The 56,659-nt window shown below is 65.0% G+C and carries 52 protein-coding genes and 1 riboswitch (2 of these 53 cut by a window edge); of the genes, 31 read left to right on the forward strand and 21 right to left on the reverse strand.

The genetic code is table 11. The annotated features are described in order from the left end of the window. Nucleotides 1-65 carry the 5' portion of a peptide-methionine (S)-S-oxide reductase MsrA gene (msrA, locus tag ASD68_RS02965; RefSeq protein ID WP_056603229.1) on the reverse strand. 646 nt of this gene lie to the left of the window's left edge, so 65 of the gene's 711 nt are visible here — the first part of the coding sequence; it begins with the start codon at nt 63-65; its stop codon lies beyond the left edge, outside the window. A gap of 185 nt (nt 66-250) precedes the next feature. On the opposite strand from msrA, the gene ASD68_RS02970 reads away from it, so the two are divergent. Continuing rightward, entirely contained in the window at nt 251-1,285 is a 1,035-nt protein-coding gene (locus tag ASD68_RS02970) for a Gfo/Idh/MocA family oxidoreductase (protein ID WP_056603232.1), read from the forward strand. A gap of 70 nt (nt 1,286-1,355) precedes the next feature. Further along, nucleotides 1,356-1,835, forward strand: a complete 480-nt coding sequence (locus tag ASD68_RS02975; protein ID WP_156458314.1) for a hypothetical protein — start codon at nt 1,356-1,358, stop codon at nt 1,833-1,835. 70 nt (nt 1,836-1,905) lie between these two features. Here the strand turns inward: ASD68_RS02975 and ASD68_RS02980 are convergent, their stop codons facing one another. Then, complete coding sequence (locus ASD68_RS02980) at nt 1,906-2,943, reverse strand: glycosyltransferase family A protein (RefSeq protein ID WP_082545924.1); 1,038 nt, start codon at nt 2,941-2,943, stop codon at nt 1,906-1,908. Nucleotides 2,944-3,338: 395 nt separating this feature from the next. Here ASD68_RS02980 and ASD68_RS02985 point away from each other — a divergent pair, with 395 nt between their 5' ends. Beyond that, nucleotides 3,339-4,319, forward strand: a complete 981-nt coding sequence (locus ASD68_RS02985) for an aldo/keto reductase (protein WP_056603240.1) — start codon at nt 3,339-3,341, stop codon at nt 4,317-4,319. Nucleotides 4,320-4,354: 35 nt separating this feature from the next. Here the strand turns inward: ASD68_RS02985 and ASD68_RS02990 are convergent, their stop codons facing one another. Further along, nucleotides 4,355-5,191 (reverse strand): helix-turn-helix transcriptional regulator, encoded by an 837-nt coding sequence (locus ASD68_RS02990; protein WP_056078665.1) that lies wholly within the window; start codon nt 5,189-5,191, stop codon nt 4,355-4,357. 100 nt (nt 5,192-5,291) lie between these two features. Here ASD68_RS02990 and ASD68_RS02995 point away from each other — a divergent pair, with 100 nt between their 5' ends. Further along, the gene (locus ASD68_RS02995) at nt 5,292-6,188 is read left to right on the forward strand and encodes an SDR family oxidoreductase (protein WP_056603243.1); all 897 of its coding nucleotides are present in this window, start codon (nt 5,292-5,294) and stop codon (nt 6,186-6,188) included. On the opposite strand, the gene ASD68_RS03000 is transcribed toward ASD68_RS02995, so the two are convergent. The 3 genes from ASD68_RS03000 to ASD68_RS03010 all read right to left on the reverse strand — a co-directional run bounded on the left by ASD68_RS03000 (nt 6,170) and on the right by ASD68_RS03010 (nt 9,784). Continuing rightward, nucleotides 6,170-7,141 carry a DUF2268 domain-containing putative Zn-dependent protease gene (locus tag ASD68_RS03000; RefSeq protein ID WP_235578614.1) on the reverse strand — a complete coding sequence of 324 codons (972 nt, stop codon included), beginning with the start codon at nt 7,139-7,141 and terminating at the stop codon, nt 6,170-6,172. The two genes, ASD68_RS02995 and ASD68_RS03000, sit on opposite strands and share 19 nt — an antisense overlap. Nucleotides 7,142-7,354: 213 nt before the next feature. Beyond that, nucleotides 7,355-8,110, reverse strand: a complete 756-nt coding sequence (locus ASD68_RS03005) for a M90 family metallopeptidase (protein WP_056078674.1) — start codon at nt 8,108-8,110, stop codon at nt 7,355-7,357. A gap of 621 nt (nt 8,111-8,731) precedes the next feature. Continuing rightward, nucleotides 8,732-9,784, reverse strand: coding sequence for a tellurite resistance/C4-dicarboxylate transporter family protein (locus tag ASD68_RS03010; RefSeq protein WP_056603246.1), 1,053 nt, complete (start codon nt 9,782-9,784; stop codon nt 8,732-8,734). Nucleotides 9,785-10,036: 252 nt separating this feature from the next. Between ASD68_RS03010 and ASD68_RS03015 the strand changes: the two genes are divergently transcribed. The 3 genes from ASD68_RS03015 to ASD68_RS03025 all read left to right on the forward strand — a co-directional run bounded on the left by ASD68_RS03015 (nt 10,037) and on the right by ASD68_RS03025 (nt 16,123). After that, nucleotides 10,037-13,192, forward strand: coding sequence for a cellulase family glycosylhydrolase (locus ASD68_RS03015; protein ID WP_056603249.1), 3,156 nt, complete (start codon nt 10,037-10,039; stop codon nt 13,190-13,192). 303 nt (nt 13,193-13,495) lie between these two features. Next, on the forward strand, nt 13,496-14,797 hold the full coding sequence (locus ASD68_RS03020) for an MFS transporter (RefSeq protein WP_200945317.1): 1,302 nt from the start codon (nt 13,496-13,498) through the stop codon (nt 14,795-14,797). 78 nt (nt 14,798-14,875) lie between these two features. Next, nucleotides 14,876-16,123, forward strand: a complete 1,248-nt coding sequence (locus tag ASD68_RS03025; RefSeq protein WP_056603252.1) for a mechanosensitive ion channel domain-containing protein — start codon at nt 14,876-14,878, stop codon at nt 16,121-16,123. Between the two features lie 47 nt (nt 16,124-16,170). Here the strand turns inward: ASD68_RS03025 and ASD68_RS03030 are convergent, their stop codons facing one another. Further along, nucleotides 16,171-17,073 (reverse strand): LysR family transcriptional regulator, encoded by a 903-nt coding sequence (locus tag ASD68_RS03030; RefSeq protein ID WP_056603255.1) that lies wholly within the window; start codon nt 17,071-17,073, stop codon nt 16,171-16,173. Nucleotides 17,074-17,161: 88 nt separating this feature from the next. On the opposite strand from ASD68_RS03030, the gene ASD68_RS03035 reads away from it, so the two are divergent. From ASD68_RS03035 to ASD68_RS03050, 4 genes are all read left to right on the forward strand, one after another. Next, nucleotides 17,162-18,034 carry an MBL fold metallo-hydrolase gene (locus tag ASD68_RS03035; RefSeq protein ID WP_056603259.1) on the forward strand — a complete coding sequence of 291 codons (873 nt, stop codon included), beginning with the start codon at nt 17,162-17,164 and terminating at the stop codon, nt 18,032-18,034. A gap of 71 nt (nt 18,035-18,105) precedes the next feature. Further along, the gene (locus tag ASD68_RS03040) at nt 18,106-18,945 is read left to right on the forward strand and encodes an endonuclease/exonuclease/phosphatase family protein (protein ID WP_056603262.1); all 840 of its coding nucleotides are present in this window, start codon (nt 18,106-18,108) and stop codon (nt 18,943-18,945) included. Between the two features lie 229 nt (nt 18,946-19,174). After that, entirely contained in the window at nt 19,175-22,141 is a 2,967-nt protein-coding gene (locus ASD68_RS03045; protein WP_056603265.1) for a TonB-dependent receptor, read from the forward strand. A gap of 149 nt (nt 22,142-22,290) precedes the next feature. After that, nucleotides 22,291-23,820: a glycoside hydrolase family 30 beta sandwich domain-containing protein gene (locus ASD68_RS03050; protein ID WP_056605075.1), complete on the forward strand. Its 1,530-nt coding sequence runs from the start codon at nt 22,291-22,293 to the stop codon at nt 23,818-23,820. A gap of 24 nt (nt 23,821-23,844) precedes the next feature. Here the strand turns inward: ASD68_RS03050 and ASD68_RS03055 are convergent, their stop codons facing one another. The 3 genes from ASD68_RS03055 to ASD68_RS03065 form a co-directional block, all read right to left on the reverse strand. Continuing rightward, a complete protein-coding gene (locus ASD68_RS03055) occupies nt 23,845-24,099 on the reverse strand; it encodes a hypothetical protein (RefSeq protein WP_056605078.1) in 255 nt (84 codons plus the stop codon). A gap of 178 nt (nt 24,100-24,277) precedes the next feature. Continuing rightward, entirely contained in the window at nt 24,278-24,625 is a 348-nt protein-coding gene (locus ASD68_RS03060) for a RidA family protein (protein WP_056603267.1), read from the reverse strand. A gap of 114 nt (nt 24,626-24,739) precedes the next feature. Next, nucleotides 24,740-25,462, reverse strand: coding sequence for a pirin family protein (locus ASD68_RS03065; protein ID WP_056603270.1), 723 nt, complete (start codon nt 25,460-25,462; stop codon nt 24,740-24,742). Between the two features lie 167 nt (nt 25,463-25,629). Here ASD68_RS03065 and ASD68_RS03070 point away from each other — a divergent pair, with 167 nt between their 5' ends. Further along, complete coding sequence (locus tag ASD68_RS03070) at nt 25,630-26,520, forward strand: LysR family transcriptional regulator (protein WP_056603273.1); 891 nt, start codon at nt 25,630-25,632, stop codon at nt 26,518-26,520. Nucleotides 26,521-26,636: 116 nt separating this feature from the next. Next, nucleotides 26,637-26,876, forward strand: coding sequence for a hypothetical protein (locus tag ASD68_RS03075; protein WP_056078704.1), 240 nt, complete (start codon nt 26,637-26,639; stop codon nt 26,874-26,876). Between the two features lie 126 nt (nt 26,877-27,002). Here ASD68_RS03075 and ASD68_RS03080 read toward each other — a convergent pair whose 3' ends face one another. The 4 genes from ASD68_RS03080 to ASD68_RS03095 form a co-directional block, all read right to left on the reverse strand. Beyond that, nucleotides 27,003-28,685 (reverse strand): GGDEF domain-containing protein, encoded by a 1,683-nt coding sequence (locus ASD68_RS03080; protein WP_235578615.1) that lies wholly within the window; start codon nt 28,683-28,685, stop codon nt 27,003-27,005. Nucleotides 28,686-28,866: 181 nt separating this feature from the next. Continuing rightward, nucleotides 28,867-29,148, reverse strand: coding sequence for a hypothetical protein (locus ASD68_RS03085; RefSeq protein WP_056603276.1), 282 nt, complete (start codon nt 29,146-29,148; stop codon nt 28,867-28,869). 65 nt (nt 29,149-29,213) lie between these two features. After that, a complete protein-coding gene (locus tag ASD68_RS03090; RefSeq protein ID WP_056603279.1) occupies nt 29,214-30,038 on the reverse strand; it encodes an SAM-dependent methyltransferase in 825 nt (274 codons plus the stop codon). A 139-nt stretch (nt 30,039-30,177) separates the two neighbouring features. Further along, complete coding sequence (locus ASD68_RS03095; RefSeq protein ID WP_056078713.1) at nt 30,178-31,089, reverse strand: LysR family transcriptional regulator; 912 nt, start codon at nt 31,087-31,089, stop codon at nt 30,178-30,180. Nucleotides 31,090-31,197: 108 nt separating this feature from the next. On the opposite strand from ASD68_RS03095, the gene ASD68_RS03100 reads away from it, so the two are divergent. Then, nucleotides 31,198-32,175 carry an MBL fold metallo-hydrolase gene (locus ASD68_RS03100; RefSeq protein ID WP_056605084.1) on the forward strand — a complete coding sequence of 326 codons (978 nt, stop codon included), beginning with the start codon at nt 31,198-31,200 and terminating at the stop codon, nt 32,173-32,175. A 53-nt stretch (nt 32,176-32,228) separates the two neighbouring features. On the opposite strand, the gene ASD68_RS03105 is transcribed toward ASD68_RS03100, so the two are convergent. Continuing rightward, on the reverse strand, nt 32,229-33,071 hold the full coding sequence (locus ASD68_RS03105; protein WP_056603282.1) for an MnmC family methyltransferase: 843 nt from the start codon (nt 33,069-33,071) through the stop codon (nt 32,229-32,231). Nucleotides 33,072-33,378: 307 nt separating this feature from the next. Here ASD68_RS03105 and ASD68_RS03110 point away from each other — a divergent pair, with 307 nt between their 5' ends. Further along, complete coding sequence (locus tag ASD68_RS03110; protein ID WP_056603285.1) at nt 33,379-34,698, forward strand: MATE family efflux transporter; 1,320 nt, start codon at nt 33,379-33,381, stop codon at nt 34,696-34,698. 48 nt (nt 34,699-34,746) lie between these two features. Here ASD68_RS03110 and ASD68_RS17085 read toward each other — a convergent pair whose 3' ends face one another. Then, nucleotides 34,747-34,899 carry a hypothetical protein gene (locus ASD68_RS17085; protein ID WP_200945319.1) on the reverse strand — a complete coding sequence of 51 codons (153 nt, stop codon included), beginning with the start codon at nt 34,897-34,899 and terminating at the stop codon, nt 34,747-34,749. A 154-nt stretch (nt 34,900-35,053) separates the two neighbouring features. On the opposite strand from ASD68_RS17085, the gene ASD68_RS03115 reads away from it, so the two are divergent. The 5 genes from ASD68_RS03115 to ASD68_RS17450 all read left to right on the forward strand — a co-directional run bounded on the left by ASD68_RS03115 (nt 35,054) and on the right by ASD68_RS17450 (nt 38,616). After that, nucleotides 35,054-35,632, forward strand: coding sequence for a 2'-5' RNA ligase family protein (locus tag ASD68_RS03115; protein WP_056605087.1), 579 nt, complete (start codon nt 35,054-35,056; stop codon nt 35,630-35,632). Nucleotides 35,633-35,792: 160 nt separating this feature from the next. Further along, nucleotides 35,793-36,785, forward strand: a complete 993-nt coding sequence (locus ASD68_RS03120) for a L,D-transpeptidase (protein ID WP_156458315.1) — start codon at nt 35,793-35,795, stop codon at nt 36,783-36,785. Nucleotide 36,786: 1 nt separating this feature from the next. After that, entirely contained in the window at nt 36,787-37,515 is a 729-nt protein-coding gene (locus tag ASD68_RS03125) for a M23 family metallopeptidase (protein WP_056603288.1), read from the forward strand. 225 nt (nt 37,516-37,740) lie between these two features. Further along, complete coding sequence (locus tag ASD68_RS03130) at nt 37,741-38,391, forward strand: murein L,D-transpeptidase catalytic domain family protein (RefSeq protein ID WP_235577574.1); 651 nt, start codon at nt 37,741-37,743, stop codon at nt 38,389-38,391. A gap of 78 nt (nt 38,392-38,469) precedes the next feature. Beyond that, complete coding sequence (locus tag ASD68_RS17450; protein ID WP_343123431.1) at nt 38,470-38,616, forward strand: hypothetical protein; 147 nt, start codon at nt 38,470-38,472, stop codon at nt 38,614-38,616. A 13-nt stretch (nt 38,617-38,629) separates the two neighbouring features. On the opposite strand, the gene ASD68_RS03135 is transcribed toward ASD68_RS17450, so the two are convergent. Continuing rightward, a complete protein-coding gene (locus tag ASD68_RS03135) occupies nt 38,630-39,436 on the reverse strand; it encodes a DUF72 domain-containing protein (RefSeq protein ID WP_056603291.1) in 807 nt (268 codons plus the stop codon). Nucleotides 39,437-39,579: 143 nt separating this feature from the next. Between ASD68_RS03135 and cycA the strand changes: the two genes are divergently transcribed. Both cycA and ASD68_RS03145 read left to right on the forward strand, forming a co-directional pair. After that, nucleotides 39,580-40,962: a D-serine/D-alanine/glycine transporter gene (gene cycA, locus ASD68_RS03140; protein WP_056603295.1), complete on the forward strand. Its 1,383-nt coding sequence runs from the start codon at nt 39,580-39,582 to the stop codon at nt 40,960-40,962. 154 nt (nt 40,963-41,116) lie between these two features. Beyond that, complete coding sequence (locus ASD68_RS03145; RefSeq protein WP_056078733.1) at nt 41,117-41,383, forward strand: DksA/TraR family C4-type zinc finger protein; 267 nt, start codon at nt 41,117-41,119, stop codon at nt 41,381-41,383. A 65-nt stretch (nt 41,384-41,448) separates the two neighbouring features. Here the strand turns inward: ASD68_RS03145 and recN are convergent, their stop codons facing one another. Further along, a complete protein-coding gene (gene recN / locus ASD68_RS03150) occupies nt 41,449-43,128 on the reverse strand; it encodes a DNA repair protein RecN (protein WP_056603299.1) in 1,680 nt (559 codons plus the stop codon). Between the two features lie 140 nt (nt 43,129-43,268). On the opposite strand from recN, the gene hrcA reads away from it, so the two are divergent. The 6 genes from hrcA to ASD68_RS03180 all read left to right on the forward strand — a co-directional run bounded on the left by hrcA (nt 43,269) and on the right by ASD68_RS03180 (nt 50,431). Further along, entirely contained in the window at nt 43,269-44,330 is a 1,062-nt protein-coding gene (gene hrcA / locus ASD68_RS03155) for a heat-inducible transcriptional repressor HrcA (RefSeq protein WP_056603302.1), read from the forward strand. 82 nt (nt 44,331-44,412) lie between these two features. Beyond that, nucleotides 44,413-44,949, forward strand: coding sequence for a nucleotide exchange factor GrpE (gene grpE, locus ASD68_RS03160; protein ID WP_056603305.1), 537 nt, complete (start codon nt 44,413-44,415; stop codon nt 44,947-44,949). Nucleotides 44,950-45,072: 123 nt separating this feature from the next. Next, entirely contained in the window at nt 45,073-46,998 is a 1,926-nt protein-coding gene (dnaK, locus tag ASD68_RS03165) for a molecular chaperone DnaK (RefSeq protein ID WP_056078745.1), read from the forward strand. A 133-nt stretch (nt 46,999-47,131) separates the two neighbouring features. After that, nucleotides 47,132-48,253, forward strand: a complete 1,122-nt coding sequence (gene dnaJ / locus ASD68_RS03170) for a molecular chaperone DnaJ (protein ID WP_056078748.1) — start codon at nt 47,132-47,134, stop codon at nt 48,251-48,253. Between the two features lie 72 nt (nt 48,254-48,325). Continuing rightward, nucleotides 48,326-49,129, forward strand: coding sequence for a 4-hydroxy-tetrahydrodipicolinate reductase (dapB, locus tag ASD68_RS03175; RefSeq protein ID WP_056603308.1), 804 nt, complete (start codon nt 48,326-48,328; stop codon nt 49,127-49,129). Between the two features lie 73 nt (nt 49,130-49,202). Continuing rightward, a riboswitch (yybP-ykoY riboswitch) is annotated at nt 49,203-49,364 on the forward strand. 59 nt (nt 49,365-49,423) lie between these two features. Further along, nucleotides 49,424-50,431, forward strand: coding sequence for a sodium:calcium antiporter (locus ASD68_RS03180; protein ID WP_056603311.1), 1,008 nt, complete (start codon nt 49,424-49,426; stop codon nt 50,429-50,431). A 15-nt stretch (nt 50,432-50,446) separates the two neighbouring features. Here ASD68_RS03180 and ASD68_RS03185 read toward each other — a convergent pair whose 3' ends face one another. Continuing rightward, entirely contained in the window at nt 50,447-51,142 is a 696-nt protein-coding gene (locus ASD68_RS03185) for a 2OG-Fe(II) oxygenase (protein WP_056078756.1), read from the reverse strand. A 214-nt stretch (nt 51,143-51,356) separates the two neighbouring features. Between ASD68_RS03185 and carA the strand changes: the two genes are divergently transcribed. The 3 genes from carA to greA are packed head-to-tail and all read left to right on the forward strand — an operon-like array spanning nt 51,357 to nt 56,184. Further along, nucleotides 51,357-52,484, forward strand: a complete 1,128-nt coding sequence (gene carA, locus ASD68_RS03190) for a glutamine-hydrolyzing carbamoyl-phosphate synthase small subunit (protein WP_056603314.1) — start codon at nt 51,357-51,359, stop codon at nt 52,482-52,484. Further along, nucleotides 52,484-55,711 carry a carbamoyl-phosphate synthase large subunit gene (gene carB / locus ASD68_RS03195; RefSeq protein WP_056078762.1) on the forward strand — a complete coding sequence of 1,076 codons (3,228 nt, stop codon included), beginning with the start codon at nt 52,484-52,486 and terminating at the stop codon, nt 55,709-55,711. The genes carA and carB overlap by 1 nt, the downstream gene beginning before the upstream one ends. After that, complete coding sequence (gene greA / locus ASD68_RS03200) at nt 55,708-56,184, forward strand: transcription elongation factor GreA (protein WP_056078765.1); 477 nt, start codon at nt 55,708-55,710, stop codon at nt 56,182-56,184. Before carB ends, greA begins: the two co-directional genes overlap by 4 nt. Nucleotides 56,185-56,285: 101 nt before the next feature. Here the strand turns inward: greA and ykgO are convergent, their stop codons facing one another. Continuing rightward, nucleotides 56,286-56,411: a type B 50S ribosomal protein L36 gene (ykgO, locus tag ASD68_RS03205; protein ID WP_007080705.1), complete on the reverse strand. Its 126-nt coding sequence runs from the start codon at nt 56,409-56,411 to the stop codon at nt 56,286-56,288. A 60-nt stretch (nt 56,412-56,471) separates the two neighbouring features. Further along, nucleotides 56,472-56,659: the 3' end of a LysR substrate-binding domain-containing protein gene (locus ASD68_RS03210; RefSeq protein WP_056603318.1), read on the reverse strand. 724 nt of this gene lie beyond the right edge of the window; only the last 188 of its 912 coding nucleotides appear in the window; the start codon falls outside the window, past its right edge — the gene reads right to left on this strand; it ends in the stop codon at nt 56,472-56,474.

Below are 56,659 nucleotides of genomic sequence, written 5' to 3' on the forward strand. Positions count from 1 at the left end.
GCGCTGAGGGCAAGCATTACGGCGGCGGCAAAAGGAGCCAGTCGAAAAGCAGTGCGACGAATCATGGTGAACCTCGCTGGCGGGGAGTCAGGCGGCGGCTCCGGGCAGAGCACCTCCGTTACCTGTCATTCGTCGCGGCGGTGGCGGTGGTTACGCGTGATCTGGGGGGGAGCCTCGTCCGGAACGCCTCGCCTTGGCTATTGGCTGCGCGGCGGGATAGGCTGCGGATTCCTTCGTTTCCTGTTTGCACATGACCACGACACCACTGCAATGGGGCATCCTGTCCGCCGGGCACATCGCCCGGAAATTCGCCACCGATCTTCAATCCTCCCGCAACAATCGCCTCGTGGCCGTGGCTTCGCGGCATGACGCCGATGCCGCGGCCTTTGCCAATGAGTTCGATGGTGTCCGCGCCCACGGCAGCTATGCAGCGCTGCTGGCCGACCCCGAGGTGCAGGCCGTCTACATTGGCACGCTGCATCCCTGGCATGCCGAGTGGGCGATCGAGGCCGCGCGCGCGGGCAAACATGTGCTCTGCGAAAAACCGCTGGCGCTGAACCTGGCCGATGCCCAACGCATGATCGCGGCCGCGCGCGAACACGGCGTGTTGCTGATGGAAGCCTTCATGTACCGGTTCCATCCGCAAACGCTGAAGATCGCGGAGCTGGTGCGGTCAGGGCACGTGGGCGAAGTGCGGGTGATCCGCGCGTCGTTCAATTTTGCCGCCGACTTCGATCCGGGCCATCGCCTGTTCAACAAGGGCCTCGGTGGCGGCGCGATTCTCGATGTCGGTTGCTATCCGATGTCGTTCGCACGACTCATCGCCGGCCAGGCCAGCGGGCGGACTTTCGCCAACCCGACGGCCCTCCATGGGGTGGGTCGGATTCACTCCGTTGCGCAAACCGATGAGTTTGCTTCCGCCGTGGCGAGCTTTCCCGGCGGCGTGCTGGCCGAACTTTCCTGCGGCACCACGATCCTCGACGACCAGTCCGCGCAGATCTACGGCACCGACGGCTGGATCGATGTACCCACCCCGTTTCTACCCGGGCAGGGCGGCCGCGACGAGGTGATCTGGCTGCATAAGCGGGGTGACGCCACGCCGGAAAAAATCGCCATCGACCACCTTGCCCATGGTCTCTACACCTACGAAGCCGACGCGGTCGCCGAGGCTGTCGCGAGCGGTGCCACCGAAGTCCCGGCGATGACGTGGGACGACACGCTCGGCAATATCGCTGCCCTTGATACGTGGCGCCGGGCGGTTGGCGTGAAATACGATGGTGAATAGAAGAATGCGACTTGACCATGAGCGGTCCTGCCCAAGGTGTACGCTCGGCCTCTGAAAAACGACACACGCAATGTTCCCGATGGACCAGGAATCGCCATTTATGCGCGCAAGGATCGAAAAGTACGTCCGGATCGTTCTGATCGTTATGAGCATCCTGGCAGTGAGCGGACCAGTGGCACTCGGTGTGGGGATGATGTTCATCACTCTGATCTTTTGTGACTCGGGGCCCATTCAGAAGTGTGCCGAAGTCGGTGTGATGTTTCTTGGGGGATTTCTCTTCTGCGCCGCATTGCCGGTGCCGGCATTGATTGCGCTATTTCGTAATAAGAACTCGCTCGGCTGGTACTTACACGTCTATCCGCTGCTGATGTTGGTGTTAGCTTTCGTCGCTTACCACATCAGTGCCTCCCATTCGCTTGGTGTGGCGAGATTCGGTTTCGAGTACGCATGTCTTGCACTGGTGGCGTTTGCTCACGTTGCGCTCCGATATACGGACGTGGAGCATGACAGGCCTGCGAATGGGCCATCTGGGATTCCTCCTGCCCGATGAGGAAAAGCTCCTGTCGACGACCGGAGGAAGAGACAGGGTGATGCAACTCGGCAAAGGTGCCGTAGCTGCGTTAAGTCAGAGTGGCCACGGCCAGCAGCGCCAGGCTGCGCCCCACCTTGTAACGCTGGCGCACGCAATGCATCAGCAGGCGTTTGGCAAAACGGCGGTGGTGCGTGTGCAGCAGGCACCGGGCCATCCAGTATTGCGCGTCGTTGAGAGCGTCTTTGTGCAGATTCGCATAGGCGGCCAAACGCGCGGGAAAACGTCGCGCCAGCGTTCGCAGAATGTACACGTGACGTCGCGGCATGGCGGTGGCGGGGCGGGCCCTGGATATCTGGTCCCCTCGCCCGGCATCGCGCCGGAAACCGTCATAGTCGATATAGCCTCCGATACCCTGCAGGCACATCCGGGCGAAGAATTCCCAGTCGTTGTAGAACCGGAAGTGCTCGGTGAACGGTCCGGCACGCACGATGGCATCGCGGCGAATGATCAGGCCGCTCAGCAAAAACAGATCGCCGCGGATGATCGCCGGGAAATAATCACCGTAGAGCAGGGTGGCGTGGCGTTGCGGGCCATCCAGGGTCAATGACTGGTGGACGAGCGGGGCGCTGTGGAAGCCGGCATGCGACCAGCCGGGCGCGTCTTCCGCCACCACACGTGAAATCAGGGGATGAGATGGTGAAGGCAGGGTGCTGCCCTCGACGCTGAGAAAGGCCAGCTCCGGGTGTTCCGCAAAAATCTGTTCGACCACCGTCAGCGTGTGCGCCAACCACAGATCGTCGGAGTCCAGGAAACAGACGAGCTCACCGCACGAAGCCCTGAAGCCGGTGTTGCGCGCGGCGTTGGTGTATTCGCGCGCAGTGGTGATGACGCGAACGCTGTCGTTGGCGGCATAGCGTTGATGGATGGCATCAGCCAGGCCATCGGTGGACCCATCGTCGACCACGATGATCTCGATGCGGCGTGGGTGATGCTGTTCGAGTATCGAGTTGACGGCGCGCAGCGTGAGTTCGCGGCGGTTGTGGGTCGGGATGATGACGCTCAACCAGCATGATGGCGCCTCTGCGCTCTCGACGGTGGTGGGCTCGGACGTCATGTGCGTCGTCATCGTAGGTACCTGGTTGGAATGCGACGCGTCACTGCCGATTGGCACGCGCCGGCGACCTGTAGAACGCGAAGGTTCGTGAGCAGCGCCCGTTTACGCTTGGTCGCACCCGGAGACCGGAGAGCGGCATCCGCCGATTTTTCTCTCCGTCATGTGAAGCTTCAGGTACGGCCGTCGTCGGATCGTACATCGCAAAATGTGTTTGTTCGCGCAGACTTAAGCTCTAGAACGACGTGGCCGAACGACATATGGCGGCCGCTGTGAGACGGTCTGGTGGATCACCACAAAATGGATGCGACCCGGTCCACGGACCATCCGTGACCGCGGCAGGCACGAGATGCAACGAATCGGCGAGAATGCCGTTCGCGACTTTTTTTCAGGAAAGGAGAGACACGTAAATGAAAACCCGGATACTGGGAAACACCGGCTTTGCCGTCAGTGAAGTCGGCCTTGGCTGCTGGCAGTTTGGTGGCGATTTCGGCCCCATCAACGAAGCCACCGTCGACGGGATCATCGACGCTGCGCAGGAAACAGGCATCAATTTCTTCGACACCGCCGATGTGTACGGCGATGGGGCGAGCGAGCGTTTTCTGGGTGAGCGGCTGGCCGCGAGCAAGCCGCGCCCGTTCATTGCCACCAAATACGGCCGCGCCGCGGATACGTATCCGAACGGCTACTCGCTCACCAGTCTGCGCGACCGGATCAGGACCGCGCAGGATCGGCTGCGTTGCGACAGCATTGATTTGCTGCAATTGCACTGCGTGCCGCTGGCGTTGTTGCAGCGTGGCGAGATCTTCGACTGGCTGCGTACCGTGCAGCAGGAAAAGCTGATCAAGTTCTTCGGTGCCAGCGTCGAGACGGTGGAAGAGGGCCTGGTCTGCGCGCAGCACGACGACGTCAGCTCGCTGCAGGTCATCTTCAACGTGTTCCGGCAGAAGTTGCTGGACGAGCTGTTGCCCAAGGCGCAGGAAAAGAACATCGGCATCATCGTGCGGCTTCCGCTGGCCAGCGGCATGCTGAGCGGCAAGTACAACAGCAACACCCGCTTTGCGAGCACGGATCACCGCAACTACAACAAGGACGGCCAGGCGTTCAGCGTGGGCGAAACCTTTGCGGGTATCCCGTTCGAGAAAGGCATCCAGCTTGCCGATGCGATCACGGCGAAGACGCCCGAGGGTTACACCACGGCGCAAATGGCCATGCGCTGGATCCTCGACCATCCCGCCGTCACCACGATCATCCCCGGCGCCAGCCGCGCCGAGCAGGTGCGCGAAAACGCCAAGGTCAGCGCGTTGCCGTCACTGCCGCAGGCCTTGCATGACGACCTGGCCGCGTTCTACCGGAACGAGGTGGCGCAGCATATTCGCGGCGCTTATTGATCGGAAGCCGGTGCCGTCGGCTTGAATGCGCATCCTCAAGCCGACGCCGCCTTGGCCTCGATGTAGGCACGCAAGCGCTGCGCATCTTTCGCCTTTACCGGGTTGAACACGATCATCCCCAGGTCCGATCGCCCGTCGACGCCAAAGGCGGAGAACTCGAGTTCCAGCAGACCCAGCTCCGCATGGCGCAGGCGTTTGACGCCTTCGCCATAGGCGTGGACGTCGTTGGCCAGCCACAGTTTTTCGAATTCGGGACTGAGCCGGGACATCTCGTCCACGAACCGGTCGATTTCCGCGCCCGCACCGGCGCGGGTCGCGTCCGCACGAAAGGCGCCCACGACGAAGCGGGCCACCCGTTGCCAGTCCGGCTGTGCGGCGCGTACCCGGGAATCGGAAAAGAGCAGGCGCAGGATATTGCGCTCCGACGGAGGCAGTTTGCTGTAGTCGGTAAGCACAGCTGCCGCGGCGCGGTTCCAGGCAACCACATCCCACAGCGCGGTCTTGACGATCGCCGGGCTCGCCTCCAGCGCGTCCAGCACGCGTTGCAGGCGTGGCGTCACGCCCTCGGTGGCCTTGTAGCGAACCCCGGGCGGATGACCGAGGCCGAGCATGAAGAGATGCTCGCGTTCGGACTCGGTCAGCATCAACCCGTCCGCGATGCGGCCCAGCACTTCGGCCGACGGTGCGCCGCCGCGCCCCTGTTCCAGCCACGTGTACCAGGTGGGACTGATGTTGGCGCGCTGGGCGACCTCTTCCCGGCGCAGGCCCGGCGTGCGCCGACGTCCGCCCGCGAAGCCGAAGGTCGCCGGGTCGAGGCGGGTGCGGCGATCCTTCAGATAGGTGCCGAGATGATTGGCGGTGGTCGCGGGCATGGGCGTTCCTGTTGGTTTTTATACCAGGATAATGCAACTACTTTACCCGTATGTTTTGGGGCATAGGATCGTTTCGACAACCCAACAAGAGACGATTCCCATGCGTATTTTTCTTACCGGCGCCACCGGATTTATCGGCTCGCGCATCGTGCCGGAACTGCTGGCGGCCGGTCATCAGGTGGTGGGCATGACCCGCTCGGAAGCGGGCGCCAAGGCGCTCGTTGCCGCTGGCGCGGAGCCTTACTTCGGGCTGCTGGAAGACCTGGACAGCCTGCGGCGTGGTGCGGCAGACGCCGACGCGGTGATCCATACCGCGTTCGACCACGATTTCGCCCATTTCGTGGCCAACTGCGACAAGGACGCGCGGGTGATCAAGGCGCTGGGTTCGGCGTTGGCGGGATCCTCGCGACCCCTGTTGCTGACTTCGGGCACGGGTGCGGGAAGCTCGGCGGCGGGCCAGCCTGCAATGGAGGACGTCTTCAACCCGGAGCATCCCAACCCGCGCATGGCAACGGAACTGGCCGGTGCGGAAATGCTGGCCGCCGGCGTGGCCGTGTCGGTAATGCGGCTGCCGCAGGTGCACGACACCGTTCGCCAGGGCCTCGTCAGTCCGCTGATCGAGATCGCCCGCGAGAAGGGCGTGTCGGCTTACGTTGGCGAGGGACTGAACCGCTGGCCCGCCGCGCATGTGCTCGATGTGGCCAGGCTGTACCGGCTGGCGATCGAGAAGTGCAAACCCGGCGAGCGCTATCACGCCGTCGACGAGGAGGGCGTTTGCGTTCGCGACATTGCGCAGGTGATTGGCGCGGGCCTGGATGTGCCGGTCAAATCGATCGACGCCAGTGAGGCGCCGGATCATTTCGGCTGGCTGGGTGGCTTCGTGGGCCTCGATCTGTCCGCGTCGAGTGCGTGGACGCGGCGCGTGCTGGACTGGCATCCGACCGGGCCGAGCCTGATGGACGACCTCAAGCACATGGATTATTCGCGTCGGGACTGAGCGGACGCAGCAGCGCAGTCCTCATCCGCGCGCCAGCCGCTTCGTTCGAGAAAGCTGGCCGCGTTGTCGTTGTTGACGTTGAGGATGTCCTGGATCGCGCGCGGCTTGTCGCTGGCGTGCGTGTAGTAGGCGCGCGCAATGCGGTAACCCACCCAGTAGCCGAGGTCGCCCGGCGCCTCGGGTGTGCCGGGGCCGTTGTACAGCCAGTGGGACATGTCGGTATCCATGGCGTGCGTCTGGAAATCGCGTTCGACGCGGCAGGCCTTGTCCTGCGTCCAGCGCTTCAGGTGGACATTCAGGACTTCGCCCGAGGTCAGCTCGCCGATGAATTCGGCGCCGCCTTCCACCAGCGAGGCAAACAGCACGGTGGCATTGGCTGGCGGAGCCACCTGTGCCGCCGGCTGCTGCACGTGCACGTATTCGTGGGCGATCAGGTGCACCAGCCGCTGGGTGATGTCGGGGGTCAGCCAGTTCGATCGACAGATCACTTCGAGGCCGATGGTGACGCCGTTCGAGGTGGTGGTGCCGCCGGTGTTGTTGCGGCCGATGACGATCGTCACCGGTGGAAACGTCGCCTGCGGATCGAGCTTGGTCAACGCAGAAAACACCTGCCGCAGCTGGTCGCGCGCCGCCGGAAGCATCGGTACGCAGCGGCGTGCGTCGCGAAAATCCTGCGGCGACTTGGCGATGGCATCCGCAAGTTTTTGGGCGGAGGAAATCCGCGCCGTCACGAATTGCTGCAGGCCCGGTGACCCGGCGTCGAGGTAACCCGCCTGGAGCGCCGCGGCCGAGGGTTTGCCTTCGGCCTTGTCGTAGACCGCATAAAAGCGCGCGACATCGTCGATGCGCACCACGGGTTGTCGCGTGGTGATGGAGGATTGTTCGGGTGGGATCGCGGCGTGTGCGAAGGTGCTGGACAGTACAAGCAGAAGCAGGAGAATCGATCGGCGCACGTGGAGTCCTGGTGGCGTGGATTTATTCGCGTGCATGTTATCCGCAATAAATCCTCCTACCTGATCCCTTCCCCCGCTGCGCGGGGGAAGGTGCCGGAGGCGGAAGGGGGCGCGCGGCCTAGCCGCGCTGCTGCTTTCCGCACCGGCCAAAAGCGCCCTCATCCGCCCTCCGGGCACCTTCTCCCGCGCAGCGGGAGAAGGAACAGCTCACGCTCAATACGGGTGCTGCCGATAAAACAGCTCCAGCTGGCGGTAGACCTTCGGCAGATGCTGGCGCAGCGCTGCGGGCGTTTCGAAGAACTGCTCGCTGGCTACCGCGAAGAATTCGGCCGGGTTTTCCAGGGCGTACGGGTCGATCGGCAACTCGGCGCCGTTGCGGTGCGCATCCTTCAGGCGATCCCAGGCGTTGGAGAAAACCTTCCACCACACGCGGTGGTCCATTCGCCGGTGCATCGGTGGGAAGCCGTTGGCGTCGCCATTGAGCATGTCGAGTTTGTGCGCCATTTCGTGGATGACCACGTTGTGGCCGGGCGTCTCCCCGATGTGCAGCACGTCTTCCCACGACAGGATCACCGGGCCGCGGCCCCACGCCTCGCCCGACAACACGGCATCGGACTGGTGGACCACGCCCGCGTCGTCCATGTGCGAGTGGCGCGGGATGAAGGCGGCGGGGTACACGATGACGCTGTGCCAGCCGTCGTACCAGTCCAGGCCCAGCTTCAGGATGGGCAGGCATGCGTGCGTTGCCAGCAGTACGCGATCAGCGTCGTCCAGTTCAACCCCTTCGACCGGCTCGATGGATTTGCGGTGCAGAAACAGCGTGGCCAGCACGCGCAGCGTTGCCTGGTCGGAAGCGCCCAACCGACGTGCCGGCGCACAGCGCTGCAGCGCCTTGCGCCAGAGGTCTTCGGCAATCGGATGCTGCGCGACGACGCGCCGCTCGCGCCAGTTTCGGATGAGCTTGAACATGGATGCTGCCAACGTGTTCGATCAGACACTCATGGCTTCGGTGCAGCGCTTTTGCAAGCCTGCGCACCGATCGCCGCACCCTGACATCTGCGTCGAGGATGAAGCCGTGTGTGGTGGTGGAAACGCGATGCGGAGAATCCGCCTCGGGATGCGTGGCTGGTGCCTCTGCAGCCGATGGTCAGCAGCCCATGGCGCCGCCTCGCATCCCCCGCATGAAACATGTGGTGAACCGGCTCAGGTCGAGTGGTTCACTGCGTGATGCTAGATCACGCGAAATGCCTGCTGTCGCGCAAGACCATTGCGGTAGACGGGACGGCTGGCGTAGGTGCCCGTGGTGTAGCTGCTGTCGCGCATGCGTGAGCGACGGTGCGGGCGGTGGATGAAAAAGCCCTCGGGCAGGTGGACTGCGCGATTGACGGGTGAATCAGAGGTCGTGCCAGACCGCTTGGCCCGTGGGCTACGGTAGAACAGTGACATGATTGAAGTTTTGATTTTGTGCCTCCTTTTTTTCCTTTGTTTACAGTTATTTGCAGCGCGATTGTAGCATGTCTGGCAGGCCGGGGCCCGGTTGCTTCGGGGCGAAACCACGCGGTGCGACAAAAGGCCCCGCATACGCGCGTGTCAGGCCTGTGTGGTGCGGCGTCGAAAAGCGCGCAGCGAGCCGGCGACGGCGAAGAACAACCACACCGCCAGGCTCACATACACGCCCACGTCCGGGATGATCTGCAGGAAATCCAGCTGCAGCGCCTGCGCCAGTTCATACGTGGCCACGGTGTACATACCCACCGGAAAAACGATGTCCCAATCGTCCGCTTCATAGCGCAGCGGCACATGCCGCCAGGCGTATCGCCAACCTTCCAGAAGCAGCAGCAACGGTATCCACCAGGTGGCGGTCGCCCAGAAGAACAGCGTGAAACCTTTCACGAACGGCAACAGCTGCGCCAGCGAACCCGATGCCGGGATATGCCGCACCAGCAGGCTGCCGGCCAGCGCGGTGACCGCCAGCGCACCCATGTTGATCCAGTACGGCGGGGTGAAATCGCGGGCACGCAAGGGGAAAAACACCAGGCGATATACCACCAGCGTGATGATCAACAGGTACAGCGCCGCGCCCAGCAGGTACAGGCAAAGCGCCGTGAACAACCATGCCGGGCTGAGCGGCGACACGCTGGCCGTGCGCAGCACCAGCAACACGGCCAGCGCCTGCGTTGCCACCACGGCCACCAGCCAGCCGCCGTTGATGCTGCGGGTAAAGCCGGGCTTGATGCGCGCGGTGATGGTGGCGGCGAGGAACAGGTAGACCAGGCCGATCCAGCTCAATGCGCCGACCGCCAGCAAACCATCGGCAAGCCGGGGCAGGGACACCACCAGCAGGCATTGGCTGCCGAGCACGCAGGTACCCGCCGCCAGGGTAAGAAAGCCCGCACCCCGGCCGGGGCTCACGAAATCGGCCAGCAGCTCGCGCGGAAAGTGCAGCAGGCGCAGCACGCTCATCACCAGCAGCACGGCATACGCCAGCAGATTCAGGCCAAACAACGCTTGCGCCAGCAGGGCCATGCCGTGCTGGCTGACGTCGACGGACACGATGCCGGTGGCCATCACCAGCGCGAAGCAGCCGGGATTCAGACGGCGGATTCGCGAGCGCACGACCATCGACAACGCGTTCGGATGCATGGGCTTCTATGCCGTGGGGCCGGGGCAGGCCGGTCGGGAAAGCGGCATCCACGATGCCACGGTCTTCTTCAACGTGGCGCGATGGAGAACGCCTGGTTCCACGTTGCCCATGATCCGTCATGGCATGGTAACGTTATCTACCATGATCGCGGCGGAAGGTGGTTGGGCTGGGCCGTCCGGCGATTGCGCAAGCGCTGCTACTTTCTGCAGGCTCCTGATCGGGCCGACGCCGACTTTTCCGGGGAATGTTCCATGTCTTTCTTCCTGCGATTCCTGTGGCTGATTGTCCTTGGCGGTTGCATCGTGCCGGCCGCGCTGGCCGCTGACGGAACGGTGGTTTTCCAGCAGCCCGGTTTTCCCGCGGCCGATACGTCGCCGGTGCCCACCGCGGCGCTGGCGGCAGGATTTCCCGACGCACGCATGGTGAACGCGGCACAGCTCGAGGCGGCGCTCGGCTCGGCGCAGACGAAGCTGCTCGTGCTGCCTTATGGCTCGACCTATCCCGAGGCGGCGTGGCCGTCCATCCTGCGTTACCTCGACCGCGGTGGAAACCTGATCGTGCTGGGCGGCAAGCCGTTCACGCGGGCGGCTTATCGCGACGGCAGCAAGTGGCGGTTGCGCGAGTCCAGCGTGGCGGCGTCGCTGGAGCTTTTCATCCAGGGTTGGCAGGCCACGCCCGGTTCGCAGGCGCTGCAGTTCGAGCCGAATGCGGATGTGGCGCCGGCGCTGCCAGCGTTCGGCTGGAAGCAGGCGTGGAGTCCGGTGATCCGCCTTTCGGTGGTGATGGACCCCAAGGACACGGCGGCCAACAACGGCAGTGAGGATGCCTTTCTGACCACGCTGGCCTGGGGCGCGCGCGATGGTCACAAGCTGGCGGCGCCGGCGTTGCTGGTCGATCACGTGCAGCATCGTTTCGTGGGCGGGCGCTGGATCTTCCTGGCCTGCGATCCGGACGGTGATGCCTTCTCCAACTCCCACTTGCTGCAGCGACTGCAGGCGCTGGCGTTGCGGCAGGATGACCGCTTCACGTTCCGCCCGCGCATGCCGCTGTTCGTGCAGGGCGAAGCGCTGCAATTCCAGTTCGAGCCGGCGCGTGGAACGACGGTAGAGGCCGGCGACACGCTCAAGGTCAGCGTGCATGCGGACACCGGTGCGGCCCAGCACTACAGCTTCAAGGCCGATCCCACGCAGCCCGTGACCTTGCCGAAACAGGCGGCCGAAGGCGCGGGCCTGCATGTGGTCGAGGCCACGCTGGAGCGCAACGGTGCGCCGGTGTGGACGTATCGTTCGGGCTTCTGGATGCGCGACCTGGCGTATCTGCGCAGCGGCCCGAAGCTCACCGTCAACGGCGATTATTTCCAGCTCGACGGCAAGCCGCTGCCGGTGGTCGGCACCACCTACATGGCGGGCGATGTCGATCGCGACTACCTGCGCAAACCCAATGTGTGGGTGTGGGACCGGGACCTGAAACAGATCCGCGCCGGTGGATTGAACATGATCCGCACCGGCATCTGGTCGGCCTGGAACCGGTTGGTGAACCCGGACAAGTCGGCCAGCGAGGCGACCCTGCGCGCGGTCGAGGCCATGCTGATGACGGCGCGGCGAAATGACCTTCCCGTGCAGTTCAACCTGTTCGCCTTCCTTCCCGAGACGTTCGGCGCCGGCAATGCCTATCTCGATCCGGCCGCGCTGGCCATGCAGGATCGCTTCGTCCATTCGCTGGTGCAGCGCTTCCACGACGTGCCGTTTCTGCTGTGGGACCTGATCAACGAACCCAGTGCCAACACCAACTTGTGGAAGACGCTGCCGCAGGGCGACGCTCTGGAGCAGCAGGCGTGGCGGCGCTGGCTGAAGCAGCGTTACCCGGATCAGGCCGCGCTGCTGGCGGCGTGGTCGGAGCCGTCGTTCGGCAAGGGGCGGGCGCTGCAGTCGAAACCGGACGTGGCGCCGCCCGAGGCAGGTGCCGCCGATCCGTTCGCCTTGCCCGTCGCCGGTGCATTCGATCCGGATGGCGTGCGCGCCGGCGCCAATCCGCTGAAGGTCTACGACTATTACCTGTTCACCCAGTCCGTCTTCAAGGACTGGGTGAAACACATGCGCGCCACGCTCCGCGACGCCGGCTCCAATCAATTGGTGGTTGTGGGTCAGGAGGAGGGCGGCGTGGCGACGCGCTTGTCGCCAGCGTTTTTCTCGCCGCTGGTGGATTTCACCACCACGCATCTGTGGTGGGATTTCGACAGCGCGTTGTGGGCGGGCCTGTCGGCGAAATTGCCGGGCCAGCCAATGCTGATCCAGGAACTGGGTGAGCAGCGGCGGTTGGATCAGCGCGACCGGCTGCGCTTTTCTCCGCAGATCGAGGGCTGGCAACTCGAGCGCAAGATGGCGATCTCGTTCGCCCAGGGCGCGGGCGGCATCGAGTGGGTGTGGAACGTCAACGCCCGCATGGCCAACGACAACGAGACACCGATCGGCGCGATCCGCGTGGACGGCACCGAGAAGCCCGAGGCACGGGTGCTGGCCGGGTTCGCCCGTTTTGTGGCGGCAAGCCCGGCGAGCTTCACCCGCATCGAAGCGCCGGCCGTCACCATGGTGACCTCGCAGTCGCTGCTCTACAGCGGCATGCGCGACCTGGCCATGGCGACCCAGAAGAAATCGCTGCGCGCCTTGGCCTACGACACCCACACGCCTGCGCGGTTGCTGCCCGAGAATCGGCTGGCCGAACTCGGTCAGCCGAAACTGGTGATCCTGCCGGCGGCGCAGGCACTGACCGACGACGCATGGCAACACCTGCTCGACTACGTGGCCGACGGTGGCTGCCTGCTGGTGTCCGGGCCGGTGCAGCGCAACGAGCACTGGCAGGCGGTCGACCGGATGGCCCCGTTGAAGCTCAAGGCGGACGTGTTCCCCGTCGCGGTACGGCAATCCACGCTGAGCTTGCCGGGTCGCGACCATCCGTTGCAGGTGAGCTATCCCGCCAGCGTGCAGCAGGCGCCGATTGAAAGCATGCGGTTCGACGACGGCGCCTCGCTGAAGGTCGTGCGCCACGGCAAGGGCAAGCTGATCTGGGTGGCCGATCCGGTGGCGTTCGCCGAGGGCTACGACACGCAGGCGGCGCTGTATGCGTGGGCGCTGGCACAGGCCGGTGTCGCTCCCGCATTCACCCAACTGCAGCCGCTGTCGCCGGGCGTGCTGGCGTTCCCCACCGTGCTCGACGACGCCGTGCTGTACAGCTTTGCCTCCGATTCGCTGCAGGACCAGACCGTCGACATCAAGGACACCGTCACCGGCGCGAGGATCCATTTCACCCTCGGCGCGCAGCGTGGCGCGATGGTCTTGCTCGATCGGGCGAGCGGGGCGGTGCTGGCTTCCTACAACGCGGGGACGCAAGAGCCTGCTGCAGCGAAGTAGTGCGCGTCGGATGAGCAGCTTGTTCGCGGCGGATGCTGCGTCGCCGCTGCTCATCGCTACGTCTGGCACGGGAAGCTTGCGGGCGACACCATGTAACCTTGTCGACGGCGGCCGATCCCTGCCGCCGTCACCTTGTGCCCGAACCGTCCCCATGCCTCCGCTCCATCGTCTGCCTGTGTTGCAGGCACGCCATGCTCACGGGTCCGATGCTTTCGTTCGTCGGCGGCGTTCGCCGTGCGTTCGCGGCGCGGCTTTCATCGGGTTGAACGGCGGCCACGCGCCAATGGAGTTGTCAGGCACGCAATGAACCGCATGTTCCACTCGTTGAGGAATTACAACTACCGGCTGTGGGCCGCTGGCGCGCTGGTGTCCAACGTGGGCACCTGGATGCAGCGCATCGGGCAGGACTGGCTGGTGCTTACCGTGCTCACCCAGCACAACGCCACGGCGGTGGGTACGGTGATGGCGTTGCAGTTCGGGCCGCCCTTGCTGCTGTTGCCGTTGTCCGGTTTCGCCGCCGACCACATGGACCGGCGCAAGCTGCTGATGCTCACCCAGGGCGCGGCCGGCCTGCTGGCGTTGGGCCTCGGGCTTGTCACCCTCACCGGCGTGGTGCAGCTGTGGCATGTGTATGGCTTTGCATTGTTGCTCGGTTGCGTGACGGCGTTCGACGCGCCGGCGCGGCAGGCGTTCGTGTCGGATCTGGTCAGCGACGACGACCTGGCCAATGCGGTGGCGCTGAACTCGGCCTCGTTCAACGCGGCACGCATGCTCGGCCCCGCCGTGGCGGGCGTGTTGATCGCCGCGGTGGGCGAGGGCTGGCTGTTTGTGATCAACGCCGGCTCCTACGGTGCCGTGCTGATCTCGCTGGGGTTTCTTCGCCTGCACGAGTTGCTGGTCGAGCCGCGGCCACCACGCACGCGCGGCAGCCTGCTGGCCGGCTTTCGCTACGTGGGCCAGCGTCCCGACCTGATCGCGGTGCTGGTGATGCTTTTGCTGCTGGGCACGTTCGGTTTCAACTTCGCCATCTTCATCTCGACCATGTCGGTCACCGTGTTCCATGGCGATGCCGGCCAGTACGGCTTGCTGACCTCGGCGATGGCAGCGGGCACCATGTGCGGCGCCTTGTTCTCGGCCAGCCGTCCGTTCCCCGGCATGGTGCTGATGGCCGTGTCCGCGGGCGCGTTCGGCATCGCCGTGGCGGTGGCGGCAGTGATGCCCAGCCCGTTGCTGTTCGCGATCTTGCTGTTCTTCGTGGGCCTGGCCGCACTCACCTTCATGACCGCCAGCAACTCGATGATGCAGCTCACCACCGAGCGCACCATGCGCGGCCGGGTGCTGGCGCTGCGCATCGCCGTGGTGATGGGGGGCACGCCAATCGGGGCGCCGCTGGTGGGTTGGGTGGTCGACCGTTTCGGTGCGCGCTGGGCGTTGGGTGTCGGTGCGCTGGCGGGGTTGGCGGCGGCCGCGGTAGCCATCACCTATCTGGTCCGACATCGGCGCTTGCGCTTTTCGATGGCGGGCGGGCGCCCGCGTTTGAGCATCCATCCGACACCGGCGGATGTGACCGCCGTTCGCGTGGCGGCAGGCGAACGCGTGACCTGAGCGCTGTGCCGGCGCGTTGGCCTTCCCGGTCCATGCCCTTACAGTAGGGGGCGGTTTTCAGTGTGACGGAAGGGCTTGATGGGTGATTTGAAGGCTTTGTTGGCACCGGCGTGGGTGCATACCGTGCTGGGTGGCGTGGCGCTGCTGGCGGTGGCCTGGTTGGTGGCGTGGCTGGTGCGTCATGTGCTCGTGCGGGTGATGACGACGGTGAGTCGGCGCACGGCCTGGCACTGGGATGACGCACTGCTAAAGCGCGGCGTTTTCCGCCGGCTGGCGCAGGTGGCGCCAATGCTGGTCCTGCATCGCGGCATCGGCTGGGTACCGGGCGTCCCCGTGCTGGTGGATACCCTGGTGTCGACGCTGACGATGGCGCTGGTCGCGCTGTATGTGGTGCTGGCGCTCAACGCCGCGCTGTCGGCGCTGGAGGATCTGTACCAGGCCAGCCCGCGCGGGCGCGAGCGCTCGATCAAGGGCTACGTGCAACTGGTCAAGATTTTCGTGTGGCTGATCGGTGGCATCGTGATCATCGCGGTGCTGGTGGATCGCTCGGCGCTGTCGCTGCTGGCCGGGTTGGGTGCGGTGTCGGCGGTGCTGCTGCTGATTTTCAAGGACACCATCATGTCGGTGGTGGCCAGCATCCAGCTGAGCTCCAACGACATGCTGAAAGTGGGCGACTGGATTTCGTTGCCGGACGACAACGTGGACGGCGACGTGGTGGAGATCGCCCTGCACACGATCAAGGTGGTCAACTGGGACAAGACCATCAGCACCGTGCCCACCTGGCACCTGATCTCCAAGTCGTACCGCAACTACCGCCACATGTACGCCACCGGGCGACGCATACGGCGGGCGCTCAACATCGACCTGACCAGCGTGCGGTTCCTGAAGCCCGAGGAGATCGAGCACCTGCGTCAGTTCAAGTTGATGGACGGCTATTTCGAGCGCAAGCAGGAGGAAATAGCGCAGTGGAATGCCGCCGAGGGCGAGGCGGGCAAGTTGCCCATCAACCAGCGCCGGCTCAGCAACATCGGCAGTTTCCGCGCCTACATGCAGGCCTATGTGCTGGCCCATCCCGGGGTGAACACCGACCTGTTCTGGGCGGTACGGCAACTGGACCCCGGCCCCACCGGCCTGCCGCTGCAGATCTACGGTTACACGGTGGATACCGGCTTTGTGGCGCACAACAACGTGCAGGGCGACATCTTCGATCACCTGATCGCGATCCTGCCCGAGTTCGGCTTGTCGCTGTTCCAGCAGCCGACCGGCGCGGACATGCGCGCCGGCCTGCATCGCGTCGACGCGGAAGGTGCGGCAGTCACGGCGTAGCGATAACGGATGCCGGCGCGTCAGGTGAAGCCGGCTTCGTCTCCCGCCTATGCGCCGGGACCATCGTGCAGCCCGGCGAGGAGGCGCTCGCGCAACCAGCGGTGGGCGGGATCGTCGTGCACGCGCGGATGCCAGGCCATCGCGTAGTCGAAGGCGTCGAGCGCAAAGGGCAGGGGATCGATGCGCAGCGAAAAACCCAGGCTGCGCAGGAACGCGCTGGGCAAGGTGGCCACGGCGTCGGAGCTGGCCACCATGCTGGCCGCCTGCGTATACGTGGCCACCGTCATGGCCACGCGGCGTTGCTGCTGCAGGTTGGCCAGCGCATCGTCGATGATGCTGGAGAACTGGCCGGCGGGTGAGATCAGCACGTGCGGGCGCGACGTATAGACGGCCATGTCCATGGGCGCCAGATCGTCATGCCGGCGGGCCACACAGAAGTCGTCGCGAAGCAGCAGCCGTTGCTTCAACGAGGGCGCCACCATGCGCGCTGCCCCGAGGTAGAGATCCACGTCGCCGCGCTCCATGCGCGGCGCCATGTTGGCGTAATCGGGCGCGATGCAGCGCAGACGGATTCCCGGCGCCTCCCGCAACACCGCCTGCGCCAGCGGCCGCACCAGCGCCGAAAAGGCATTGTCGTTGGCGGCGATGGTGAAGGTGCGGGCATCGTGCTGCGGGTCGAACGCGTTCGCTGCGATGGCAGCGTTCAAGCTTTGCAGCGCAGCGCGAAGCGGCGCCTGCAAGGCCTCGGCGCGTGGCGTCAGGACCATGCCACGACCATTGCCCGACGGAATCAGCAACGGATCGCCGAACCATTCCCGCAATCGCGCAAGCTGGCTGCTCATCGCCGACTGGCTGAGGTTCAGACGGTTGGCGGCGCGGCTGACGTGCTGCTCGTCGAGCAATACGTCCAGCGACAACAGCAGGCCGATATCGGCGCGTTTCATATCCATGGGTTGGATACCGGGTATGCAAGCGGGGCGCTAACGCTCATCGCGCGCGGGCCCCCATCGTAGTGCACTCCCTCTCTCGGATGCCGCCATGACGACCGAAAGCACGATCTATCGCGTGGGCAACGCCCACATCACCCGCATCACCGACCGCCTGCTCACCACGCTGCCCGGCCCGAAGGTTTTTCCCGACTGGAGCGAATCCGCCGTCGCCCCGTGGCGCGACGCCATGCACCCGGAAATGCTTGCCGATGACGACCAGACCCTGATCATGAGCGTGCACAGCTGGCTGATCCGCATCGATGGTTTGGTCGTGCTGGTCGATACCGGCATCGGCAACGGCAAGTCGCGGCCGTTCAACCGTGTCTTCGACCAGCTCAATACCGGCTACCTGCAGCGGCTGGCCAACGCAGGCGTGCGCCCGGAGGATGTCGACCTCGTGCTGCTCACACACCTGCATGTGGATCACGTCGGCTGGAATACGCGCCTCGTCGATGGTTGCTGGCAGCCGACGTTTCCGAACGCGCGCCATGTCTACGCGCAGGCGGAAGAGGATTTCTACGCTACGCCGGCCGCCGCACCGCGCCGCATGATCTTCGACGACAGCGTGCAGCCGCTCATCGAGGCGGGGCTGGTGCAACGCCTGGGCGATCGTGGTGGAGAGATCGAGGCGGGTTTCCGCTTTCATCCCACGCCGGGCCACAGCGTGGGCCACATGTCGATCAGCCTGACCTCCGGTGGCGAGAGCGCACTGTTCGGTGGCGACGTGATGCACCACCCGCTGCAACTTCACCATCCCCACTGGAACTCCGTGTTCTGCGCCGATGGCGAGCAGGCGCGCCGATCGCGCGCGTGGGCACTTGACGCCATCCGCGACGGCAGCCTGTATTTCAGCTCGCATTTCCCCGGCACGTCGGTGGTGCGGGCGGATGCGCATGCCGAAGGTGGTTGGGCGTTTGTCTGATCGCGATGTTTCATCGCAGTTTTTCGCGCTAGTCTCAGCGTTTCGACCTCACGTCACGCCGGAGTTTTGCGATGAATCTGCGCCACTGGTTTGCGCTGCTTGCCTGCACGGCGATGCTTGGCATGGCCGACACGGGCATCGCTGCCGAAGTGCCGTTGAAGGTCATGACGTTCAACGTGCGCGTACCGGTGGACACCGGCATGAATGCCTGGGCGAACCGGCGCGAGCTGATGGTGAAGGTGATCCTGGCGGAGCATCCGGACGTGTTGGGCACGCAGGAGCTGACCGAGGAGCAGGGCGAGTATCTTGCCGCGCATCTGCCGGGCTACGCCTGGTTCGGGCAGGGGCGCGACGGTGGCAGCAAGGGCGAGCACATGGGCGTGTTCTATCGCACGGACCGTTTGCAGGTGGAACGCTCCGGTGATTTCTGGCTTTCCGACACGCCCGACGTGCCCGGCAGCAGGACCTGGGGGCAGCCTTACCCGCGCATGGTCACCTGGGCACGGTTCCGCTTTCGCGAGGGCGGCGGCAGCTTCGCGTATTTCAATACGCATTTCCCGTATCGGCTGGAGGACGTGCATGCACGGATGCTGAGCGCCGACATGATCCTGAAGCGCATCGCCGGGCTTCCCGCCGACGAGCGAGTGATCCTCACCGGTGATTTCAATTGCGGGCCGGAGACGCCCGTGCACCGGCAACTGACCCGCACGCTGCAGGACGCGTGGCTGACATCGCCGCACCGCACCGGCCCGGACCGGACCTTCCACAACTTTACCGGCACGCCGGACCGGCGCATCGACTGGATATTGAGTCGTGGCTTCCGGGTTTTGGACGTCCAGACGGTGGACGCGCATGAAGGCCCGCGTTATCCCTCCGACCATTTCCCGGTGGTGGCGCAGTTCGGTCGCTGACGGGCGTGGCGCCTTTCTTTTCATAATCTCCACATCGCTCGTGGTGTCTTGTCGCCGTTGCTCATGGGCGGCGCGTGTATGCGCTCCCCGGTGGCCGGCGACGGAACGGTAGCTCCGCCACGTTTGCCGGCATGCCGGATGCGGGACGCGAAGCCGTGCGCAACAGGTGCCGCGCGCCAGGTCTGCTTGACGCCGCTGACAAGGTCCACCGACAAGAAGGGCGTCCATCATGAAGTCGCGTTGTGCATTGCAGGGATCCCTGGCGCATGCCCGTTTCCGTCCATTGGCCGTTGCCTGTGCAGCGGCACTGCTCGCCATCACCGGCATGGAGAGCGCATCGGCGCAGACAACGTCGGGTACACCGCCGACGGCGAGCACCGGCACCACCACACCGGTGCCGCAGAAAGCCGGCGATGCGAACACCGGCGACACCAGCGCCGCGTCCACAAGGCCTGTGAAGAAGCCTGAAAAAACGGTGACCGACATGAGCCAGGTGGTGGTCACCGGCATCAGCGGCAGCATCGCCAGCTCGATGAAGACCAAGGAGGATTCGAACAACATCGTCGAGGCCATCTCGGCCGAGGACATCGGCAAGCTGCCCGACGTCAGCATTGCCGACAGCCTCGCGCGCGTGCCCGGCCTGGCCACCCAGCGCGCCGATGGCCACGCCAACGCCATCTCCATCCGCGGCCTGTCGCCCGATTTTGCCGGAACCACGCTGGATGGACGCGAGCAGGCCACGGTGGGCGAGAACCGCGGCGTGGAGTACGACCAGTACCCGGCCGAGCTGATCAATGGCGTGACCATCTACAAGACACCCGATGCCAGCCTGATCGGGCAGGGCCTGTCGGGCACGGTCGACCTGCACACCATCAACCCGCTGGATCTGTCGAAGCGGACGTTCGTGTTCAACCTGCGCGGTGCGCACAACAGCAACGGCTCGATGAATCCCGGCACGGGAACAGGGACCAGTGGCCACCGTGCCAGCTTTTCGTACGTCGACCAGTTCTTCAACCACACCCTGGGTATTGCGCTGGGCGTGTCCATGGTCGACCAGCCGATCCAGGAGCGGCAGTACCAGGCGTGGTGGTGGAGTGCCAACAACGGTACGGCCGGCATCGACCAGAACTGGGGTGGCCCGCATACGCCGGGCATGCCGGACAACGTGATCTCGCAGGAAGGCATGCAGCTGCGCGCGCAGTCGCAGAAGCAGAAGCGCAATGGCGTGATGGCCGTGGTGGAGTGGGCGCCGAACGACGTGTACTACTCCAAGCTGGACATGTACTACTCCACCTTCAGCAAGCGCCGCTACACCAACGGCGCGCAGTGGTCGAGCAGTCCGTACGACCATGTGTCCTACGACAACGTGCAAACCGCGCCGGGTGAGCCGCTGCCGATCGTCACCTCCGGCACGATCCTCGGCGTCGCGCCGATCCTGCAGAACGAATACACCCGGGAGCACGACAAGCTCTATTCCATCGGCTGGAACAACAAGCTGTACCTGGGCGACTGGACCTTGATGGCCGACCTGTCCTCATCCAGCGCGCGGGTGAAACTGCACGACGCCTACCTGTTCAGCGGTCTGGCCGATGGCGGTTTCACCAGCGTGGATTTCGATACGCCGGCCGCATTCGGCTATCCGCATTTCACACCCGGCGTTGATCTGGCCGATCCGGCCACGATGGTGTTCACCGACCCTGGCAGCCCGTGGAGCGATCCGCCCGGCTATGGCTACAACGGCCGCGACGAGTTCGACCACCAGGACGACACCATCCACGCGTTCCGGCTGCAGGCCAGCCGTCCGCTGGGCTGGATCTTCAGCGACATGGACGTGGGCCTGGCCTGGTCGGACCGCACCAAGACCAAGCATGCGGACGTCTATTTCGCCTACCTCAACGGCAACGGTTCCACCAGGGAGACGTACCAGGCGCACCTCAGCGCGCCGGTCGACCCGGCGATGCTGTATCGCCCCACGTCGCTGGGCTACGGCGGCATCGACGGCATCCTCAATTACGACGTGCTGGGCGCGTTGTACGGCGGCCAGTTCTATCGCGTGCAAAAGAACGGGCAGGGCGACTGGAGCCGCAACTACACCGTCGAGGAAAAGGTGCCGCTGGCCTACGTGAAGTTCAACCTCGACACGCACCTGGGCAGCGTGCCGCTGCGCGGCAACCTGGGTGTGCAGTTCGTGCGCACCAAGCAATCGTCGAGGGCGCTGCAGACCAATGGCGATGCACTGGTCGGGAATATCAGCGATGGCGCCTCGTACAACAACGTGCTGCCCAGCCTGAACCTGGTGGCGGAGATCGGCGAACGCCAGTACCTGCGACTGGGGCTGGCCAAGAGCATGGCGCGCGGTCGCATCGATGACGAGAAGGTGGCGACGTCGGCGCATGTGTCGCAGATCACCAACGGGCCCGGCGCGGGTCAGGTCTTGTGGTCGGGGAGCGGCGGCAATCCGCAGCTGCGCCCTTACGTGGCGGTTGGCACCGACCTGTCGTGGGAGAAGTATTTCGGCAAGGCCAGCTATGTGGCCGCGGCGGTGTTCCACAAGAACCTGCTGAACTACATCTACAAGCAGACCGTGCTGGATTACGACTTTTCCAACTACACCAACGACAACCCCACCCTGGTGCCGACCAGCAACATCGGCTCGTTCACCACGCCGCAGAACGGTACCGGCGGCAAGATGGACGGGCTGGAATTGTCCGGTGCGCTGGAAGGTGGGCTGCTGGCGAGCGCACTGGAAGGGTTTGGCGCACAGGCCAATTTCTCGCTGACCAACAGCTCGATTCCGAAGTCGTCCATCTCGTCCATTCCCGGCGGCCCCAAGACCTTGCCCGGGTTGTCGCGCAAGGTGGCCAACCTGGCACTGTTCTACGAGCGCTACGGCTTCTCGATACGCGTGGCCGAGCGCTACCGCTCATCGTTCACCGGCGAGGCCGTGGCGCTGTTCGATCAGCTGGGCTACACCAAGATCCGGGCCAACCGGCAGACCGACCTGCAATTGGGCTACGCGTTTACCGACGGCAGCCTCAACGGCTTGTCGCTGCTGCTGCAGGTCACCAACCTCACCAATTCGGCGGATTCGACCGTGCAGGTGTCCACCCTGGCCAACAACGCGCCGCTCACCCGCCCGTTGGAATATGACACCTGGGGGCGCACCATCCTGTTCGGCATCAACTACAAGCTGTAGTCTGGAGGGCTTGCACGCGAGTTTTTGACGGGTCGAAATGAGAGTCCCCAACGATCGGTGCCTGATACGGGGGTTCGACCGTCGCGGGTGCCGGAAACATGATGGATGCTGGCGCCAGGCAGCCATCGGCTGTGGTGAGTGCGCTGGCCATGGATGAAAACCAGGGGGTAGGGCGCTGGACGCCGTTCCTGTCGGTGATCCTGCTGACGCTGCTGGCCATGACGGGGCTGCATTGGCCGCGCCCGCCGCTGTTCGCGAACATCACTGCCAGTGTGTTGCAGCCGACTGGCGTGATGGTGCATGTGTGGGTGAGCACCGCCGATCGCCACCTGCGCCTGGCGCGGCAGTTCGACGTGATGGCTGGTGAAAACGATGCCAGGGCGGCGCCGGCCGATGTGATCATCGACCCCAGCCGCAAGTACCAGACCATGGTCGGTTTTGGCGCGGCGCTGACGGACTCGTCGGCCTGGCTGATCCAGAACGCGATGAGTGCCTCGCAGCGGAGCGCGCTGTTGCAGGAGCTTTTCGGGCCGCCGCCGGGGCTCAACTTCCGGATGCTGCGCGTCACCATCGGCGCGTCGGATTTCTCGCTGCAGCACTACACCCTGGACGACATGCCCGCCGGCGAGATCGACCCCGGCTTGCAGCATTTCAACGTGGTGCCGAACCAGGCCTATCTCATCCCGGCGTTGCAGGAGATCGTGGCGCTGCGGCCCGATGTGCAGATCATCGCCTCGCCGTGGAGCGCACCGGCGTGGATGAAGAGCAGCACCAACCTGATCGGCGGCACCTTGCTGGAGCAGTACGAATCGGTCTTTGCCGATTACCTGGTGCGTTTCGTCGATGCCTTCCAGGACTACGGCATCCCCATTTTCGCGCTGACCGTGCAGAACGAGCCGGCGTTTTTGCCATTGACCTATCCTGGGATGGAGGTGTCCACCGCCGCGCGCGCGCGCCTGATCGGCCAGTATCTCGGCCCCGCGTTGGCAGGTCGGAAGAACGCGCCGGTGATTCTGGGTTGGGATCACAACTGGGATACGCCCGGCGAGTCGCTGAGCGTTCTGGCCGACCCCGATGCCCGACGCCATATGGCCGGCATCGCCTGGCATTGCTATCGCGGCAACCCCAGCGCGCAATCCACCGTGCATGACGCCTACCCGCAAATGGACGCCTATCTCACCGAGTGTTCGGGCGGCGACTGGCCGTCGGCGCGCAAGGGTGAGCTGATGTTGTTTGCGCGCAATATCGTGATGGAGAGCGTGCGCAACTGGGCACGCGGCGTCGTCTACTGGAACCTGGCACTGGACCAGAACCACGGCCCGCACGCCGGCGGCTGCGACGAATGCAAGGGCGTGGTCACCATCGACTCGGCCACCGGCGGGGTCAGCCGCAATGACGAGTATTACGCCTTCGGCCACTTCAGCCGGTTCGTGTTGCCGGGCGCCGCGCGGGTGAAGTCCGGCAACACCAACACCGGCATCCACGAGCTGGCGTTCCAGAATCCGGACGATGGCTCGGTGGTGCTGGTGGCGGTGAACGACAAGGCCGAGATCAACCACCTGACCGTAAGCCAGGGCTCGCTCCGCTTCGCGTACGACATGCCGCCGAGCAGCGTCGCGACTTTTGTGTGGCCAGCGGCCGAGATGAGCGTCCCGTCGACGCAAGCTGCCCGCCGATAAGCTTGCCGTGCTGGCGGCTGCGACTCAGCCGACCGGATACATCGGCACCGGCAGGTGTATTTCCGATGGGACGGGTTGCGGCTTTTGTGGATGGGTGCGGCCAAGCGTGATGTTCTTGCTGGCCCGGACCTCGTGGTTGGCGAACGTCCAGATTTCCCCCGTGGCCGTGATGAACACGGTCCAGTAAAGATCCGACTCAGGCCCGTAGTCGATCAGGAAATGGGCGAAGCCCTCGCCTTTGGGCGTGTTCAGTGGAAGCGGTGGATTGAGTTGCAACATGAGGGTGCGCCCGCTGCAGTGTCGGAGTTTGCAGCGCGATGATGGCATTCCCCTGCGTGAGCGCTCCCCAAAGGCCACCGGATTCGCGGACGGCGCATGCCGGCCCATCCTGCGCGCAAGGCGGCGGGACGGACCGGATTTTCAGGCGTTCATGCGCACGTATCGACCAGGCGATCGATCAGGCGATCGCGGCCGTAATCACGATCTCAACTTTCCAGCCGGGGCTGGCGAGCTGTGCCTGTACGGTGGCGCGCGCAGGCGTGTTGCCTTGCGGTACCCAGCGACCCCAGGCTTCGTTCATGCCGGCGAAATCGGCCATGTCGGCCAGGAAGATTTCCGCCCGCAGGATGTGGCGCTTGTCGGTCTTGGCTTGCGCCAGCAGGGCGTCGATGGCGGCAAGCACCTGTTCGGTCTGGCCGACGATGTCGGCGCCGGCGTCTTCGGCCACCTGGCCGGCGAGGTATGCCACGCCGTTGTGGACGGTCATTTCGGACATGCGCGGGCCGGTATCGAAACGCTGGATCATGGGGCGGTTTCCTGTGGAGTGGTCGCGCATTGTCGCCGGATTGCGTTGCCGGTAGAAGCTCGACGGGAGCCATCGCCGGATGGCCGGTTTGGCCATCCGGCGCGTCGCCGTGCATCACGGCATCTGCGGCAGCTCCTGCGGGCGCAGGTCGAACACCAGCACCTCGGCGTTACCGCCGTTGCCCAGTTGCAGCGTGCGCGGGTTGCGCAAACGCACGCCGTCGCCCGCTTCCAGCTTCACGCCGTTGAGCTCGATGCTGCCGCGGGCCACATGCACGTAGGCATGACGGTTGTCGTCCAGCGTCAGCGTGGCGCTTTCATCGGCGTCGAATAGGCCGGCGTAAACGGACGCGTCCTGCTGGATGCGCAGCGACCCGTCGCGGCCATCCGGCGAAATGATCAGGCGCAACTGGCCGCGCTTGTCGGTCTCGGCGAAGTGGCGTTGCTGGTACACCGGTTCGCCGCCGGCTTTTGCCGGTGCGATCCAGATCTGCAGGAAATGCACGCCCTCATCGTCGGACCCGTTGAACTCGCTGTGGGTCACGCCGCTGCCTGCGCTCATCAACTGCACGTCGCCGGGCTTGATTACCGAGCCGGTGCCCATGCTGTCGCTGTGCGCCAGCGCACCTTCCAGCACGTAGGAAAAGATCTCCATGTCGCGGTGCGGGTGCTTGCCAAAGCCCTGGCCCGGCGCCACGCGGTCCTCGTTGATCACGCGCAGGTCGGAAAAGCCCATCTGCGCGCGATCCATGTAGCTGGCGAACGAGAAGGTGTGGCGCGAGCTCAACCAGCCGTGTTCCGCCACGCCGCGGTCGGAAGCCTTGCGTACTTGCATCATGGTGCTCTCCTCATTGATGGGTGGCAGCGTGGGTCGCCCGCTTTGGCGTGTCGCGGAATTCATTGCGTAAGCGAGCGGTTGCTGCGTCTGGAGTGCGATATTAGAGTCGCCATCCGGTTCAATAAAGATGATGGAATGCTTAATACTGTCAACTTGAGGGCGACAATGTGAACCAGCTTGAGGACATGCGGATCTTTGTGGAGACCGTCGATGCGCAAAGCTTCACGGCGGCAGGGGACCGGCTGGGGCTATCCAAGCAGTTCGTCAGCAAGCGGGTTGCGGCGCTGGAGAAGCGGCTGGGCGCGCGCTTGCTGGTGCGTTCCACCCGGCAGCTGCGCGTTACCGATCTGGGCCTGGCCTACCACGAGCGCGCCCAGCGCATCCTGGAGGAGGTGGATGCCGCCGAGCAGTTGATCACCAGCCAGACCGCGACGCCGCGCGGATTGTTGCGGCTGAGCGCGCCGATGACGTTCGCCACGCTGCACCTGGGGGCGGTGATCCCCGCGTTCATGCAGCGCCACCCCGAGGTGGTGGTCGAGCTGGAGCTCAACGACCGCGCGGTCGACCTGATCGGCGAAGGCTACGACATGGCCGTGCGCATCGGCACGCTGGCCGACTCCAGCCTGGTTGCGCGTCGCATCGCCGCGGTGCAACTGATTACCTGCGCCAGCCCCGGGTACCTGCGCCGTCACGGCACGCCCTCGGTGCCCGGCGAACTGGCGTCGCATGCCTGCCTGACCTACGGGCGTGCGCGTCGCGGTGAATGGACGTTCCGCGTGGAGGGGCGCATCCGCAAGGTTTCCGTGGGCGGGCCGATGCGCGCCAACAACGGCGAGATGCTGCGCGACGCGGCGATGGCCGGCCTGGGCATTGTCAGCCTGCCGGATTTCATCGTGGCCGCCGCGTTGGCCGATCGCCGGCTGGTGCCCGTGCTGGATAAATTTCGGCCCGAAGGCATCAACGTCCATGTGCTTTATCCGCAGCATCGCCAATCCTCACTGCTGGTGCGTGCCTTCAGCGATTTCCTGGCGGAGCGTTTCAGTGCCACGGGTGCGTGACATGGCAGGACGGCGATGGAGGCGTTCGCCGGGCGGTTGATCCTGGTCAGGGGAAGGCGCGGGGAATTTCCGCATCATGGCGAGCCATTGAACGGCCACCCCTTACGGAGCAGACCATGCAATACCAGCTGTCCACCTGTCATCACGACGCTGCCGCCTTCACCGCCGCGCTGCGTCCGCTCGACCCCAATGTGCAGATTGCCCTGGATGCCCCGCGCGGCCGCCTGGAAGTCCTGGCCAACGCCACCGGCAACCAGGTGCTGGACGTGTTGCGCACCATGGATTGCGACGCCGTGCCGCTGGAAACCGAAGTGCATATCAGCGGCGGCAGCACCTGCTGCGGCAGTTGCGGCTGATTCCAATTGCTCGCTGTGCTGTAGGAGCGGCTTCAGCCGCGACGCTTCCGCCCCAGAGCCAGGGCGTCGCGACCGAAGTCGCTCCTGCATGGCGGTGCAAGTCTACCGGGTGCTCCGGCTTCGCCTTCACTCGAACTCCGCAACGCTCCTCGAGGTAGCGCCGCTGCGCAACGCCGGGCCCGGCACAGGCGTGCCCTCATTGAACAGGTCGCCCGTGCCCGCATGCGCAACGACGCGATTGCGGCCACTGCCCTTGGCGCGATAAAGCGCCATATCCGCTTCCATGCACAACCGCTGCAAGTCGTGGCCGGATACTTCGGTGGACGCCAGGCCGACGCTGGCGGAAATCGTTATCACGCAGTCGTCGTGTCCCATCGGCGTGGCGCCGATCGCAACCCGGATGCGGTTGGCGATGTCCATGCCCAGATGGCGGGAACATCCGGCAAGCAGGATGCCGAATTCCTCGCCGCCCAGACGGCCAAACAGATCGGCGGGCCGCAGCTCCTGCTGGCAGATCGCCACCGTCTGCTTCAACACGGCATCACCCATGGCGTGACCATGCGTATCGTTGACCTGCTTGAAGTAATCGAGGTCGATGAAAATCAGACAGGCGTGTTCCGTCTTCTTTTTCATCGCCTGCAACAGGCGGGCCGCTTCGCCGATGAAATGCTGGTGGTTGAAGATGCCGGTGAGACCGTCGTGATGCGACAGCCGCTTGAAGCGCAGTTGCGAACGCTTCAGGCGATAGAGCCAGGAGGCGATGGAGGCGACCAGCAACAGCAGCAGCAGAATGTAGAGCCGGCTGGTTTCCACCGCCTTGGCATCCAGCGCCTGCTGCAGCCGCAGCACCGCGTTCTGCTTGCTGAGCCTCTCGGTTTCCAGCTTCCCGGTCAGCAGGTGCTGCTGCACGGTCTGATAAGCCAGCGCGCGGGCGCTGACGTCATCGAGGTAGCCCTTGTCCTGCAGCGCGTAACGCTCGAAATACGACAAGGTAGCGGCGGTGTCGCCGAGCTTCTTCTCTGCCTTGTAAAGCACCTCGTAAATGTCCCTGTTTGCCTCGCTGATTTCATCCGGATTATTGAGCGACAGTGCCGTCAGAGCCGCAGTACGGGCCCCGGCAAGGCGCCCCAACGCGAACAGGGCTTTTGCCCGAAATATGGCGGCCGACTCCATGTGGGCGTAGAACCCGTTGCTCTTGATACCTGGCTCGATCCGGTCGAGGAAGGCGAGAGCCTTCGAGGGCCGCTTCTCCCGCAGGTACGCCTCCACCATCACCAGATGCAGCGTCTCGACGTAGACCGGCTGCCCCGCCGCCCTGCATGTCTCGATGGCTTGATGAAACTCCGGGCTGGACGAAGTGAGCTGGGGGCTGTCGTATCGGATGGTGATCTGCAGCGTGCGAGGAGGGCAGAGGGTCTCGCCGGGGGGAAGCTTGCCTTCAACCATTCGTGCGTATTTCAACGCCAGGTCGCGCTTATCGGCCAACAGCATCGATTGCGACAGATTGATCAGGACTTGAAAGCGTGCAAGCGGATCCTTGATGTTGGGGAGGTCGGTCGCCAGGCGCTCGGCCAGGGCAAAGGCTTCCTCGTACCGGCGGGTGAAGCCCAGTCCAAGCAGGCGCATTGCTGAAGCCCTGGCGGCCAAGGTGGCATCGCCGGAGTGCTCGGCGACGGCGCGCAGTTGCACGTCGGCCTTGGTGTAGTCGCCCTGGTACCCGGTTTGCCACGCATCGAGATAACGCAGGTGCCATTGCTCGGCAGGGCTGAGGCGAGGCGCCTCGCGGTGGAGCTGCGCCAGCATGCGCATGAATCGCGGGTGATCGCTGGTGCGTACGCTGTCGGTTTGCGCAAGGAACGCCGCGGGATCGGGTATCGCCATGCTGGCCCGGGTCGTTCCGACGATCACGCAGATGGCCAGGCCCACGCAGGCGGGCCATGAGCGATAGCGGATCGGCAGAGGAGGCATGGGTGTGCGTTGTCCGCGTGCGTCAGGGGTTGCCCTGGTCGGGAATGGGAACCGATGGCGGCTCATGGTCGCCGGGTTCGGTTTCATCCTCCTCGTGCCCGGGCGTATGCGTGACCTGGGGTTGCTTCATCGGCCTGTGCCCGAGTTCCGCGTAGAGCGCCGCCCCATCGCCGGATGATGCCGCGGTTGTGAGCGCCTCGGATGCGCCCAGCTGTTGCAGCCGGCCCACCAGTTCGTGCCTCCGCGCATGTCGCAGTGATGCATCGCCGCCAATGGTTGCCAGAAGTTCGATCGTGTTCGACATGTCTCCCCCTGCTTTCGATATTGCCGGGCATCAGCCTCGAATGCATCGTGCGGCGATATCCCACATCACGCCATGATGGTTTCCCGATCCAGCGCCGCCAGCTGCTCGCGCATGGCGAAATTGGGTTTGAGCGGCGCGGCGGGTGGCAGCACCACGGTGTGTTCTGTTGTCAGGTCGGCGGTCGGCAGATCACGCAACGCGATGCGGCGCATTTCCGGCGCCTGAATCGGCAAGGTCGCGGCACGATAAATGATCACTTCGTGATCCAGCGGATAGTCCCGCATCAGCAGATCCACCAGCACTTGTCGGTAGGCTGAGCCAGTGGAAAATCGCGTCAACGACAAATCGCCTACCAGCCCGACCTGCCACAGCACCAGATAGCCGGTGGGATCGATTCTGCGCTCGTAGAAAAGCAGCTGGCTCGCTTCGAAATGCTGGCATCCGAAACGGCCTGGGTCGATGCCCAGGTCGGCATAAAGACAATCCTCGGCGGAAATGCCCGGCTCCATGTGTGCCTCGAAGCCTTCGGCGCGGGCCACCTCGATGACCTTGTGTGGCGACCAGGCAAAGATGCCGGGATGGCCGTAAAACACACCGCACACCCGCTTGCCGGCACGCAGCTCGATCATCATCAACTCGACCCATTGCCGATAGGTCTGCATGCGCGATTTGCCTTCCGCGTAATACGGCTGAAGGCTGCGTACGTCGGCATGCATCCGTTGCAGCCACATTTCCACGGCACCATCGGAAAGCCCCGCAAACACCACATCGGCTTGTGCGATATGGCTGCGTGCCAACGGCGTGAGATGGGAGCCCAGCGTCATGCCCATGCCGACGCACGCCAGACTGCCGCGTCGGGACCCGAGCGATGGCGGGTGGGTGGTGATCATCGCTGGATAATAGGACAGTCGAAGCGGAACCGAAGGCTGGATGCGCTTGCGACAACGGCTTGCGATCGGTGCATGGCTCGACCTCCGAACGACGTCATTCCAGCTTGGCGGTGGCTGATCAGCCATGTGGTGCCGGCGATCAGAAGCCATCCCAGTATGGCGGCTCACCAAATGAATTCTTTAGGTGATCGATGAAAAGCTTCGCCTTCGCCGCGTGCGAGCGGCCGGGCATGCGCACGGCGTGAATCGCTGATCGGGCCATCTTCGACGGCGTGGGTCGATCGGGAAACAGCACCACCAGTTTCCCGGCACGAACCAGATCCCCCACCAGCCAACTGGCCAGGTGGACGATGCCGATGCCGGCGACGGCGGCGCCCAGCAAGGCTTCGGCGTCGTCGGTGCGCAACGACCCACGCACGGGAAGCGCGGCTTCCCGGTTGATGCCGGAAAAGCACCACCACTCGGGCGGCGGCGTGGAGGCGAAGGTGAGGCAGTTGTGCTCCAGCAGTTGCTCGGGCGTTGCGGGATGACCGCGGCGGGCAAGGTATTCGGGGCTTGCGCAGACCATGCGCCGGGACGGTGCCAGTCGCGTGGCGACCAGGTCGCTGTCGGGCAACGTGCCCATGCGGACGGCCACGTCGACGCGCTGGGTCAGCAGGTCCACGCGCTGGTCACTGAGGTGCAGGTCGATCTCGATCGCCGGGTAGCGCTTCAGGAACCCGGTCATCGCGGGAATGACGTGCAGCCGGCCGAACGCGGCGGGCGCCGTTACCGTCAACAGGCCGCGAGGGTCGGCCTGCAAATCCGCCAGGCTGTGCCGGGCGTCATCCATTTCCGAAACGATGTGGCGGGCGCGCGGCAGAAACTGCTCGCCGGCATCCGTCAGCACCAGAGCGCGCGAATGCCGCGCCAGCAGCTTCGTGCCCAGCTCGGTTTCCAGCGTGCCGATCTTGCGGGTGATCGAGGACACGGCCACGTCGCGGCGCTTCGCCACGGCGGTGAAGCTGCGTTCGGTGGCCACGTCGATAAAGGTTCTGATGGCGTCGAGCATGGTGCCCCGTGTTGCTGAAAATGCAAGCCTGCCTTGCACATTTACTGATTGTAGTGAAATACGCAAATGCCCAACATGGCGCCACCTTCAACCACCAAGGCGAAAACCATGCGTACCCACCTCCGCGGCAACATCCTCCGCGCCACCACCGCAGCCATCCTGCTGGGCCTCACGGCGTCCAGCGTCCTCGCCGCGGCGCCGATGGCCCAGACATCGGCGCCGGGCTACTACCGCTTCATGCTGGGCAATTTCGAGGTCACCGCGCTCAGCGACGGCACGGTGGATCTGCCGGTGGATCAATTGCTGCAGGAGCCGGCCGCGAAAACGGTGGCTGCGCTGAACCACGCCTTCCAGAAGACGCCGCAGGAAACCTCGGACAACGCCTACCTGATCAACACCGGCAAGCGTCTGATCCTGATCGATACCGGCGCCGGCGACCTGTTCGGGCCCACGCTCGGCAAGCTGATGGGCAACCTGAAGGCTTCGGGCTATACCGCTGCCGACGTCGACGACATTCTGCTGACCCACATGCATCCGGACCACATCGGCGGCCTGGCGAAGAACGGCGTGATCCAGTTTCCCAACGCCATCGTCCACGCGGAGCGCGACGAGGGGAATTACTGGCTGAGCGAGACGAACCTGGCCAAGGCACCGGATGCCTCGAAGGCCTTCTTCAAGGACGCCATGGCCGAGGTCGATCCGTACGTGAAAGCCGGGAAATTCCGGCCGTTCAAGGGCGACGTGGCGTTGTTGCCGGGTGTCAGCTCCTACACCAGCTTCGGGCATACGGCGGGACACACCTCGTACATGATCGAAAGCCAGGGGCAGAAGCTGTTGGTGATGGGCGACCTCATTCACGTCCCCGCCGTCCAGCTCGATCATCCGAACGTGACCATCTCCTTCGACAGCGACCCGAAGGAAGCGGCGGCGTCGCGCATCCGCGTATTCAATGCGATGGCGAAGGACAGGACGCTGGTCGCCGGTGCGCACATCCCGTTTCCCGGCGTTGGGCATCTGCGCACGGCCGGCACGTCCTATCAGTGGGTGCCGGTCAACTTCAGCCGGATGCGTCCGAACGGGGACTGAGCATCTTCGGGAGTCGAAGTCGAAAAGCAGCGGTTCATCGCTGCTTTTCGCTTTCAGCGCCGCACCGCCAGCACGCCGTCCAGCGCCAGTTGCGCCTTGAAGCCGGCTTTCTCCAGCCGCTTCTCCACTTCGCGCGGTACGTCGCGGCCGCTGGTGAGTTTGTTCGGGCTGCCGGTGTAGTGGAACAGCCGCCCGCCGCGACGCAGCACGCGGGCGAGCTGGTCGTAGAACGCCTGCGAGTAGAGTTCGCCCGCGATGCCGAAGCGCGGTGGGTCGTGCAGCACCGCGTCGACCGAGGCATCGGCGAACTGCGCGATCGCCTGCGATACATCGGCATGCGCCAGCAGCAGGCGGCTGGCGCTGGTATCGGCGTCGGGGTCGGGCGACCACGGGTTCAGCGTGCGCAGCCACAGCACGTCGGCGTTCTTCTCGAACGAATGGATACGCGCCACGCCGGCTTCCAGGCAGCAGGCCGCGAAGTAGCCCAGGCCGCCGCAGGTATCGAGCACGGCCTTGCCGGCGGGCTCGACCAGGGCCACCTTGCGGCGCGCGTCCTCGAACGGCGACTCCTTCGACGTGGGCAGCATCTTGATGCCGTCGATCTCGAACGTGGGCGCACCCCATTCGGTGGGCACCAGCTTGATCAGCGAACCGGAAAAGCGCGCCACCGGCGCGTAGTCGTCACCATCGCGGTAGTAGATGGTGCGGTCTTTCAGCTTGCCGGGGTAGGGATGAAGCTGCCCGCGCCACTCCCAGCCTTGCGCCGACAACCGGGCGTGGTCGCGGGTGAAACCCAGCGTCAGCGAGCCCTTCCACTCGTCTGAGCCCACGTCGCGCGCCGCGCATAGCGCTTCGGCGACGGGGCGCGTGAGCAGTGGGCCGGAATAATGCGGCACGTGGGGTGATCTCCTTGGTTATCGGGGCGCGCAGGGCGCGGGCAGGATAGCGTGGAGTGGGGCGGGCTGCTGGTTCATTGCACGCTTGGGGGGAAGATCAAAAGCGGACCCCTTCCCAGCCCTCCCCTGCGAGCATGGGAGGGAGCTGAGCGTGCGGCTTCCGACGAAAAGGGAAGTTGGAGAGGGGCGGGCTTGGAGATCATTTCCACGCCCGCCCGCAGGCAGTGGAAAGTGCGGGCCTGTACGATGGCCCGCTGTCGATTCTGCCGGCCAGGCCCAGCCCATCAACGTTTTCACCCGTCAATCGATGGATCGCGAGATCCTGCGCCTGGCGCTGCCGGCGTTCGGTGCGCTGGTGGCGGAGCCGCTGTTTCTGCTGGCGGATTCGGCCATGGTCGGGCACCTGGGCGAGGAGCCGCTGGCGGGTCTGGGGCTGGCCGGCGCGATCCTTCAGACGATCATCGGGCTGATGGTTTTCCTGGCCTACAACACCACGCCGGCGGTGGCTCGCTGGCTGGGTGCGGGGGATGGTCGTCGTGCCGTGGCGGTGGGTATCGATGGGCTGTGGTTTGCGCTGGGCCTCGGTATCGTCCTGGCCGGCGCGGGCTGGGTGGCGACCCCGGCGCTGGTGGCGGCGTTCGGTGCGAATGCCGCGGTATCCACGGCGGCCGTCACTTATCTGGGCATATCGATGGCGGGCATTCCGGCCATGCTGCTGGTGTTCGCGGCCAGCGGTTTGCTTCGCGGCCTGCAGGACACCCGCACGCCGCTGGTCGTGGCGGGTGTCGGCTTTGCCGTCAATATCGTGCTCAATTTCTGCTTCATTTACGGCCTGGGACAGGGCATCGCCGGTTCCGCGGTCGGTTCGGTCGTGGCGCAATGGCTGATGGTGGCGGCTTATCTTGTGGTGGTGAGTGGCCACGCGAGGCGCGAGGGCGCCAGTCTTTGGCCGCGACGCGCCGGCATGTTGCTGGGCGCGACCGCGGGCGGCTGGCTTTTCCTGCGCACACTGACGATGCGCATCGCGATGGTGCTTGCGGTCTATGTGGCGACTGGGCTGGGTTCGCCGCAACTGGCGGCCTTCCAGATCGTGATGACGCTGTTCGCCACGCTGGCGTTCGCGCTGGATGCGTTGGCGATTGCCGCCCAGGCGCTGGTCGGCCGTCATCTTGGGGCGGGCGACCGGGCCAGCGTGAAGGCCGTGCTGCGCCGATGCCTGGAGTGGGGTGTGCTGGCGGGCCTGTTGTTCGGCGCGCTGGTGGTGATCGGCAATGGGGTGCTGGGTCGCCTGTTCACCAACGCAGCCAGCGTGCAGGCGCTGCTGCCGCCCAGCCTGGTCATGCTCGGCCTTTCGGTTCCCATCGGCGCCGTGGTGTGGGTGCTGGATGGCGTGCTGATCGGCGCGGGCGACCTTCGCTATCTTGCCGTGGCCGGGGTGATCAATCTTGCGGTCTTCGTGCCGCTGGCCGTCGCCATTCTCGTCATCGCGCCGGTGGGGATGGCAGGGCTTGGCTGGCTCACCGCCGCCTTTGTCTTCGGCTTTCTGGGGGCGCGCTTCGCCACGCTCGGCTGGCGCGTCCGGCATGATCGGTGGATGGTTGTGGGGCCTGATCGATCACGCCGTTAGGCGGCGGAGTATGTCCACGGCCGGCAACCCTGCCATGGATTCAGTGAATCAGCCTTCGTCAGGCGAAGTCTTGTTCTCGGCATCGGCGGCGGCTTTTTCCGCTTCGCGCGCCTGGCGCTTGCGCGCATCCTTCTCTTCCTGCTGTTTTTTCTTGGCGAGCTCGCGCTGTCGCTTTTCGAATGAATAATTGGGCTTTGCCAAGAGGTATGTCTCCGTTGGAACCGCCAGTGTAATACCGCGGGGCCGACGTGGGGGCGCGGGCGTACCGCCTTATCGCGGCATGGATTATTCTCGGCGGCCCATCGACCAGGCATCGCCGCGTCACGCGTCCTGCGTGCCGGGCGAAGAGACGACCATGTCGCAACAAGCATCATTCCCCGGGTTTGCGCAGCCCGTGGCCACCGACCGCCTGTTTCTGGCGATATTCCCGAATCGCGATACCGCCGACAGGCTCGCCGCCTTCGCGTCCGCGCAGTGTGCCCGCCACGATTTGCGCGGCAAACCGCTGGCGGCTGACCGGTTCCACGTCACGCTGTTCCATCTGGGCGATTCGGTGGGCTTGCGCCCGGATGTGGTCGAGGCGGCCCGTGCCGCGGCGGTGCAGGTCACGGCGGCGCCGTTCGATGTGGTTTTCGACCAGGTCACCAGTTTTGACGCGCACCGGGAAAAGTCGCCATTCGTGCTGACGGCCGATCATGGCAACGAGTCGTTGCACGCTTTTCAGGCCGAGCTTGGCGTGCGCTTGCGTGAGGCCAGGCTGGGCCGCTGCGTAACCACGGGTTTCAGGCCGCACCTTACGCTGGCGTATGACCGTCGGGTGGTCGCTCCCGAAGCGGTGGCCCCGATTGCGTGGCGGGCGGAGGAGTTCGTGCTGGTGCACAGCCTGTTGGGCCAGACGCGCTACATTCCGCTGGCGCATTGGCCGCTCGGGTAGTTCAACCGTCGACGTGACGTTCCGCGCATCGGTGCGTTCACCTGCGGTAGTCGGCGTGAACCCGGCGACCGATGCCGGCCTGGCGTTGCGCTGGTAGTGCCAACGGTTCTTCACGCAGGCTGCGGCAAGCTCTGATCTCCCCACAGGAGGTCGCTTGCCGATGATCGAAAAACGCAGCTTGATTCTCGCCGCGCTGGTGGCTGCCATCGCCGCACCCGTGCTTGCGGCCGAGCAGAATGCGGTGCCAGTCGTGCTCGACGTCGCGGCAGTCAACGATGCCGCATTGGCTGCGCCGGTGCGCGCTGGCGACAAGGGTGCTGCCGTATTGCGTGCGCAGATCCTGCTGGACCGCGCCCGTTTCTCGCCGGGGGAAATCGACGGCGCCTACGGTTCCAACCTGCGCCAGGCGATTGCCGGCTTCCAGGCCAGCCGTGGGCTGGGCGTCACCGGCGAAATGGACGCGCCCACCTGGGCGGCGCTGGATCAGGATCGCGCACCTGCGCTGGTCGAGGTCACCCTTGGCCCCGACGACGTTGCCGGGCCGTTCCTCCCGGTGCCTGACGACACGGCGGCGAAGGCAGGGATGGATGCCCTGGGCTACGCCTCGCCGCTGGAGGCGTTGGGCGAGAAATTCCACGCCAGCCTTGCGCTGCTTCAGCGGTTGAACCCCGGCAAGGATTTCAGCCGTGCCGGCGAATCGCTGGTGGTACCGAACGTGCAAAGCGCCACGCCATTGCCCGTCGTGGCGAAGGTGGTGGTGGACAAATCCGACGCCACCGTTTCGCTGGTGGATGAGGCGGGCAAGGTCGTGGCGCAGTACCCCGCATCCACCGGCAGCAGGCATGACCCGTTGCCCATCGGCGACTGGAAGATCGAGGGCGTGGCGAAAAACCCTGTCTTCCACTACAACCCCAAGCTGTTCTGGGATGCCGACGCGGGCGATTCCAAGGCCATCCTGCCGGCAGGCCCCAACAATCCGGTGGGCGTGGTGTGGATCGACCTGTCCAAGCCCCACTACGGTATCCACGGCACGCCGGAGCCGTCGAAAGTGGGCAAGACCGAATCGCACGGTTGCATCCGCCTCACCAACTGGAGCGCGCGGGAAGTGGCCCAGGCGGTGAAGCCCGGCATGACCGCCACCTTGAAGAACTGAGATGAAAGTGCTGATCGGTTTTGTGCTGGGCGCGGTGTGCGCCGTGGTGGCCATGCTGAGCCTGGGCGGGCGCAAGGCCATTCCCGTCGTCGTACAGGACCGCCCTCCGCAGGCGATAAGCGCCGCCGCAGCGATGGACGCGCCACTACCGCCGGAGGTGGCCACCGTCCAGTCGCAGGTTGCTGCACCCCCCGCGATCACGGCACCCACAGCGACCGTGCTTGACGAGGCAGCGCCTGTCGCGCCGGCGTCTGTCATCGAAGCGACGCCCGATATTTCGGGTCTGCCCGCCAGCGCCATTTCGGGCTTGCTGATGCCGGTGGTGGGCGTCAAGACCGGCGACCTGGTGGACACCTACACCCAGGCGCGCCAGGTCCGGGGCGTGCATGACGCGATCGACATCATGGCTCCGCGCGGCACGCCGGTGGTGGCGGTGAACGACGGCGAGGTGGTGAAGCTGTTCGACAGCGTGCGCGGCGGGCTTGCCGTCTACCAGTTCGGACCGCAGCAGAAAGTCGTCTACTACTACGCCCATCTGGACCGCTACGCGCCAGGGCTGGCCGAGGGACAGATGCTGCATCGGGGCGATCCGATCGGTTTCGTGGGGAGCACCGGCAACGCCAGCGCCGATGCGCCGCACCTGCATTTCGAGATCGGCGTACTCGGTCCGGAAAAACACTGGTGGCAAAGCAGGCCGATCAATCCCTACGGCCGGATAATCGGGCCGTAGCGCCGGGGTTGGGTGTCGCCCTCATGCGTCCGTGTTCGGCCTGAATGGTTCGGGCGGGCAGCCTGCTGTTTTGTCGATGACGGCCCAACAAATGGTTAACCCGTATCCGCTAGACTGCGCCCCATGTCGTTGAAAACCTTCATGTCGGCGCTGATGCTGGCGATCGCCGTGTGTGCGTGCGGCGTCGCGCTGGCGGCGGTGCGGCCAGACGCCGTCGATCAGATCATGCCTTCCGCCGCCATGCCGCTGACCGCGACGCAACGTCTGGCGCGCGAGGCGCCCGCGATCGATCCGCAGGTGCTGTCGCTGGCCCTGGCGGCGGTGCAATGCGCGCGGGCCAGTGGCGTGGGGATGACGGCACAACGGCTGGCGGTGATCGATTACAGCATGCCGTCGCTGCAGCGTCGGTTGTGGGTGTTCGACCTGCGCAGCCATGAGCTTCTGTACCGCGAATGGGTGGCGCACGGCAGCGGCTCGGGCGGCAACCTGCCCACGCATTTTTCGAATGAGGATGGCAGTCACGCATCCAGTGTGGGTCTTTTCGTCACCGGCGCCACCTACACCGGCCGCAACGGCTACTCGTTGCGCATGGATGGGCTGGAGCCGGGTTTCAACGATGCCGCCATGGATCGCGCCATCGTGATGCATGGGGCCGATTACGTGAACGTGGCGGCCGACAAGGCGATGGGTCGGTTGGGGCGCAGTTGGGGCTGCCCCGCGCTGCGCAGCGCGGTGGCGCGCCCCATCATCGATGTGATGAAAGACGGCCAGTTCGTGTTTGCCTATTACCCCGAACAGGCCTGGCTGGCGCGCTCCGCGTTGCTGCATTGCCCGGCCGCACAGCTGGCCTTGGCGGCAGAACGTTCCAGGCAGTGATGCAAGGCGTTTTTTGCACGGGCTTTTCCGCTGACGCACCGCGGTGGAAGCACTGACCTGCCGCTGCACGGCCGCCGCGTGCCGCGCTGGCTGGCCGACCGGATGACCCGGCTGGGCGCGCTGATGACGGAGGCGATCGAAGGTTCGGGATGGCAACGCGCTCGATTCTCTGCGGCATGGTCGGTTTGGCTGATCGATCGCAAGCCGAAACCCTCGTTCCGTTGATTACAGCCACCGATCAATCGCGGGAGCGCGTGTGCACGGCGCGCGGTTGCGTCTGTTCCACCGGTTCCGGCATTGCCATCAACTGCTGCAGCCGCAGCGCATCGGGAATGGCGTGGCCATGCGCGGTGTTGTCGAAAATGACCCACGCCTCGGCGCCGTCGGGGGTTTCCTCACTGACCTGCGTGGCCACGGCACGCAGCGCATCGTCGTCGTAGGCGCTGTAGTACGTGCGCGGCGAACCATGCAGGCGCCAGTAGCGCAGCGCGGGTTCGCCGGTGGCGTGACGTGCCGCGGGGCAGGGCGCGGGATCGGCCCCGACGCGGGCCAATCTATATCGCAGCCACAGGTCGTCGGCCGGGCCGGCGAACCAGCTGGCGTGGCGCGGCTCGCAGGCCACGCCACCATTCCAGCGAGCACGCAACCGCTTGAAGAAGGCGCCCGCCACGCGGCCGTCGAAAGCCAGACTGGGCGGCAACTGCAGCAACAGGCAGCCGAGCTTGTGACCCATCGGCGTCACCTGTGCCAGGAAATCGTCCAGCAGGGGTTCGGCCTTCCGCAGCCGTGCGTGGTGGCTGATGGTTCGGGGCATCTTCAGCGTGAAACGAAAATCCGCGGGAACCGCGGCGGCCCAGCGCTCGTAGGTCTGCGGGCGATGCGGGCGGTAGAACGACGAGTTGATTTCCACTGCATCGAAACGGCTCGCGTAACGTTCGAGCAGGCTGGCACCGCTGTCGAACAGCGGTTGCTGCGCGGTGGCTATCGACCAGCCGGCACAGCCAATGCGTAAACCAAGGTGGCGGGTTGACGTCGGTTCGGCCATGTTTCGCAGTGTGCGGGGCGCGCGTGAAGACGCGGCGATGGTTGGCGGGTGCGATATGGGAATGGGCACGCGGCCTCGATCCATTTCCCTTGCCGCCGGGTTTCTTCTATGTTTGCGCATCCTGAACGCCAGAGGCGCGCTGCATGACCGCATTGACGGAGCATCCCGATCACCTGAGGCGCAGCCTGTCGAACCGGCACCTGCAATTGATCGCCATCGGCGGCGCCATTGGCACCGGGTTGTTCATGGGGTCGGGCAAGACCATCAGCCTGGCCGGGCCATCCATCGTGCTGGTTTACCTGATCATCGGCGTGATGCTGTTTTTCGTGATGCGGGCGATGGGCGAGCTGCTGCTCTCGGACCTGCGCTACAAATCGTTCATCGACTTTTCCACCGACCTGCTGGGACCCTGGGCGGGCTTTTTCTGCGGCTGGACCTACTGGTTCTGCTGGATCATCACCGCGATCGCGGACGTGATTGCCATTGCCGCCTATGCCCAATACTGGTTTCCGGGGCTGGCGCCGTGGATTCCCGCCGTGCTGTGCGTGCTGCTGTTGCTGACGCTGAACCTCACCACGGTGCGCTTGTTCGGCGAGATGGAATTCTGGTTCGCGTTGATCAAGATCGTGGCCATCTGCGCATTGATCGTCACGGGCTTTGCGCTGGTGGCGTGGGGCTTCGAGTCGCCGAGCGGCAACAAGGCGACGCTGGCCAATCTGTGGAATGACGGCGGCGTTTTCCCGAAAGGGCTGGGCGGGTTTTTCGCGGGGTTCCAGATCGCGGTGTTCGCCTTCGTGGGCATCGAGTTGGTCGGCACCACCGCCGCCGAAACGGCCGACCCCGAGCGCAATCTGCCCAAGGCGATCAACTCGATTCCCGTGCGCATCATCATTTTCTACGTGATGGCGCTGCTGGCGATCATGGTGGTGACACCGTGGCATCTGGTGGAGGCGAGCAAGAGCCCGTTCGTGGAACTGTTCGTGCTGGCCGGCGTTCCGGCCGCCGCCAGCCTGATCAATTTCGTGGTGCTGACCTCGGCCACGTCCTCGGCCAACAGCGGCATTTTTTCGACCAGCCGCATGCTGTACGGCCTGGCGCAGGAGGATCATGCGCCGGGCGTTTTTGCGCGGCTGTCGCGCGCGGCCGTGCCGTCGCTGGGCCTGCTGTTTTCCTGCTTCTGTCTGCTGCTGGGCGCCACGCTGGTCTACGTGATCCCCGACGTGGTCACGGCCTTCACGCTGGTGACCACACTGGCGGCGGTGCTTTTCATGTTCGTGTGGTCGCTGATTCTTTGTGCGTACATGGCTTACCGCCGCAAGCGACCGCAGCTGCACCAGGCCTCGAAGTACAAGATGCCCGGCGGCGTGGTGATGTGCTGGGTCTGCCTGGCGTTTTTCGCGTTCGTCATCGTGCTGCTGACCCTGCAGACCGATACCCGCGAAGCCCTGCTGGCCAGCCCGATATGGTTTCTGCTGTTGGGTGCCAGCTACGTGTGGAAGCGCCGTCGCGCGGTGCGCGCCAGCTAGGCGAAAACCCATCGCCCCCAACGCCACGGCGGGTCCGTGGCGACAGGCGTTTGTTCGGACACCACGGCGGGGAAGCGGTTCTTCACGCGCGATCGCCGCCGTATTCATCCCCGCGCGGCTATCCTCGGTACATCCCTGTCATCCGGAGACGCTCATGGCAACGGGTTGGGCCGGCGACGGCGCCGTGCAGGATCAGATCGACGCTACCGTCAACGACGCGGTATCGCGGGCACGCCGGCAACTGCGCAAGGGGCCGGGCCTGATGCGCTGCGAGGAATGCGATGCGGAAATTCCCGAGGCGCGCCGCATGGCCGTGCCCGGCGTGCGTCTGTGTGTGACCTGCCAGGAACTGCACGACAAGGAGCAGGCCAGCGCGGCGATGTTCAACCGCCGTGGCAGCAAGGACAGCCAGTTGCGCTGAACGCGGTGCACCGCCTCGCAGCATGGGAGCTCGCCGCTTCGCAGCATGGGAGCTCGCCGCGAACGTTACTTCGCCACCGCTTGCCCGCGCTCCAGCATCTGTTTCGCATGCGCCCGCGTTTCGCGGGTGATCTCCACGCCGCCCAGCATGCGGGCCAGCTCATCGCGACGACCGGCGGCATCCAGCGTCTCGATGTGGGTATAGGTCGAATCGCCCTCGCTGCGCTTGCTGACGCGCAAATGCGCATGGCCCTGGGCAGCCACCTGCGGCAGGTGGGTAACGCACAGCACCTGCCGCTGCATGCCCAGCGCGCGCAGCTTCTGGCCGACCACCTCGGCGACTGCACCGCCGATACCGCTGTCGACCTCGTCGAACACCATGGTGCCCACGGCGTCGTTGCCGAGGGTGGCCACTTCGATGGCGAGGCTGATGCGCGCCAGTTCACCGCCGGAGGCCACCTTGCGCAGCGGCCGCGGCGGCTGGCCGGGGTTGGCGCTGACCAGCAGCTCGCAGCGCTCCTGGCCCAGCGGGTCCGGGTCGGTGCCGGCGACCGGCTCCAGTTCGATGCGCAGCACGCCACCGGCCATGCCCAGCTCGCTCATCAACGAGCCCACTTCCTGGCCAAGTCGTATGGCCGCGTCGGCGCGCGAGTGGCTGAGTTGTTCGGCGGCCTCGGTGTATTCGCGCTGCAATTGGTGGCGTTGTGCATCGAGCTTGTCCAGCGCATCGCCCGCGCCTTCAAGTTCGGTCAGTTCGGCCTGCATCTGGGCCAGTTTGTCGTGCAGCTCGGCCACGGGCAGCCGGTGTTTGCGTGAGAGTTCGTGCAGGCGGGCGATATGGGTATCGACTTCGGCGTAGCGGTCCGGGTCCAGGTCGACGTCCTGCGCGTAGCGGCCCAGCCCGTCGACGGCCTCGCCCAGCTGGATTTCCGCGTTGTCGAGCAGTTCCAGCAGCGGCGTCAGCCGTTCGTCGAGCGTGGCGAGCTTGCCCAGTTCCACCTGGGCCCGGCCCAGCGCCCGGCGCAGCGCGAATTCGCCGTCACCGTCGAGCAGGTCCACCACGCCGGAGGCGCCTTCGGCCAGCCGGCCGGCATTGGCCAGCCGCTTGTGGCTGGTTTCGAGATCGGCCAGCGCGGCGGCGGGCAGGGCCCATTTTTCCAGTTCGCCGATTTCATGGCGCAGCAGTTCGATGCGGTGATCACGGTCTTCACCGCCGCTGAGGCGACGCACGCGGGCACCCAGTTCGCGCCACTGCGTGGCCCGGTCACGCACTTGCGCCAGCAGTGCGTCGTGGCCGGCGTACGCATCGAGCAAGGCCATCTGGTGGTTGCGCGAAAGCAGCGCCTGGTGCTCGTGCTGGCCGTGGATCTCCACCAGCAACTCCGCGATCTCGCCCAGCTGGCGGGCGTTGGCGGGGCGGCCGTTGATCCACGCCCGCGAGCTGCCTTCGGCGCGCAATACACGGCGCAGCTGGCAGGCGCCGTCCTCGTCCAGCTCTTCGCGCTGCAGCCATTCGCGCGCCAGCGGTAGCGATGACAGGTCGAACTCCGCCGCCAGCTCCGCGCGATCATTGCCGGCGCGCACCATGCCGCTGTCGGCGCGGGCGCCAGCCAGCAGCATCAGGGCGTCGACCAGCAGCGACTTGCCGGCGCCGGTTTCGCCACTGACCACGGTCAGGCCGGGGCCGAATGCGATCTCGGCTTTTTCGACGACAGCGAACTGGCGGACATAGAGCGAGGTGAGCATAAGCCAAGCCGTAAGGGGATCAGGCGATTGTAAAGGGAGCCAGCCTGCAAACGACTCCCTTGGGGTCGCTTGCCCGGCCATTCTTGCAATGCGCGGGCGCAGACCTTATTTCTATGCGGTCTCAGGGACTGCAACAGCACATGATCAACCCTTACGGTCACGACCTCGATGCGCGTGCGCGGCGGCTGCTGCGCACGCTGATTGCGCAATACCTCGTCGACGGCGAGCCGGTGGGGTCGCGCACGCTGTCGCGGTCGTCCGGGCTGGACGTGAGCCCGGCGACCATCCGCAACATCATGGCCGACCTGGAGGACGCCGGGCTGGTGGCTTCGCCGCATACCTCGGCCGGTCGCGTGCCGACGCCGCGGGGATTGCGCCTGTTCGTCGACAGCCTGATCGAGCTGCAGCCACTGCCCCAAGAGGACATGATCCGCCTGCAGCGCGAGCTGCCGCCTGGGCCGACCACCACGCGCGACCTGCTCGGCAACGTGTCGACCCTGCTGTCGGCGATGACCCGTTTCGCCGGCGTGGTCAGCGTGCCGCGGCAGGCCGATTTCCCGCTGCGCCACATCGATTTCGTGTCGCTGCCGGACGCGCGGGTGCTGGTGATCCTGGTGTTTACCGACAATCAGGTGCAGAACCGCATCGTGCAACTGGCCAAGCCACTGGCCAGCCATGAACTGGAACAGGCGGCCAATTACCTCAACAGCCAGTTTGCCGGTTTGCGGCTGGACGACATCCGCACCCAGCTGCTGATCGAATTGCGCGAGACCAGCAGTGAGCTCAACCGCCTGCTGGCCAGTTCGGTGGAATTGGCCGCCGCGTCCTTCGCGCCGCAGGCGGGCGGTGACGACGTGCTGGTGAGTGGCCAGACCAACCTGATGGCATACTCCGAACTCGCCGATCTGCAGCGTTTGCGTGAGTTGTTCGACGCGTTCCAGCAGAAGAACGAATTGCTGCAATTGATGGAAGTGTGCGCCCGTGCACCGGGTGTGCGGCTGTTCATCGGCGAGGAATCCGGCTTTTCCGCACTGGACGGGTGCAGCGTGGTCACTGCCAGTTACGGCGCGCAGGGGCGCGTATTGGGGGCGGTCGGCGTCATCGGCCCGACCCGGATGGCGTATGAACGGGTGATCCCGGTGGTAAAGGCCACCGCCGGATTGCTCAGTGACGCCTTGAATCGCGCTGCCACGACCTTATAACCGCTGCGGGACGGAGTTTTCCGCGAATTCACTGACGGCTGGCCGCCACGCCGGCCATGGCCAAGGCTTTGGAGTTTCCTAAATGCACAACAACGACCCGCACGCACCCCACGACGCGCAGGGCGAAAATCCCGATGTCGAGGCCGGCAATCTCGAAATCGAGACGCTGAAACTGCAGTTGAGCGAGCAGCAGGCGCTCAATGCCGAATTGCGCGAAGCCAACCTGCGCGATCATGCCGAGTTGGACAACCAGCGCCGCCGCATGCAGCGCGATCTGGACCAGGCGCGCCGTTTCGCCAATGAGAAACTGCTGAACGAGCTGCTGCCGGTTTATGACGGACTGGAGCGCGGCCTGGCGGTGGAAACCGGCGACGTGGCGTCGGTGCGCGAGGGCATCAGCCTCACGTTGAAATCGTTGTTGAAGATCGCCGAGAACAACGGCCTGGTGCAGGTCGATCCATTGGGCCAGACACTGGATCCGGAACGCCACCACGCCGTCAGCATGGTCGACGCTCCGGGCGCGGTGCCGAATACCGTGGTGAACGTGCTGCAGAAGGGTTATGTGCTCAATGACCGGCTGCTGCGGCCCGCGCTGGTCGCGGTGGCCAAGGGCGAATAGCCAGCCAGATCAATCGTCAACACCCCACATCCGGGAATGCAGCCGCCATTGAATCGGCAGGCTGCAACCCCATTCTGAAAACCAGTCGCGGCGGCTGACCGCCGAAAAATTTGGAGCATAGTTATGGGCAAGATCATCGGTATCGACCTGGGCACCACCAACTCGTGTGTGTCGGTCATGGACGGCGGCACCGCCAAGGTCATCGAGAATTCGGAAGGTGACCGCACCACGCCGTCGATCGTCGCTTTCACCAAGGACGGCGAAGTGCTCGTGGGCGCTTCGGCCAAACGCCAGAGCGTGACCAACCCGAAAAATACCTTCTACGCGGTGAAGCGCCTTATCGGCCGCAAATTCTCCGACGCGGAAGTCCAGAAGGATCTGAACGTCGTGCCGTACGGCATCGTGGCCCATGACAATGGCGATGCCTGGGTGCAGACGTCCGACGGCAAGAAAATGGCGCCGCAGGAAATCGCTGCGAAAGTGCTGATGAAGATGAAGAAGACCGCCGAGGATTATCTCGGCGAGTCGATCACCGAGGCCGTGATCACGGTGCCGGCGTACTTCAATGACAGCCAGCGCCAGGCCACCAAGGATGCCGGCAAGATCGCCGGCCTCGAAGTGAAGCGCATCATCAACGAGCCCACCGCGGCCGCGCTGGCCTATGGCCTGGACAAGAGCGGCGGCGACCGCAAGATCGCCGTTTACGACCTGGGCGGCGGCACCTTCGACGTGTCGATCATCGAGATCGCCGAAGTCGACGGCGAGAAGCAGTTCGAAGTGCTGGCCACCAACGGCGACACCTTCCTGGGTGGCGAAGACTTCGACATGCGCGTCATCGACTATCTGGTGGACGAGTTCAACAAGGAGCAGGGCATCGACCTGCGCAAGGACCCGCTGGCGCTGCAGCGCCTGAAGGATGCGGCCGAGCGCGCCAAGATCGAGCTGTCCTCCAACCACCAGACCGACGTCAACCTGCCGTACGTCACCGCCGACGCCTCCGGCCCGAAGCACCTCAACATCAAGCTGACCCGCGCCAAGCTGGAGTCGCTGGTGGAAGAGCTGGTCAAGCGCACCATCGAGCCGTGCCGCACCGCGTTGAATGACGCCGGCCTGCGCGTGTCCGACATCAACGACGTGATCCTGGTCGGTGGCCAGACCCGCATGCCGAAGGTGCAGGAAGCGGTGAAGGATTTCTTCGGCAAGGACCCGCGCAAGGACGTCAACCCGGATGAGGCCGTCGCCGTGGGCGCGGCGATCCAGGGCGGTGTGCTGGGCGGTACCGTCAAGGACGTGCTGCTGCTCGACGTCACCCCGCTGTCGCTCGGCATCGAGACGATGGGCGGCGTGATGACCAAGCTGATCGAGAAGAACACCACGGTGCCGACCAAGGCCTCGCAGACCTTCTCCACCGCCGACGACAACCAGACCGCGGTGACCGTGCACGTGTTGCAGGGTGAGCGCGAGCGCGCCAACGTCAACAAGTCGCTGGGCAAATTCGACCTGCAGGGTATCGACCCCGCGCCGCGCGGCATGCCGCAGATCGAGGTCACGTTCGACATCGACGCCAATGGCATCCTGCATGTGTCGGCCAAGGACAAGAAAACCGGCAAGGAACAGAAGATCGAGATCAAGGCCGGTTCCGGCCTGTCCGATGAAGAAGTCGCGCGGATGGTTGCCGACGCCGAGGCCAACAAGGAGGAGGACCGCAAGTTCCACGAGCTGGTCGCCACCCGCAACAAGGCAGATCAGCTGGTGCACGCCACCCGCAGTGCGCTGAAAGAGCATGGCGGCAAGGTGCCGGCGGATCAGCTCAGCAGCATCGAGGGCGCGCTGTCCGAACTGGAGAAAGCCAAGGACGGTGACGACAAGGCCGCGATCGAATCGAAGATCGAGAAGCTGGAGCAGGCGTCGCAGGCACTGCAGGCTGCCGCGCAGGGTGGCGGTGCGGCCGACGATGGCGCCCAGACGGCTCCGGGCGGTGGTTCCGCCCAGCCTGACGACGTGGTGGATGCCGAGTTCACCGAGGTCAAGGACGACGAAAAGAAGTGATCGTCAGCTAGTCGGCGCCGCCGATTGACGCAGCCCGCGCCGCAGGAATTCCCGCGGTGCGGGCTGTTTGCTGAGAGGGACATGGTTCGCGGTGTGCGGGCCATCGCAAGGTCAACAGGTTGTGGGTAGATGAATGAGCAAGCGTGATTACTACGAGGTCCTGGGTGTCGAGCGCACGGTCGCCGAAGGCGATCTGAAGAAATCCTTTCGCCGCCTGGCGATGAAGTACCACCCGGACCGCTGCCCGGACGATCCGACGGCGCAGGAGAAATTCAAGGAGGCCAAAGAGGCCTACGAAGTGCTGTCGGACGCACAGAAGCGCGCGATGTACGACCAGCACGGCCATGCGGCCTTCGAGGGCGGCATGGGCGGTCGTGGCGGTGCCGGCTTCGGCGACGTGGGCGATATTTTCGGGGACATCTTCGGCGACATCTTTGGCGGTGGCGGCCGTGGCCGTCCGCGACGCGGTTCCGACTTGCGCTACATCATGGAGCTGGATCTGGAGGAGGCCGTCTTCGGCGTCAGTCGCCAGATCGAGATCCCCACCCAGGTCAACTGCCAGCACTGCAATGGCTCGGGTTCGGAAGACGGCAAGGTCAGCCAGTGCAAGACCTGTCGCGGCCATGGCCGCGTACGCATGCAGAACGGCATCTTCTCGATCCAGCAGGCGTGCCCGCATTGCGGCGGCACCGGCCAGACGATCGAGAAACTGTGCAAGAAGTGCCACGGCGAAGGCCGCCTGGAAGAGACCCGCACGTTGTCGGTACAGATCCCCGCCGGCGTCGACAACGGCGATCGCATCCGCCTGACCGGGCAGGGCGAAGCCGGCCCCGCCGGATCACCCGCGGGCGACCTGTACGTGGAAGTGCACGTGCGCGAACACGCGATTTTCCAGCGCGAAGGCAACGACCTGTATTGCGAACTGCCGATCCGTTTCTCGCATGCGGCGCTGGGCACGGAACTGCCGGTGCCGACGCTGGAAGGCGAGGTACCGATCAGCATTCCGCCCGAGACCCAGACCGGCCAGGAGTTCCGCCTGCGCGGTCGCGGCGTCAAGTCCGTACGCAGCGGCCGTCATGGCGACCTCATCTGCAAGGTCGTGGTGGAGACGCCGGTACGATTGACGCGGCAGCAGCGTGAACTGCTGGAACAACTGGAAGCCAGCTTCGACGACGGCGATGGCGAGAAGCACATGCCGCGTGCCAAGACCTGGGGCGAGGGCGTGCGCCAGTTCTGGTCGCGGGTAACCTCGTAATCACGTTCATCGCAAGCCGGCGCCGGTGCTGCGCCTCAACTTTTCATTTCATTCATGCCAAGGACGTTCGCCATGACGACGCCACCGATCCGCCTCGCCATCAACGGCGCTTCCGGTCGCATGGGCAGTGCGCTGCTCGCGCTGCTTCGCGACGACTCGCGGTTCGAATTGGTGCATGCGGTGGTGGCGCCCGGTTCGGCGGATGATGGGCAGCCGGTGAATGTCCGCCCTGGTGCCGCGTTGCGCTTTGCGCACGACTGGGCCGGCGCGCCGGCGCTGGATGCGATGATCGATTTCAGCGGGCCGGCCGCACTGGATGGCGCGCTCACCCATTGCCTGGCCCACGGCATCGCCCTGGTCAGTGGCACCACCGGTCTCGACGCTGCCATGGAGACCCGATTGGCGCAGGCCGGCGAGCGCATTGCGTTGTTGCGTGCCGCGAATTTCAGCCTGGGTGTGGCGGTGCTGACGCGCTTGCTGCGCGATGCCGCCGCGGCGTTGCCGGATTGGGACCTGGAGATCGTGGAGGCCCATCACGGCCGCAAGCAGGATGCGCCCTCGGGCACTGCGCTGGCGCTTGGTCACGCTGCTGCCGACGCGCGCAAGACCACGCTCGATCACGCCGCCGTCTACAGCCGCGAAGGCCAGACCGGTCCGCGCGCCGAAGGCAGCATCGGTTTCGCGGTGGTGCGCGGCGGCGACATCGTGGGTGAGCACACGGCGTTGTTGATCGGCCAGGGCGAGCGGGTGGAGTTGGGCCATCGCGCGACCGATCGCTCGATTTTCGCGCGTGGTGCCTTGCAGGCAGCGTACTGGCTGAGCAGCCGCCCGGCCGGCCATTGGCAGATCGACGACGTGATCGCCTCGCCGCCATAAGATCCTGCAACGGATGACGACCGCAATGAGGTGCCGCGGGCTTGTGCCCTTCCTGCGCTGCCGCTAGGATTCGCGCGTTGTCATTGGGGAGTAGCCAGCCTCGTTTCCCCTGAGGCGTTCGCATCAACAGACTTGGTCGTCGTGTTCCGGCGCCATGGTGCGAACAGCCGCTGATGCCGCCCAGGCGTTGGCGTTGCCCGGCGAGACCTTTGGCCATCGACATGCTTACCCGGCCGGGCGAGCGGTGTCGTTGCGCCATCGGTATTCCGCTCGCCCGGCTTTTCGTTGGTACCCATGCTGCTTACCTGCGTGCTGTTTTTCGGTTCGGCGCTGGCCATCTACCTGGCCTGCGAATACTTCGTCAACGGCGTGGAATGGTTCGGGCGCAAGCTCGACCTGAGTGCGACGGCCACCGGCACGGTGCTGGCGGCCTTCGGTACCGCGTTGCCGGAAAGTGCGGTGACTTTCGTCGCCGTGATATTCGGCAAGACGCCATCGGCGCGTGATATCGGCGTCGGCGCCGCCATGGGCGGGCCGCTGGTGCTGGCCACGATCGCCTATGCCGTCGTCGGCGTGGCGTTGTTGTGCAACCGGCACCGGTTGCGGCGGACCGACCGGATCATCCGGGTCGACCATCAACGCCTTGCGCGCGACCAGTCATGGTTCCTGGCGATCTTTGTGGTCAAGGTGGGCCTGGGATTGGTGGCGTTCGCCTTCAAGCCGGCGCTCGGCGTGCTGTTTCTGGTGGCCTACGCGTTGTACGTGTGGCGGGAAGTGCGCAGCGAAGATAGCGCCCCGGAAGACGAATCCCTCGACCCCTTGAAGTTCCGCCCGCACCATGCCGAGCCGGCCATGCGCTGGGTGGTGGCGCAGACGGTGGCGGCGCTGGCGGTGATCGCGGTGGCGGCGCGTGTGTTTGTCAGCCAGCTGGAATCGATCGGCACGGCGTTCGGCCTGCCGCCGCATCTGGTGGCGCTGGTGCTGAGCCCGGTGGCGACCGAATTGCCCGAAACCGTCAACGCGCTGATCTGGGTGCGCCAGGGCAAGGAGCGCCTGGCGTTGGCGAACATTTCCGGTGCCATGATGATCCAGGCCACCATCCCCAGCGCGCTGGCGATATTCGCGACGCCCTGGCTGTTCGATACGCCGCTGATCGTTTCCGGCGCGCTGACGGCCGTTGCGATCGTCTACCTGTGGTGGCTGTTCCGGCGCGGCGGGGTGGATGCCCGCTGGCTATGGCCGGTGGGGCTGCTCTATGGCGTATTCGCCGCGTACGTGGCCTGGCATTTCGCCGGCGCATGAGGCCGGCGATAGTGTTCAATCCGGATGCGAGGCGTTGCGATCGCGTCCGGCGCCGAGGCGCGTATCGAGTTTCCCGAAAATTTTCTTGAACATGCGGGAGAACTTTCCACGCCGCGTCTTGCGCTGCTTTTCCTCTTCGCTGGTGAGCCAGGAAACCTGGATCACCCGGCGTTCGCCTTCATAGGGCAGGTGGCCGTGGAATGAATTGTCGCAGCGCTTGAAGGCGGCGAATTCGCCGTACAGCGGCGGCAATTCCGGCGCCACCATCGCGTCGATGTCGTCGATCTTGTGCAGGAACCGCAGGCAGCCGTTGCTGGTATCGGGCCAGCTGTGGTTGAGATAAAGCAGTGCGGTGACCACTTTCGAGCGGCTGTCGGTATGGATGGTGCCGTGGCGCTTGTTCAGCAGCCGGCAAACCGTCACCAGGGTCGGGTATTGCTCCAACCCGTCGATGCCCAGCCGACGGCCCACGGCACTGGCGAAAGAGGGTGCCGTCATGTGCTCCACCAACGCATTGACGGACGGCCCGCAGTCACCCGGGTCATAGGGAAAAAACCCCGCGCTGGGGTAGCGTGGAAAATCGTGCTCCAGATCCCCGCGGGCTTCGTCCGGCAACTGGCCATGGGCCAGCAGGAAGGGGAAAGGCTGTAGATGCACCGTGGTGTCCGGGCGATCAAGACGCGCGGGATCAAGCAGGACAGCGGTGTGCATACGTCATTCAACTCCATGTAATCGCGGCAAGTGTACCCGTGATCACGGCCATGCCGAAGACGTGGATGACGAGTCATTCATGCGTCGTAAGGTGGACAGAACCCCCTGTCGCCACCTATCATTTCCAGCCGCCCCAATACCTTTCTTTCCACTGTTCACAAGCCAGCACCCCCGCGGCTTGCGGACTTTGCTGCATCTAAAAGGCGGATACCATATGCCCATTCCCGCTCTGCTTGCCCTCGAAGACGGCAGCCTGTTTCATGGTCATGCCGCCGGCGCCAACGGTGAAACCGTTGGCGAAGTGGTGTTCAACACGGCGATGACGGGTTACCAGGAGATCCTCACCGATCCCTCCTATGCGCGGCAGATGGTCACCCTGACCTATCCGCACGTGGGCAACACCGGCGTGAACGCCGAGGACGTCGAGTCTGGCAAGGTGCAAGCCGCCGGCCTGATCGTGCGCGACGTGCCGCGTCGCGCCAGTAGCTGGCGCTGCAATGAAGGCCTGTCCGATTACCTGAAACGCCACGACGTCGTGGCCATTGCCGGCATCGACACGCGCCGTCTCACCCGCATCCTGCGCGTCAAGGGCGCGCTGTCCGGCTGCATCGTGGCGGGCGACCAGATCGACGCGGAGGCGGCACTGGCCAGCGCGCGCGGGTTTGCCGGCCTGAACGGCATGGATCTGGCCAAAGTGGTGAGCACGCGTGAATCGTATGTGTGGAACGAAGGCATTTACGATCTCGATCGCACCACCTTCAACCAGCCGGCAAAGCGTTTCAAGGTCGTCGCCTACGACTTCGGCACCAAGCTCAACATCCTGCGCCTGCTGGCCGAACAGGGTTGCGAAGTGACCGTGGTACCGGCGCAGACACCGGCCGCCGATGTGCTGGCGATGAAACCCGACGGCGTGTTTCTCTCCAACGGCCCCGGCGATCCGGCCGCGTGTGACTACGCCATCGAGGCGACGCGCACGTTCCTGGAGGCGAAGATTCCCCTGTTCGGCATCTGCCTCGGCCATCAGTTGATGGGCCTGGCGCTGGGCGCGCGCACCGTGAAGATGAAGTTCGGCCATCACGGCGCCAATCACCCGGTGAAGGATCTGGACGACGGCCGCGTGCTGATCACCTCGCAGAACCACGGCTTCGCCGTTGATCCGGCCACGCTGCCGGCGAACGCCCGCGTCACCCACACCTCGCTGTTCGACGGTTCACTGCAGGGTTTTGCGCTCACCGATCGTCCCGCGTTCTGTTTCCAGGGCCATCCGGAAGCGAGCCCTGGCCCGCTGGACGTCGGCTATTTGTTCAAGCGGTTTGCCGCACTGATGGAGGAGGCCCGCTGATGGCCAAGCGTACCGATCTCAAGAGCATCCTCGTCATTGGCGCCGGCCCGATCGTGATCGGCCAGGCCTGCGAGTTCGACTACTCCGGCGCCCAGGCGTGCAAGGCGCTGAAGGAGGAGGGCTTCCGGGTCATCCTGGTGAACTCCAACCCCGCCACCATCATGACCGACCCGGAAACCGCCGACGCGGTCTACATCGAGCCGATCAACTGGCAGACGGTGGAGCACATCATTGCCAAGGAGCGCCCCGACGCCGTGCTGCCCACGATGGGAGGCCAGACGGCCCTCAATTGCGCGCTCGACCTGGCCGATCACGGGGTGCTGGAGAAGTACAACGTCGAGCTGATCGGCGCGCGGCGCGATGCCATCCGCATGGCGGAGGATCGCGAGCTGTTCAAGCAGGCGATGACCGACATCGGGCTGGAAAGCCCGCGCTCCGGCGTGGCCAAGAATTTCGAGCATGCGCTGGAGATCCAGGCCGAACTGGGCTTCCCCGCCATCATCCGGCCCAGCTTCACGCTGGGCGGTTCCGGCGGCGGCATTGCCTACAACAAGGAAGAGTTCGAGGTCATCGTCAAGCGTGGCCTGGAGCTTTCGCCAACGAACGAAGTGTTGATCGACGAATCCCTGCTGGGCTGGAAGGAATTCGAGATGGAAGTGGTTCGCGACACCGCGGACAACTGCATCATCATCTGCGCCATCGAGAACCTCGATCCGATGGGCGTGCACACCGGCGACTCGATCACCGTGGCGCCGGCGCAGACGCTTACCGACAAGGAATACCAGCGCCTGCGTGACGCGTCGATCGCGGTGTTGCGCAAGATCGGCGTGGATACCGGCGGCTCCAACGTGCAGTTCGGCATCAACCCCGATACCGGTCGCGTGGTGGTGATCGAGATGAACCCGCGCGTATCGCGTTCGTCGGCGTTGGCTTCCAAGGCCACCGGCTTCCCGATCGCCAAGGTCGCCGCGAAACTGGCGGTGGGCTATACGCTGGACGAGTTGAAGAACGACATCACCGGTGGCCTGACGCCGGCATCGTTCGAGCCGACCATCGATTACGTGGTCACCAAGATTCCGCGTTTTGCGTTCGAGAAATTCCCGTCGGCGGATGCCCGGCTCACCACCCAGATGAAGTCGGTGGGCGAGGTGATGGCGATCGGCCGTACCTTCCACGAGTCGCTGCAGAAAGCGTTGCGCGGGTTGGAAATCGGCAAGACCGGACTCAACCCGACCGGGCTGGATATCAGCACCGAAGACGGCCTGGCCACGCTGAAGCGCGAATTGCGCGAGCCGCGGCCGGACCGCGTGTTCCATTTGGCCGACGCATTCCGTGCCGGCCTGTCGCTGGAGGAAGTATTCAACCTCAGCCGGGTCGACCCATGGTTCCTGGCCGCGTTCGAAGACATCGTGCTGACCGAGGGCGAAGTAGCGGCTCAAGGCGTCACCGCGCTGGACGAGCCGCGGCTGCGTGAACTGAAGCGGCTCGGTTTCTCCGATGCGCGGCTGGCCGAGCTGCTCGGCTCCGACGAGGCCGCCGTGCGGCATCTGCGCCACACGCTGGGCGTGCGCCCGGTGTACAAGCGCGTGGACTCCTGCGCGGCCGAGTTCGCCACCAGCACTGCCTACATGTATTCGACCTACGAGGAAGAGTGCGAAGCCGAACCGACCAACCGCGACAAGATCATCGTGCTGGGCGGCGGTCCGAACCGCATCGGGCAGGGCATCGAGTTCGACTATTGCTGCGTGCATGCCTCGCTGGCGCTGCGCGAGGATGGCTATGAAACCATCATGGTCAACTGCAACCCGGAGACCGTGTCCACCGACTACGACACGTCGGATCGCTTGTACTTCGAGCCGCTGACGCTGGAAGACGTGCTGGAAATCGTGGAGCTGGAAAAACCCAAGGGCGTGATCGTGCAGTACGGCGGCCAAACCCCGCTGAAACTGGCGCGTGCGCTGGAAGCGGCGGGCGTGCCGATCATCGGCACCAGCCCGGACAGCATCGACCTGGCCGAGGACCGTGAGCGGTTCCAGCAGATGATCGAGAAGATCGGCCTGAAACAGCCGTCCAATCGCACCGCGCGCAACGCCGACGAGGCGCTGGCACTGGCGCGCGAGATCGGCTACCCGCTGGTGGTGCGCCCCAGCTACGTGCTGGGTGGCCGCGCAATGGAAGTGGTGCACGACGACGCCGACCTGTCGCGTTACATCCGCGATGCAGTGAAAGTGTCCAACGATTCGCCCGTACTGCTGGATCGCTTCCTCGACCACGCGGTGGAGGTGGATGTCGACGTGATCGCCGACGCCACCGGCCAGGTGCTGATCGGCGGCATCATGGAGCACATCGAGGAGGCCGGCGTGCATTCGGGCGATTCGTCCTGCTCGCTGCCGCCGTATTCGCTGTCGCCGCAGATACAGGATGAGCTGCGCCGCCAGGCCGCGGCGATGGCGCGCGAGCTGAAGGTCGTCGGCCTGATGAACACCCAGTTCGCGATCCAGGGCGACACGGTTTACATCCTGGAAGTGAACCCGCGCGCTTCGCGCACCGTGCCATTCGTATCCAAGGCCACCGGCGTGCCGCTGGCCAAGATCGCCGCCCGCGTAATGGCCGGCCGCACGCTGGCTGAACTGGGCGCCACGCGTGAGGTGATTCCGGCGTACTACTCGGTGAAGGAAGCGATCTTCCCGTTCCTGAAGTTCCAGAACGTCGATCCGATCCTCGGTCCCGAAATGCGCTCCACCGGTGAGGTGATGGGCGTGGGCCGCAGCTTTGGCGCCGCGTTCGCGCGCGGCCACGAGGCCGCCGGCATCCGCACGCCGCCGCGCGGCAAGGTCTTTGTGTCAGTGCGCGATGCCGACAAGGAGCGCCTGCTGCCGGTGGCCAAGGAAGTGCTGGCGCGCGGGTTTACCCTGGTGGCCACGTCGGGTACGGCGAGCTACCTGGCCGAGCATGGCGTGGTTTGCGAGCGCATCAACAAGGTGCTCGAAGGACGCCCGCACATCGTGGACTTGATCAAGAACGGCGAGATCGTCTATATCGTCAATACCACCGAGGGCAAGCAGGCCATCGCCGATTCGTTCTCGATCCGCCGTGAGGCGCTGCAGCGCCGTGTTACGTACTCCACCACCGTGGCAGGCGCACGCGCATTGGTCCACTCGCTGGATTTCCACAGCGATGGCGAAGTGCACAGCCTGCAGGAACTGCACAGGGAGCTGACCAGATGAGTCGCCCACCGATCACCAAAGCGGGCTCGGAACGTTTGCGCACCGAGCTTGAACAACTGAAGTTCGTCGATCGCCCGCGGATCATCGCGGCGATCGCCGAGGCACGCGCGCACGGCGACCTGAAGGAAAACGCCGAGTATCACGCCGCCCGCGAACAGCAGAGCTTCACCGAGGGCCGCATCGGCCAGTTGGAAGGCTTGCTGTCGAACGCAGAGGTCATCGACGTGGCGCAGCTCAAGCCCGGCGAGCGGGTGGTTTTCGGTGCCACCGTGGAGCTGGAAGACGAGGATGCCGGTACGGCGGTGACGTATCAGATCGTGGGCGACCTGGAGGCGGACATCAAACGCCAGATGATTGCCGTGTCGTCACCGATCGCGCGCGCGCTGATCGGGCACAGTGCCGGCGACAGCATCGAGTTCACGGCACCCAACGGCGTGAAGCATTACGAGATCATCAGCGTCCGCTATATCTGAGCGCGTATCTGGTCACATTGGTTCGGCGCCATCGGCGCCGGGCCAGGAACGAGAAAAGGCCGCTTTCGCGGCCTTTTTCTTCAACTCAACCTTGGCTGAAATCAGCGCTGGCGAGCCTTGAAACGCGGGTTGCTCTTGCAAATCACGAACACCTTGCCGCGACGACGCACAATCTTGCAGTCGCGGTGCCGCGCCTTGGCGGACTTCAAAGAGTTAAGCACCTTCACGGCCGGCTCCTGTTACTAAACAATGGACAAGCCAGCAAGTGTAATGGCTTGTCGCGTTTATCACAAGCTGGACACCACCGCGACTTCCGCCACCGTGGCCAGGAATTTCTCCAGTGCCGGGGACTGGTCCTGGATCCGGCTGGCGGCGGCCAGCAGCAGGTAGGCGTCGGCATCTTCCAGCGGCACATAGCTCACCCCCGCCAGCCTTACCGTGCGCATGGTGGCGGGTACCAGGGCAAGCCCGAGGC

This window comes from Rhodanobacter sp. Root627, assembly GCF_001427835.1.
Lineage (GTDB): Bacteria > Pseudomonadota > Gammaproteobacteria > Xanthomonadales > Rhodanobacteraceae > Rhodanobacter > Rhodanobacter ginsenosidimutans.

Bases quoted from the DNA above. Each gene is read 5' to 3' on its own strand.
- ASD68_RS02970 (WP_056603232.1), top strand. From the start codon at position 251: ATGACCACGACACCACTGCAATGGGGCATCCTGTCCGCCGGGCACATC.
- ASD68_RS02975 (WP_156458314.1), top strand. From the start codon at position 1,356: ATGTTCCCGATGGACCAGGAATCGCCATTTATGCGCGCAAGGATCGAA.
- ASD68_RS02980 (WP_082545924.1), bottom strand. From the start codon at position 2,943: ATGACGACGCACATGACGTCCGAGCCCACCACCGTCGAGAGCGCAGAG.
- ASD68_RS02985 (WP_056603240.1), top strand. From the start codon at position 3,339: ATGAAAACCCGGATACTGGGAAACACCGGCTTTGCCGTCAGTGAAGTC.
- ASD68_RS02990 (WP_056078665.1), bottom strand. From the start codon at position 5,191: ATGCCCGCGACCACCGCCAATCATCTCGGCACCTATCTGAAGGATCGC.
- ASD68_RS02995 (WP_056603243.1), top strand. From the start codon at position 5,292: ATGCGTATTTTTCTTACCGGCGCCACCGGATTTATCGGCTCGCGCATC.
- ASD68_RS03005 (WP_056078674.1), bottom strand. From the start codon at position 8,110: ATGTTCAAGCTCATCCGAAACTGGCGCGAGCGGCGCGTCGTCGCGCAG.
- ASD68_RS03010 (WP_056603246.1), bottom strand. From the start codon at position 9,784: ATGCATCCGAACGCGTTGTCGATGGTCGTGCGCTCGCGAATCCGCCGT.
- ASD68_RS03015 (WP_056603249.1), top strand. From the start codon at position 10,037: ATGTCTTTCTTCCTGCGATTCCTGTGGCTGATTGTCCTTGGCGGTTGC.
- ASD68_RS03020 (WP_200945317.1), top strand. From the start codon at position 13,496: ATGAACCGCATGTTCCACTCGTTGAGGAATTACAACTACCGGCTGTGG.
- ASD68_RS03025 (WP_056603252.1), top strand. From the start codon at position 14,876: ATGGGTGATTTGAAGGCTTTGTTGGCACCGGCGTGGGTGCATACCGTG.
- ASD68_RS03030 (WP_056603255.1), bottom strand. From the start codon at position 17,073: ATGGATATGAAACGCGCCGATATCGGCCTGCTGTTGTCGCTGGACGTA.
- ASD68_RS03035 (WP_056603259.1), top strand. From the start codon at position 17,162: ATGACGACCGAAAGCACGATCTATCGCGTGGGCAACGCCCACATCACC.
- ASD68_RS03040 (WP_056603262.1), top strand. From the start codon at position 18,106: ATGAATCTGCGCCACTGGTTTGCGCTGCTTGCCTGCACGGCGATGCTT.
- ASD68_RS03045 (WP_056603265.1), top strand. From the start codon at position 19,175: ATGAAGTCGCGTTGTGCATTGCAGGGATCCCTGGCGCATGCCCGTTTC.
- ASD68_RS03050 (WP_056605075.1), top strand. From the start codon at position 22,291: ATGGATGAAAACCAGGGGGTAGGGCGCTGGACGCCGTTCCTGTCGGTG.
- ASD68_RS03055 (WP_056605078.1), bottom strand. From the start codon at position 24,099: ATGTTGCAACTCAATCCACCGCTTCCACTGAACACGCCCAAAGGCGAG.
- ASD68_RS03060 (WP_056603267.1), bottom strand. From the start codon at position 24,625: ATGATCCAGCGTTTCGATACCGGCCCGCGCATGTCCGAAATGACCGTC.
- ASD68_RS03065 (WP_056603270.1), bottom strand. From the start codon at position 25,462: ATGATGCAAGTACGCAAGGCTTCCGACCGCGGCGTGGCGGAACACGGC.
- ASD68_RS03075 (WP_056078704.1), top strand. From the start codon at position 26,637: ATGCAATACCAGCTGTCCACCTGTCATCACGACGCTGCCGCCTTCACC.
- ASD68_RS03080 (WP_235578615.1), bottom strand. From the start codon at position 28,685: ATGCGCATGCTGGCGCAGCTCCACCGCGAGGCGCCTCGCCTCAGCCCT.
- ASD68_RS03085 (WP_056603276.1), bottom strand. From the start codon at position 29,148: ATGTCGAACACGATCGAACTTCTGGCAACCATTGGCGGCGATGCATCA.
- ASD68_RS03090 (WP_056603279.1), bottom strand. From the start codon at position 30,038: ATGATCACCACCCACCCGCCATCGCTCGGGTCCCGACGCGGCAGTCTG.
- ASD68_RS03095 (WP_056078713.1), bottom strand. From the start codon at position 31,089: ATGCTCGACGCCATCAGAACCTTTATCGACGTGGCCACCGAACGCAGC.
- ASD68_RS03100 (WP_056605084.1), top strand. From the start codon at position 31,198: ATGCGTACCCACCTCCGCGGCAACATCCTCCGCGCCACCACCGCAGCC.
- ASD68_RS03110 (WP_056603285.1), top strand. From the start codon at position 33,379: ATGGATCGCGAGATCCTGCGCCTGGCGCTGCCGGCGTTCGGTGCGCTG.
- ASD68_RS03115 (WP_056605087.1), top strand. From the start codon at position 35,054: ATGTCGCAACAAGCATCATTCCCCGGGTTTGCGCAGCCCGTGGCCACC.
- ASD68_RS03120 (WP_156458315.1), top strand. From the start codon at position 35,793: ATGATCGAAAAACGCAGCTTGATTCTCGCCGCGCTGGTGGCTGCCATC.
- ASD68_RS03125 (WP_056603288.1), top strand. From the start codon at position 36,787: ATGAAAGTGCTGATCGGTTTTGTGCTGGGCGCGGTGTGCGCCGTGGTG.
- ASD68_RS03130 (WP_235577574.1), top strand. From the start codon at position 37,741: ATGCCTTCCGCCGCCATGCCGCTGACCGCGACGCAACGTCTGGCGCGC.
- ASD68_RS03135 (WP_056603291.1), bottom strand. From the start codon at position 39,436: ATGGCCGAACCGACGTCAACCCGCCACCTTGGTTTACGCATTGGCTGT.
- cycA (WP_056603295.1), top strand. From the start codon at position 39,580: ATGACCGCATTGACGGAGCATCCCGATCACCTGAGGCGCAGCCTGTCG.
- ASD68_RS03145 (WP_056078733.1), top strand. From the start codon at position 41,117: ATGGCAACGGGTTGGGCCGGCGACGGCGCCGTGCAGGATCAGATCGAC.
- recN (WP_056603299.1), bottom strand. From the start codon at position 43,128: ATGCTCACCTCGCTCTATGTCCGCCAGTTCGCTGTCGTCGAAAAAGCC.
- hrcA (WP_056603302.1), top strand. From the start codon at position 43,269: ATGATCAACCCTTACGGTCACGACCTCGATGCGCGTGCGCGGCGGCTG.
- grpE (WP_056603305.1), top strand. From the start codon at position 44,413: ATGCACAACAACGACCCGCACGCACCCCACGACGCGCAGGGCGAAAAT.
- dnaK (WP_056078745.1), top strand. From the start codon at position 45,073: ATGGGCAAGATCATCGGTATCGACCTGGGCACCACCAACTCGTGTGTG.
- dnaJ (WP_056078748.1), top strand. From the start codon at position 47,132: ATGAGCAAGCGTGATTACTACGAGGTCCTGGGTGTCGAGCGCACGGTC.
- dapB (WP_056603308.1), top strand. From the start codon at position 48,326: ATGACGACGCCACCGATCCGCCTCGCCATCAACGGCGCTTCCGGTCGC.
- ASD68_RS03180 (WP_056603311.1), top strand. From the start codon at position 49,424: ATGCTGCTTACCTGCGTGCTGTTTTTCGGTTCGGCGCTGGCCATCTAC.
- ASD68_RS03185 (WP_056078756.1), bottom strand. From the start codon at position 51,142: ATGCACACCGCTGTCCTGCTTGATCCCGCGCGTCTTGATCGCCCGGAC.
- carA (WP_056603314.1), top strand. From the start codon at position 51,357: ATGCCCATTCCCGCTCTGCTTGCCCTCGAAGACGGCAGCCTGTTTCAT.
- carB (WP_056078762.1), top strand. From the start codon at position 52,484: ATGGCCAAGCGTACCGATCTCAAGAGCATCCTCGTCATTGGCGCCGGC.
- greA (WP_056078765.1), top strand. From the start codon at position 55,708: ATGAGTCGCCCACCGATCACCAAAGCGGGCTCGGAACGTTTGCGCACC.